Raw genomic sequence first — 57,671 nt, 5'->3', positions numbered from 1 at the left:
TATTAATTACCGGCCGCAATTATTTATCAGCAACCAATAGAAAACAACTCAATCCCGTTTTTTGTTAAGTTTCCGTTTAACAAGATAAGGCAATGACTGCTTTCCATCCTGAACAAGATAATCTTTCCATCTTAATCGGATATTTTTTGTACTTATTAGCATTTCATCACTTCACTATTGAGATAAAAGCAAAAAAATTCCCTGTCTTACAACAGGGAATTTTGTCTAGAATAGATAGTGATAACTAATAAAGGAATAATCTTCAGATTACATGGCTAAACATGGACTAGCAATTTCAACTAAATACTAAATAGATATATGGACACTAAACCAACACAAATCTACAACTGGCAAAGTAGTCACAACATATATCCTGTTTCAATAATCCCTGATGAAAATCCGTACTCTCTATCCTCATTATTTCGACAGCCTTTAAATCAACCATCTAACAAGCTAACAGAGAGTTGGTTCTAACATTAATTTATTATCTTCAGTCACTTAATTGGATTTTTCAAATCACAAAAACTGGACTGAATTCCCTTTAAAGGAACGACTACATTGGAAACACTATTTAAAATCGATAACCCGCACCAATTACCCAAGTGCCTATTTTATAGTCACCTACTTTCGAATATTCATAAGATGCATCAATAACCCAATTTGGCATAGGGTTAAACTGCAATCCTAAACCATAAGCAGCAGAGGTCTTACTTTCTTTATATTCAACATCATAGCCCAACACAGCAGCATTACCCTTTGCCTTTTCCTTTCCGTGTGCAGCACCAACCAGACCATATACACTTACGTACTCATTAAAGCGATATGTAGGACCTGCCATTAAAGAATAATAATCTAAATCACCAGTGCCAATCTTTCTACTACCATAATAGTAATTATAACCCTGATGTGTCAGGGTGAATGAGCCAATAACACCAAAATTATTATCCAGCTCGTAACGATATTTCAGGTTAAAACCTTTTGGGTTTTCATCAAGCTTTTCACCATCAACCTTCACATGACTCTGAGCATAGCCGCCAGAAATCGAACTTTCTCCAGCATTTGCTGCAAATGTGAATACAGATAAACCAACTGCCACTGCTGAGGCTATCAATGCCTTTTTCATTGGAACGTCCTAAATAGTTATTGTACAAGTAATAATGATTTTGCTTTGTTAAAATATACTTATCAAAAAACAAAATGTAACGTGGTATTAAATACGTAATACTTCAATCACATTGTTTTTTAACAAGAAATATTAATGAAAGGCAGGGATTTAGGATCTGATATCTCAAATTAATAGAAAAGCAGTGGTCAATAATCACACGTGCGAAAATTAAAAACTATTTTTTTAATATAATTTCATATATGACTACTTTATTTATCGTATTCATTTGCTAATACCAATAATTCTATTACAAATGAACTATAGCTTAACAATTGTTCAATCAGACCTCACAGTAATAAAACTATGAGGCTGAAAGTCATAAACAAGTTTGCGTTGTATTAACTTACGTTGTATTAAATTTGCTATTTCAAGCTGCTATATTTTTAGCCCCACAAGATGACATAACTCTTTCACTGATTTCCTGCTCAATTTTTATTTCAAAATCAGTAAACAGCGCCTTTGGTTTTACGCTTCTATTACTTTTTTCCAGCGTTACAAAACCATGTTGGCTAAGCGTCTTTAATGTCACTGACAGATTGCTTGGTTTCCTTCCTGATAAATTAGCCAGCTCCGCGATTGTCTCTGGTTTGTGCTCATCTATAAGACGCAGAAGCGCAATATTATCACTGCTAAGTACTTGAGCAAGAGCAATCATGGAAGTAAACCAGATTTTAGGCTCTAAATTATTATCTTTTAGCGTAATTAGAGTACCATTCAGGCTTACTTTGAATCATTCGTACCGCAAAATAGAGATCGGGCGCCACAATCAGATCGTCATCGCTACTTTGCAGTTTATTCTGTTTTATCCAACGGGTAAGTTCTGTCCGACGACCGGCGAGCACCAATGTGATATCTCTTACTTTCAATTCACTAATCAACTCATCAATAGCAGCAAATACACTGACATCATCATGGGTAAAACTAACAGCCGCATCGACAACCAGCCAACCCGGACGTTTTTGCGTTTTGTTAATTTTTTGAATTCTGTCAACATGCTGTAGTACCCGTTTTTTAAAATAGCTAACATTGAAATAAGTCAATGGCGAGTTAAATCGGTACATCATCACACCATCTATTGGTTTAATATCATTGCCATGATTAATCGAATGAATCATTCCTTGGTCATTTACCCCCAAGAGCTGATCTGTCGGGCGGAATATAATTCGCAAAAACTGTAATAAACCAAGCAGAACAGCGAAACCAACACCGTTAATCAAACCAACCACCAGCACAGCAATCAACGTAAACAGTGATAAAGTAAATGCCTGATGATTTCGTTTCCTCAGTGACCAAATCCGCCGTAAATCCAACAGTGACGATGCTGAATAAATCAGTACTACACCAAGAGATGACAATGGGATATAAGCCAGGAAACGGGTCATAAATAACAAAACCAGCAAAATAATAGTCGCTGCAATAACAGAGACCAATTGCGTTTTCCCACCAATCGCATCATTAACCGCAGTACGACTGCTGGCAGCACTGACAGCAAATCCTTGTGATAAAGCAGAAGCAATGTTCGCAATGCCTAAGGCCCTAAGTTCACAATCTGCATCAATCTGATAACCATTTTTACTGGCGAAGCTACGGGCCGTCATCATGAAACTGACAAAACTGATAACAGCAAGGTTCAAAGATGGGATAACTAGCTCACGCATAATGCCTGGCTGGAAATCGGGCATTGGCACAACAGGTAATCCCCCACCACTGACACTGCCAACAATCTGAATGCCATATTTTTCCAGATCAAATTGCCAGCTTATATAAGTCGCTAATACCATTGCCAACAAAGGCCCAGGCCAAGTCGGACGCAAGAAACGCACCGTGAGCAAAATCAATACTATAGCAACAGACATTGCTAACGTCGGTAAATGTGTACTCATGAGCTTGACAGGTAATGCGATCACCCGTTCAATCAATCCCGCCGGAACGCCAGCAAAACCAAAGACTTTAGCTAGCTGATCCACAATGATTGTCAATGCAACACCGTTCATTAATCCTTTCAGGATCGGTTTGGAAAGAAAATCAGCAAACGCGCCTAATCGGAAATGACTGGCGAGAACACACCATATCCCGGTCATTAAGGTCATGACGATCGTGAGCTGCCAGCGTACATCTTCATTATCAAAAACCAATGGCGCGACAGCCGCTGCAATAACAGCACACGTTGCGGCATCTGGCCCGACAATCAACTGTCTTGAAGTACCAAATAGTGCATAAGCGAACATGGGTAAAATGCATGCATAAAGACCAATAATTGCACTTATTCCCATCAATTCGGCGTAAGCAATAGCAACTGGCAGAGCAACTGCGGCGACAGAAAGCCCAGCTCTTAAATCATGACTAAACCATTCCTTACGATAATGAGAAAAATTACCCAACCCTGGCATCCAACGCTGTAGTTTTTTCCACTGCATCTGGTTTATGCCCTCTTATTTTTCAACGGGTTTTCGTTATAATGCTGCGTTATATGTTCACTGACAACCGGAAGTTAATTACGCCGCTCTTTATGGTAAAATTGTGCGAAACCGATCGATAAAAACCTTTTTTATTGATAGATATACCCTATGGATTTCAAGATGCATCGCGACGGCAAGGGAGCGAATCCCCGGGAGCATAGCAAACTATATGACCGGGGTGAGTGAGTGCAGCCAACAAAGAGGCAACTTGAAAGATAACGGGTATAAAACCATACTGTTGCTGCTAGTCCATTCAATGACTAAAACCGGATGATAATCAAATGCCGGAATTACAATAGGTTCAAATATGAAACAACTTTTAGACTTTCTACCTCTAGTCGTCTTTTTTGTCGTATACAAAATGTATGACATTTTCTACGCTTCCGGGGCGTTGATCGCCGCCACCGGTTTAGCTGTCGCTATTACTTATTCCATCTACCGGAAAGTAGAGAAAGCCTCCCTGATCACGTTTATCATGGTTGCTGTTTTCGGTACGTTAACTTTAGCTTTCCATAGTGATCTATTTATTAAATGGAAAGTCACTGTAATCTATGCATTATTCGCATTAGCTTTGCTAGGCAGCCAGTGGTTTATGAAAAAACCACTCATTCAGAAAATGCTAGGAAAAGAGTTAATTTTACCCGATCTTGTTTGGAATAAGCTCAATATGGCATGGGCGCTGTTTTTTACAGCCTGTGCGCTAGCTAATATTTATGTCGCATTCTGGTTACCACAAGATGTCTGGGTTAACTTTAAAGTATTTGGTCTGACTGCCCTGACTCTGGTTTTCACCGTGCTCAGTGTAGTATATATTTACCGTCACCTGCCACGCGAACAGAAGTAACCTTATTCAAATGGATACCTGCCTGCTATCGTCTGTAGGCAGGTATTGTTTTTTCATCAAATAAAGTAAAGTTTTCAATGACACAACAACAATTACCTAACGGAGAGTTAGTCCTCCGCACACTGGCTATGCCCGCTGATACCAACGCCAATGGAGATATTTTTGGTGGATGGTTAATGTCACAAATGGATATTGGTGGTGCAATTCTGGCAAAAGAAATTGCGGAAGGCCGTGTTGTCACTGTCAGAGTAGATGGTATTACTTTCCTGAAACCTGTTGCCGTTGGTGATGTCGTCTGCTGCTATGCGCATTGTCTCAAAACCGGTAACAGTTCGATTACCATCAACATCGAAGTCTGGGTGAAGAAAGTCGCCTCTGAACCTGTCGGCCAACGCTATCGTGCAACCGAAGCGGTATTCACTTATGTTGCGGTTAATGAAGATAATACCTCACGTCGGTTACCAGAAGGTAAAACTCAGTTCCAACTCGCTAGCAGTACTAGCGAATAAACATTAATGGAAAAAGGAGCGTGTTAATAATGCTCCTTTTTTATTTGCATTTCCCCGACAATCAGGATTGAGATATACCCGTAATTTTAAATTCGACGGTTGTGATATAACCAATCGCGGGTATTTTTTCAAAGCGCCATTTTCTCATCGCCTTTTTCACTTCCCTTTCAAAAACATTGGGTGGATTAGCGCCAATCACTTCTATATTTTTTACCCGTCCATCTCCATCAATATCATATTTGACTTTCACATAACCTTCGGTGCCCAATGCTGAAGCTCTGGATGGGTAGACAGGTAACGCTTTACTTAATGCTCTTGGCCCATTCTGCGGTTTAACCACCGGTTTATTCTGATTATTATCAGTACGGTTAGCCAATGCATTCTGATTAAACAACGGCTTTTCCGGTTGTTCAGCCCTCTTTTCAACGGGTTCAGATTGCTTTTTAACAACCTTTTTCTTCACTTCCGGTTTCGGCTTCTTCACCTCTGGTTTTGGAATTACCGGCTCTGGAACAGGTTCCGGCTCCTCTGGCTCTGATTCAGGCTCAGGCGCTGCCGGCTCTGAAACAGAAGCTTCCTCGGCAGCTAACTGAATCATAGCAACAGACATAAGTGCAGCATCAGGCTGCTTTTCCGGTATTGCAGAACAAAAAAGTGCGGCAGCAACAGAAACGTGTAAACAAACTGACAACAATATTGGCCAATGTATCCAGCGCATAAGGGAATTCTTGATTAGCAGCATAATAGTCAATCCTCGAATGACTGCTAGTTTAAATGCAAATAGCAATCATATTCAATAAAGATTGTAGGTGAGCGTGAATATAAGGCCAAAAATATTATTTTTTCAATGTATCCATTCGCCATGCTGAACAAACAATAAAGCTCGACGCTGTTTATAACCATCTAATTTACGCAGTGAATAAATACGCAAATTACGTCTTGACTGCCCTTCCAGCCAACGGCGACGGCGGTTGAAATTCTGGCGTAATATCCGCCACCGCCCTACTTCATTCCGACTACGTTTCATAAAACCTACCTATAAAAACATCACGCTCATTATAAGCCTTTAAAAAAGATATCCAAGGCGTATCTGGATAGTACTTTTTATATCAATAATGCGAAATGACCAATATCAAGTATGATGCTTGCAGTATATTTGCCGATTTTTTGGTAAATTCACCAAGTTAATTAGATCGTTTATATACCCTATTGATTTCAAGATGCATCGCGACGGCAAGGGAATGAATCCCCGGGAGCATAGCAAACTATGTGACCGGGGTGAGTGAGCGCAGCCAACAAAGAGGCAACTTGAAAGATGACGGGTATATATCGAGTCTTGAGGAAACCATGTTAAACGCCACCAAAGATGTCTGAACAAAACAGGATTGATTGCCGAATATGACAACCTTTTATTCCGTCCTAAGTTGGCTTGCTATTTTCTTTTATTGGCTGATTGTTGCCAGTATCACTTTACGCATTCTGATAAAACGCCGGCCTGTCACTTCTGCCATGACCTGGCTGCTGATTATTTATATCCTACCCTTAGTTGGAATCATCGCTTACCTGTCATTTGGTGAGCTGCATTTGGGAAAACGCAGAGTTGAACAAGCAAAAGCCATGTGGCCTTCAACAACCGTATGGCTTGAAGAATTGCGCAAATCTCGTCATATCTTCGCCACAGAAAATAGCGAAGTCGCGACACCGCTATTCCAGCTTTGCGAACGACGGCAAGGGCTTGCGGGTGTTAAAGGTAACAAGATCCAACTACTGACAACCTATGACCATTCACTAAAAACCATTATCAAAGATATTGAGAATGCCAAACACAGTATTGATATGGTGTTTTACATCTGGCAAACCGGCGGCTTGGTTGAACAAGTGACGGATGCTCTTATGGCCGCAGCACACCGAGGAGTCAGATGCCGTATTATGGTGGATTCAGCCGGTAGCTGGTTATATTGCCGTAGCCAATACCCGGATATCATGCGCAAGGCAGGAATTGAATTTGTTGAAGCTTTGCGAGTCAATATATTCCGTTTATTTCTACGCCGTATGGATCTGCGCCAGCATCGTAAAATTATCTTGATAGATAATTATATCTCTTATGCCGGCAGTATGAATATGGTCGATCCACGCTTCTTTAAACAAGATGCCGGCGTTGGGCAATGGATCGACATTATGGTACGAATGGAAGGGCCGGTTACCACGACTATGGGGGTTATTTACGCTTGTGACTGGGAAATGGAAACAGGTCAGCGTATCTTTCCGCCATCACCAGATAACAATATCATGCCATTTGAACAGGCCAGCGGACACACAACTCAGGTTATTGCATCCGGCCCCGGATTCCCTGAGGAATTGATTCAACAATCTTTAATGACGGCTATTTTCTCTGCCCGTAAGCAACTGATTTTAACTACCCCTTATTTTGTTCCCAGTGATGACCTGACAAATGCTATTTGCACCGCAGCTTTACGAGGGGTTGAAGTTATTGTTATCGTTCCACGCAGAAATAATTTCTTCTTAGTTCGTTGGGCAAGCCGGGCATTTTTTGCTGAACTATTAAACGCCGGTGTTAAGATTTATCAGTTTGAAGATGGATTGCTACATACCAAAAGCGTTTTAGTTGATGGCCAACTCAGTATGGTGGGTTCCGTTAATCTTGATATGCGTAGCCTGTGGCTAAATTTTGAAATTACCGTGGTTATTGATGATGAAAACTTTGGTCATGATCTAACGCTGGTGCAATACGATTATATCGCCCATTCCACATTGCTGGAAATCAATGAGTGGGAGCAACGCCCTTTGTGGCATCGGATTATTGAGCGTATTTGTTACTTTTTTAGTCCACTACTGTGATCAATACCCTCGTCTTTACAAGACGGGGGTATCAATCAAGACTTCATCATGTTTTAATTCTTCATCACGACCCACAAATAAATCAATATGGACAACAGATCCTCACAAACTATGGATTTAGACCTCAATAACCGAATGACAGAAGATGAAACCCTTGAGAAAGCCTATGACATCTTTCTTGAACTGGCTTCGTTCAACCTTGATCCCGCTGATATTCTGCTATTTAGCTTGCAATTCGAAATACGTGGCGGCGCAGAATTATTGCCCCCTTCTGATGAGTGGCTTGAACACGTGGATTTCACTCCAAACCCCGATTTTTTTGCCGAAGTCATTATCGGGCTAGCAGAATCTGAAGATGCCGAGATCAACGATGTTTTTGCCCGTATCCTCATTTGCCGGGAAAAATCTCACCTGATTTACCATATTTTGTGGAAAGAGTGAAAAATTAAAGTCAGTTATTTTGATCTGCTCTTTTTTCTGCAAAAAATGAGAGCTACCCGTTTTAATGCAGGTCTGAGTCCTGATATAAAACCCCAAAAGTAACTCTCACATTGAATGTCTTACAAAGTTCCTCAATAACTACAATTGATTAACCTTAACGACAATCGATCAATCTTAACTACAGCGGATCAACCTTCAAACAAGACACAGCATGGCGGAAACTCCCTTCCATCAATGGCCGTGTTTTAGCACATTCAGGATCTGCCATTGGGCAGCGTGTACGAAAAACACATCCTGATGGCGGGTTGATGGGTGATGGTAATTCTCCTTCCAACAATTCAATGTGCTTATCCCGTTCTTTATCTGGATCAGGCACCGGCACTGCCGACATCAACGCTTTGGTATAAGGGTGCTGTGGATTATGATAAACCTCATCATAAGTGCCCAATTCCACCGCATGCCCGAGATACATCACCAGTACACGGTCAGATATGTGCTTAACCACCGCCAAATCATGGGCGATAAAAATTAGCGACAGCCCCATTTCCCGTTGTAATTCCTGCAATAGGTTCACTACCTGAGCCTGAATGGATACATCAAGTGCAGATACCGGTTCATCGCAAATCACCAACTTAGGTTCAAGAATAAGCGCACGAGCAATCCCGATACGTTGGCACTGACCGCCAGAGAATTCATGCGGATAGCGGTTAATTAGATTCGGCAGTAATCCAACCTTCATCATCATGGTTTTTACCCGCTCTTTAATTTCTGGCCCTTTCATCTTTGGATGATAGGTACGCAATGGCTCAGCGATAATATCGCCAATCGTCATTCGCGGGTTTAAGGATGCTAATGGATCTTGGAATATCATCTGGATATCACTACGAATATCCTGCCACTGCTTATCATTCATATCCAGCAAGCTTTTTCCCAACCACGTCACCGAACCACCGGAAGATTTGACCAATCCGATAATTGCACGAGCAAAAGTCGACTTACCGCAACCAGACTCACCAACCACACCAAGAGTTTCCCCTTCGTATAACCTTAATGTGACGCCATCAACCGCTTTCAAGGTCTTTGTTGGTTGCCAAAACCACTGTTTGCCATCTTTGATATCAAAGTGAACTTTCAAATCTGCTACTTCCAGCAGCACACGTCTTTCTTCAATCGGACTCATACCAATTCTCCCGGTGCTTTAAAACAAGCTCGCAAACGTCCGTTGCCAAATGTCTCCAACCCTGGCTCACAATTTATACAACGATCTACTGAAAACTGACAGCGTGGCTGGAACGGACATCCTTTCGGCAACCGTAATAAGTTGGGCGGATTTCCGGGAATGGTCGTCAGTGACTCTTCATCACCATCAAGACGCGGAACAGCATTAAGCAGGCCAATAGAATAAGGATGGGTGGGTTGATAAAATACTTCACGGGCCGAGCCATATTCCATTGTTCTCCCCGCATACATCACCAACACTTTGTCACAAATACCTGCAACTACGCCCAAATCGTGAGTAATCATAATAATCGCAGTATTAAATTCTCGTTTCAGTTCATTCAGTAAAGTCATAATCTGAGCCTGAACCGTGACATCAAGCGCGGTCGTTGGTTCATCAGCAATCAACAATTTTGGTCGACATAACAACGCCATTGCGATCATCACACGCTGACGCATTCCACCAGAAAATTCATGAGGATACATCCGCATTCGCTTAAGCGCTTCTGGCATTTTGACGGCATCCAGCATCCGTATCGATTCAAGGTATGCCTCACTTTTACTCATATGCTTATGCAACATCAATACTTCTGTCAGTTGATCGCCGATACGCATATAGGGATTGAGAGATGTCATTGGGTCCTGAAATATCATTGATATCTCTTCCGCTCTCATGCGGTTAAGCTTTTTTTCTTCAAGGTTAAGAATTTCCCTGCCATTAAAAATAGCGGAACCCCCAATTTTGCCGTTTCTGGCAAGTAGCCCCATCAAAGCAAAAGCGGTTTGTGATTTGCCCGAACCAGACTCCCCTACAATTCCCAGAGTTTCCCCCGCTCGTAAATCAAAATTCAGCTTATTCACCGCTGTCACATCCCCGTCAGGGGTACTAAAAGTCACGTCCAACTCTTTAACAATTAACAACGGCTCAGAACTTTTCTGGTTTTTAACGCTGTCCATGTTACCTCCTTAACGATCTTTCGGATCGAGGGCATCACGCAAGCCGTCGCCGATAAAGTTAAAACAAAACAGTGTCACCACCAGAAAACCGGCAGGAAACATCAGCAACCACGGGGAAACTTCCATCGAATTCGCACCATCACTTAACAATGCGCCCCAACTGCTTAACGGCTCTTGAGTTCCCAATCCCAGAAAGCTAAGAAATGATTCAAACAAAATCATGCTTGGCACTAATAAAGATGCATAAACCACCACCACTCCCAATACATTAGGGACAATATGGCGCAGCACAATATGACGGGTTGGCACACCACACACCAACGCCGCTTCAATAAACTCCTTACGTTTCAAGCTCAGTGTCTGACCGCGGACAATACGCGCCATATCCAACCATGACACCATGCCGATAGCGACAAATATCAGAAAAATATTCTGTCCGAAGAAAGTCACCAACAGGATCACAAAGAACATAAATGGAAATGAATTCAAAATTTCCAGCAGACGCATCATGACTGAATCTATTTTTCCGCCCATATAGCCGGATAATGATCCATATAATGTTCCGACGACTACCGCCACCAAAGCGGCTGCCACCCCAACCATCAACGAAATGCGCCCCCCAATGGCAACACGCACCAACAAATCACGACCGGAAGAATCAGTACCAAAATAGTGACCCGATTCAAAATCAGGCTGCATCGACATCATGGCCCAGTCAGTATCGTCATAAGTAAATTGAGCTAACATCGGCGCCAGGATCACAAACAAGGTAATCAAAGATAACAGACACAAACTGGCAATCGCTGCCCGGTTGTGAATAAAACGACGCCGTGCATCCTGCCACAAACTACGGCCTTCAATTTCTAATTGCTCAGAGAAATTTTCCAAAGCTTCGCTGTTTTGTTTATTAACTATCATTGCATGCTCCAATCTTAATAACGAATCTTCGGATCGATAACAGCGTACAGCACATCAACAATCGCATTGAACAGAATAGTCAAACTGCCAACTAAAATAGTCAGACTTAACACTAACGAATAGTCACGGTTCAATGCCCCATTAACAAACAACTGCCCTATTCCCGGTAACCCGAAGATTGTTTCAATCACCATCGAGCCGGTGATGATGCCGACAAAAGCCGGTCCCATATAAGAGATAACCGGTAACAATGCGGGTTTTAAAGCATGGCGGAAAATAATAATGCGCAATGGCAACCCTTTGGCTCGCGCAGTACGAATAAAATTAGAGTGCAGCACTTCTATCATCGAACTCCGGGTAATACGGGAAATACTGGCGATATAGGCCAAAGACAGCGCTACCATCGGCAAAATCATATACTTAGGCGCCCCGCCATTCCAGCCTCCTCCCGGCAGCCATTTAAGATGAATAGCGAACCCCAACACCAGTAACGGCGCCACGACAAAACCTGGAATAACAACCCCCGTCATGGCGAACCCCATAACCGTATAATCCCATTTGGTATTTTGGTTAAGTGCAGCAATAACCCCGGCGCTGACCCCCAAGACAACCGCCATGATAAATGCCGAGGCACCTAATTTAGCCGATACTGGAAATGCTGTTGCTACCAGATCGTTAACCGAGTAGTCCTTATATTTGAAAGAAGGCCCAAAATCTCCTTTAGTGAGTTGAATTAAGTAATCAAAATATTGTTTATAAATTGGGTCATTCAAATGATATTTCGCTTCAATGTTTGCCATCACTTCTGGTGGCAATTTCCGCTCACCAGTAAATGGGCTGCCCGGCGCCAACCGCATCATGAAAAACGAAATAGTAATAAGAATAAAAAGTGTCGGGATCGCCTCTAAACAACGGCGTAAAATAAACTTAATCATCGCCCGTTCCTATGTGTTGGCCCTTAACCCTGGCCTTAAAATAATTTGACACTAAAGCAGCCCTTTCCGGGCTGCTTTACAACGATTAGTGTTTGATAATATAAAAATCTTTGGTGTGTAAATTATCCAAAGGATCTTTCCCTGTATAGCCACCAACATAGGGCTTCACTAACCGGGTATTCACATAGTAATAAAGGGGGACAATAGCCGAATCTTTATCTAACTGCGCTTCTGCTTTCTGATAAACCGCAGCACGTTCATCATCTGTCGCCACTTTCAGAGATTCTTTCATCAGCTTATCAAACTCATCACTCTTATAATGAGATGTGTTATTACTACTGTAAGAAAGCATTGAATTCAAGAATGAAGAAGGTTCGTTGTAATCCGCACACCAGCCAGCACGGGCTACGTCATAATTACCCTGATGTCGAGTATCGAGGAAAGTTTTCCACTCTTGGTTTTCTAAACGAACATCAGCGCCTAAATTTTTCTTCCAAACAGAAGATACAGCGATTGCAATTTTTTTATGCAGATCAGAGGTGTTATAAAGCAAGTTAAATTTCAATGGATTATCTTTATTATAACCTGCTTCGGCCAGTAATTTCTTAGCTTCTTGGTTGCGCTGTTCCTGACTCCAACCAGTAAACCACACTGGTTTTGTTTCTTTAAAACCATCAGTAAACGGCGGTGTATAACCGGAAGCAGGAATATCACCCTGTGCTTTGACTTTATTGGTCACAATATCGCGATCCATAGACAATTTCAGTGCAGTACGGACGCGGGGATCATTAAATGGGGGTTTTTCGTTATTAATTTCGTAGTAGTAAGTACATAAATATGGGTTAATATGCAACTCGTTCGGGCTCTCTTTTTTCAGCTTCTGGAATAGCTCAATCGGTAAATTGGCATAAGTCATATCAATTTCGCCACTGCGATAGCGGTTTACATCCGTGACCTCTGACGAAATTGGTAGGAAAGTAACCTGATCAATAACGGTATTTTTGTTATCCCAGTATGTCGGGCTACGCTCCATCACAATACGTTCGTTGACTATCCAATTTTTTAGTTTATAGGCCCCATTACCGACAAAATTCTGTGGCTGAGTCCATTTTTCGCCATATTTTTCTACCGTAGCTTTATGCACCGGAGCCATTGAAGAGTGAGCTAAAAGTTTTGGCAGATAAGGAACCGCTTCGCTCAATGTAAGCTGCAATGTATAGTCATCCAACGCCTTTACTCCCAAAGTATCTGGTTTCTTTTTACCACTAATGATGTCATCAATATTGGTGAAATGGGCATACTGGAGATAACTTTCATAGGGAGAAGCAGTATTGGGATCAGCTAAACGTTGCCAACTGTAAACAAAATCATGCGCTGTGACAGGATCACCATTAGACCACTTAGCCTCTTTACGCATATGGAATGTCCAGACGGTGAAGTCTTTATTCTCCCAACTGGTCGCAGAACCCGGTAAAATTTCACCATTCGGGCCAACGATGACAACACCTTCAAACAGATCGCGTGCCAAATGTGATTCTGGTACCCCTTCAATCTTATGTGGATCTAACGATTGCGGCTCAGAGCCGTTATTACGGACTAAAACCTGTTTATCAGCTAATTGAACACCTTCAGGCACTTTTGCAGCAAAGACCTGACTTGCGATTATCATACTCAGTGCAGCGCTGATGCTGACAGTAAGTAGTTTCTTTTTCGTTGTGTTTATCATCTTTTTCTACTCCAATTTTATACCGTCAGATTTGTTATCAGCCGACGGCCCAGAAATAAGGGGTGAATTACCACCTGCATACAAAAGGAACGATTTTGTTTGCAGGGTCTCAGTAACTCTTTTGAATAAAGCTATTGTCTAATTTTTTATCATATACAGTCGCTTAATATCCATATAATCCAATGGGTCTTTCCCTGAAAACCCTCCCACTGATGGGCTAACAAGCCGTACACTTACCCGGTAATAAACGGGAATCAGCACCGAGTCTTTATCCAATTGAAACTCGGCTTGTTGGTATAATTTCTTACGCTCAATAGCATCCTTAGCGATTAATGCCTGTTCCAGATAGCTATCAAAATTTTTATTCTGATAAAAAGTCGTGTTATTGCTGCTGTCTGACAACAACATATTTAAAAATGCGGTAGGTTCATTGTAATCAGCACACCAGGTCGCTCTGGTCACCTCATAATTCCCTTGATGGCGGCTTTCAAGAGAAGTTTTCCATTCCTGATTCTGCAAAATCACATCCGCTCCTAGATTCTTTTTCCACATAGAAGCGGCGGCAATAGCCTGCTGTTTATTTTGCTCAGATGTGTTGTATAACAATGTGAACTTCAATGGATTCGCCTGATTGAAACCGGCCTGAGCCAACAATTCTCTCGCGCGTTTATTACGCTGCTCCTGTGTCCAATTAGCCCATTCTGGTTTAGCAAAATCGCCGCCCCCGATAAATGTTGGCGTAAAACCATAAGCCGGTATTTGCCCCTGCCCCATAATTTTCCCCGCAATAATATCCCGGTCAAGAGTTAGCTTGACTGCTTCGCGGACTCTGGCATCAGTAAACGGCGGTTTTTTATTGTTGATTTCGTAATAAAACGTACAGAGATAAGGGCTGACGCGAACCTGATCGGGGATATCTTTTTTCATTTTCTGATACAGAGTCGGCGGAATGACGCTGTGGGTGATATTTATCTCTCCACTCCGATAGCGGTTAATATCACTGGTTTCAGATTGAAGAGGTAAGAGAGTCGCTTGATCAATAACTGTTTTTGCATTATTCCAATATCTAGGGTTGCGTTCGAGCACTATCCGCTCATTGACCACCCACTCTTTCAACGAATACGCCCCATTACCGACATAATTTTCTGGCAGTGTCCATTTATTGCCCCATTTTTCAACCACATCCTTTTTCACCGGTTTCATTGCCGTATGGCTGAGCATACTGACGAAATAAGGCACAGGATGCGTCAGAGTCACCTGTAAACGATGATCATCCAACGCCTTTACGCCCAACTGATCAGGAGATTTTTTACCTCTCAGAACATCACTAATATTTTCAACATAAGCATATTGAAGATAGCTAGCATAAGGTGAACCCACTTTTGGGTCAGCTAACCGTTGCCAGCTATAGACAAAATCGTGGGCAGTGACAGGCGTTCCATCACTCCATTTAGCATTATCACGCAGATAAAACGTCCATACTTGGGAATCCTGATTTTCCCAATGGGTCGCAACGCCTGGCACAATTTCTCCCTCAGAACCCGTCCTCACTAACCCTTCCAGGAGATTAAGAATAATGTTGCTTTCTGGTACTCCTTCAACTTTATGTGGATCAAGCGAGGCAACTTCGGTGCCATTATTAATAATAATTTGTTGTTTATCCGCAAGTTTCACACCATCTGGAAGTTCAACGGCAGACACGGCGGTAACAAGAAACGCTGATAATAAAAATATACAGGAAATAAACTTATGTAATTTTAATTGTTTGATCTTCATTTTTTACCTCCAGTTTGATGGATCTGTTCATTCAACATATCCCATCAAGGCCGGTATCTTCACATTATTTAGCCCAAAGTAACGGATTAAATATTAAAGGCAACTTATCATATCTATTGTTAAAATATCGCTCTCATATTGTAAAAATCATCCTTACAAGCAACTTAGTACGACTTATTACATTAATTGATAAAACATCCCAAAATTCATTATAACAAATTGATATGTATAGCATTATTAACTTAAAACTTAACTAAAATAGTAAACAAAGCTAGACCAAAGATGAAAATAAACATAATTTTAACAAATTGCAATCAATGCAAATTAAAAACCTACATTCATCACAAAACTGTGGTGGAAGCAACCAGTTACACATCGAACTAACAGGAAAGAATAATTTAGAAAAATATTGGGTTATTTGTATAAAATTCAGGAAGTACCGGTAAAAGAAAGGAGAAAAGCCTATGAAATAGGCTTTATAATAAAAATGATAAGAATATTATAATTTGTAATTTCACTAGAATGAAAGCTAACACCTTTTATCGTAAATCATATCAAAGCAACCCTGGGAATAGCGCTCTGATCCCTGTCACAATCAGTTCAATTCCCAAAGACATCAATAGCAGTCCCATAATTCGGGTGATAACGTTAATGCCTGTTTGCCCAAGATATTTGACGACTAAAGGTGCAGATCGAAATAATAACCAGCAGCAAAGCGCAAACAACGCGCTGGTAATCATCAAACCAATAAAATTCTGCCATCCCTGATAACGAGAACTCCAGACAATACAAGAACTGATTGCACCGGGACCTGCCATTAACGGCAATGCCAGCGGCACAACACCAACACTTTCTCTAACAGCTGTTTCTGATTTTTCCTGCTTATTCTGTTTGTCCTCTCCAAGTTTACCGTTAATCATCGACATCGCGATGGTCACAACCAAAATCCCACCAGCAATACGAAAAGAGTCAATGGAAATGCCGAACATACGCAGTATCGAGTCACCTAACAGCAAAGCTGTCCATAAAATGATGGCAACAGAAATATTGGCAATAAAGTTAGTTCTATTACGAGCCGATTGGGCTTGGTAGTGAGTCATACTGATAAAAACCGGCAAAATACCAACAGGATTGACCAGTGCAAACAGCCCAACAAAAAACTTAATGTAACCAGGCAGATCCAGCAGTAAGTCACCCACAAAGAACCTCTATTGAGTTACGCTGTGTTGTTAAAAACATTCTCATGATTGCTCTCCCAAAAACCATAGAAAACTTAATTTTTTCTTCACCTTATACTGGCGAAGTTCTCTTTTCCATCGACCACAACGCATTTTTTAATTTAAAATATCTTATATAACAAGTTGTTAACCCGATATTTTTATTAGATTAAAAATTCAACTTCTTAACGCTATTTACAACCCAATCAATAATAACTATCACTGACCCAAGCTGAAAGGAATCAGCTTGGGGATTTATGTGATTAAGATCAATATATATTTAATACCAAATGGTAACCTGTAGTTACCAAAAAATCACCAAGTTAAATAGTCTAAAAAATACTTATTCATTGATATTAAAAGATTTTTAATATTTTTCAGGAGTACTTCTTTATGACTGTAACTCATGTTACTGAACTGAACGAACTCGTTGCCAGGGTAAAAAAAGCACAACGTGAATTTGCTAACTTTTCTCAGGAGCAAGTTGACAAAATCTTCCGCGCAGCGGCCCTTGCAGCGGCAGATGCACGTATCCCTTTAGCAAAATTAGCCGTAGCAGAATCCGGTATGGGCATTGTCGAAGACAAAGTAATCAAAAACCACTTTGCTTCCGAATATATCTATAACGCTTATAAAGATGATAAAACCTGCGGCATTTTGTCTGAGGATAAAACATTCGGCACCATCACTATCGCCGAACCTATTGGCTTAATCTGCGGTATCGTGCCAACCACCAACCCAACATCTACCGCTATTTTTAAGGCCCTCATCAGCCTAAAAACCCGTAACGGTATTATTCTCTCACCCCACCCACGCGCCAAAAAAGCAACAACTAAAGCAGCAGAATTGGTTCTATCCGCTGCGGTTGCCGCTGGTGCGCCAAAAGATATTATTGGCTGGATTGATGAACCCTCCGTTGAACTTTCCACTGCATTGATGCACCACCAAGACATCAATCTAATCCTGGCGACCGGTGGCCCAGGTATGGTAAAAGCGGCGTACAGCTCTGGTAAGCCCGCAATCGGCGTAGGTGCCGGTAACACCCCGGTTGTCATTGATGAATCAGCTGATATTAAACGTGCTGTTGCATCTATTCTGATGTCTAAAACCTTTGACAACGGTGTCATCTGCGCTTCAGAGCAATCCGTTATCGTGGTGGATGCAGTGTATGATCAGGTGCGTAAACGTTTCTTTACTCATGGCGGTTATCTGTTACAAGGCAAGGAACTGAAAGCTGTTCAAGATATCATTCTGAAAAACGGGAGTCTAAATGCGGAAATTGTTGGTCAATCTGCAACAAAAATTGCCGAAATGGCAGGCATTAATGTTCCTGAAAGGACCAAGATCTTGATTGGAGAAGTGAGTTTGACTGATAAAGTAGAACCCTTTGCTCACGAAAAATTGTCTCCACTGCTCGCTATGTATCGTGGTAATAGCTTTGAAGATGCCGTAGAAAAGGCAGAAAAATTGGTTGAAATGGGCGGAATTGGTCACACTTCCTGCTTGTATACCGATCAGGACAATCAGGCGGCACGAATCAAGTATTTCGGCGATAAAATGAAAACAGCTCGTATTCTCGTGAATACTCCTGCTTCTCAGGGCGGTATCGGTGATCTCTACAACTTCAAGCTTGCTCCCTCTCTGACACTAGGTTGCGGCTCTTGGGGAGGAAATTCCATCTCTGAAAATGTCGGACCCAAACATCTCATCAATACCAAAACCGTGGCGAAAAGAGCAGAAAATATGCTGTGGCATAAACTTCCGAAATCAATTTACTTCCGTCGCGGCTCCCTGCCTGTGGCATTAGAAGAAATTGCAACCGACGGTGCAAAACGCGCTTTTATCGTAACAGACCGTTTCTTATTTAATCATGGTTATGCTGATCAAGTCACTGATGTGCTGAAATCCCATGGGATAGAAACAGAAGTTTTCTTTGAAGTTGAAGCAGACCCTACCCTAAGCACTGTTCGTAAGGGTGCGGAACAAATGCACTCATTCAAACCGGACATCATTATTGCCCTGGGGGGAGGGTCCCCAATGGATGCGGCCAAAATTATGTGGGTGATGTATGAACACCCTGAAACTCATTTCGAAGAGCTAGCTCTACGGTTTATGGATATCCGTAAACGCATCTATAGATTCCCCAAAATGGGGGTTAAAGCGAAAATGGTCGCCATTACCACAACTTCCGGCACCGGTTCTGAAGTGACACCATTTGCAGTTGTCACTGATGATGCAACCGGTCAGAAATATCCACTGGCTGATTATGAATTGACTCCTAATATAGCTATCGTTGATGCCAATCTAGTCATGGATATGCCGAAATCACTCTGTGCTTTTGGTGGGTTAGATGCCATCACTCACGCTTTGGAAGCTTATGTATCAGTCTTAGCAAACGAATACTCTGACGGACAAGCACTGCAAGCGCTAAAACTACTGAAAGAGTTCCTCCCAACCAGCTATCATGAAGGGGCCACTAACCCAGTTGCCCGTGAACGGGTTCATAATGCAGCAACTATTGCAGGGATTGCATTTGCTAATGCTTTCTTGGGGGTATGCCACTCTATGGCGCATAAACTGGGTTCTGAGTTCCATATCCCGCATGGCCTGGCTAACGCATTGCTGATTTGTAATGTTATTCGTTATAACGCTAATGATAACCCAACCAAACAGACTGCATTCAGTCAATATGATCGCCCACAGGCCCGCCGTCGTTACGCTGAAATTGCCGATCATCTCGGTTTATCTGCTACTGGTGACCATACTGTCACAAAAATTGAAAAACTGTTAGCCTGGCTGAAAGAGCTCAAGTCTGAGCTAGGTATCCCGACATCTATCCGTGAAGCAGGCATTCAAGAAGCTGACTTCTTGGCAAAAATTGATAAGTTATCTGAAGATGCCTTCGACGACCAATGTACCGGTGCTAATCCGCGCTACCCGCTGATTTCTGAGCTAAAACAATTGCTGTTGGATTCATACTATGGACGAGAATTTACAGAAACCGTTGCAACAGAAAAAAGCCAATAAGAACAAATTTATTAACTGATTAAATACCACTTAAGGGTGCTGATATCAGCACCCTTTAACTTACCGCTGCTCTATTCTTAATACAAACTCTCAAACAGAGCATCCGACCGCTTCACAGAAAGTCTATCCATTACATGCTGTCTTTTCTGTTTTTCCTCGCCTCACTAATAGCATCCATATAGTGCTTACGGCAAACAGACACATATTTTTCATTGCCACCGATATCAACTTGTTCACCATCATAAATGACCGCACCTTCGCTATCAAAACGTAATACACGGTTCGCTTTGCGTCCACAATAGCAAATAGTTTTTAATTCAACTAACTTATCAGCCCACGCCAGAAGATACTGGCTACCACTGAAAAGCTCGCCTCTGAAATCAGTTCTCAGCCCATAACAAAGAACCGGAATATCATCGTAGTCGGTCACCTTACATATCTGTTCAATCTGTGCTTTCGTGAGAAAATGGCACTCATCAATAAGCACACAATGCACTTTTGCCTGCTTATTTTCATTTCTGATCAACTCACCAATATCTGTCTGTTGACTAAATAGAAGTGCATCAGAAGATAATCCAATCCGAGAATTGACTTTTCCATTTTCAAACCGGGTGTCAATTTCCGCGGTAAAAACCAGCGTTTTCATCCCTCTTTCATTATAGTTATAAGAGGATTGCAACAAGGATGTCGATTTTCCAGCATTCATTGCGGAGTAATAAAAATAAAGTTGAGCCATCAACCCTGCCCCTTAACAAAATTTATAAAGCCATATAGTCAGATGAGTTTACCATAAACTTGAGTTGTGATTATCCATCTCAGTAAGCTGCACTGGTTGATATACCGAAATATTTAGCTTAGTGATGTCTTAATGATTCATGACCACCATCACACCAGCCGAGTAATAAAGCGCATTTGAATGACAAATGTTCATGTTTAAATTAAAAAATGAAAGCCAGTCTGATTTGTTGCATATCGTATGCAAATTAATAATGTGCGTGATTTACTTCCAGAAAACGGTAACAGTAAATCAACGATAACTCATGGATTAGTCATAAGTTTTTTTTAACTTAGTATTATCCTGCTTTATCAGGTATGATAAGAAACAGTTAAAATTACTTACCGATTTAGTATATACCTGGTTTATAAATTAGAGAGATTATCATGTCCCCTCTTTGTTAAAGGTACCCTGAACATGTTATTGGGGAATGACAATCGAAATAGCTGTATAAAAAGCGCTATATAACTTTTGTAAAGAAATTACGTTTAAAAAAAAGAGCCATTTTATCGGAATATGAGAAATTGACTATTGCAGAAAATAAAATAGCATTCTATTATTATATCCACATCCGCCATCATCATTAATAATTTGAGACCAGGACAATGAGCGATTTAAAAACCCTAAATAACATCCGTACTTTACGAGCCCAAGCAAGAGAATGCCAACTTGAGTTCTTAGATGAAATACTTGAAAAACTGACCGTCGTTGTTGAAGAACGTCGTGAAGAAGAAAGTCAGGTACAAGCTGAATTAGAGGAACGTACACGTAAATTGGAAGAAGTTCGTAAAATGATTCTTGACCAAGGAATTGATCCAAGCGAATTGCTTCAGACAATGAGCTCCGGCAAATCTGCTGGTAAAGCAAAACGTCCCGCACGTCCAGCTAAATACCAATATGTTGATACAAATGGTGAAACTAAAACTTGGACTGGCCAAGGACGTACACCTGCTGTTATCAAAAAAGCAATTGAAGAAGAAGGAAGAACACTGGAAAGTTTCTTACTCTAATCCATTGTTTTTCAAGTTAATTTAATTAAAAACACCCTTTTAAAATAGAAGGGTGTTTTTATTATAAAACAACTTAGCTGACAAAAGAATTAACGTCTATCGTATAAGCGAGATAAGTATCTTTGAGAAGAATTTAGTCGAGTTGCCCGTTTTTTGTATCATTTCTTTATGGTAAAGCAAGGCTAGTTACTCACTTAGCCAATGCCTAGATAAATTAATAATCAAACAGACACAACTATTTACTTCTCTCTGGTCACTGTCGTTGATTCAATAGATAAGGAGCCAATGGCTCCTTATCTTATTTAGACTTATGATAGAAACTCAAATACCACTCTACAAACTGCTTCACACCCTGCTTCACAGATGTATTTGGGGCAAACCCTATTTTTTGGAAAATGTCACTTGAATCAGCACAGGTCGACAGAACATCACCATCTTGCATGGGCATAAAATTTTTCTTAGCCAGAATGCCTAATGATTCTTCTATTGCTTCAATAAAATCACCTAGTCTAGTTGGTTGACCATTACCAATATTATAAATACAGTAAGGGGCAGAGCTGGCAGATATTTGCCCATCTTCAACCATCCAGCTCTCATTTGGTGTGGGAATGATGTCTTGCAATCTGATTATTGATTCAACGATATCATCTATATACGTAAAATCTCTAACCATATTACCGTGGTTATAAACATCAATAGGCTGCCCTGATAACATGGCCTTGGTGAACTTAAATAAAGCCATATCAGGACGTCCCCACGGACCATATACTGTAAAGAAGCGCAAGCCTGTCGTTGGCAACTGATAAAGATGAGAGTAACTGTGAGACATTAATTCATCTGATTTTTTCGTTGCCGCATATAGTGAAACTGGATGATCAACCGAATCATTTGTAGAAAACGGTTGCTTTCTATTTAATCCATAAACAGAACTAGAAGAAGAATATAATAAATGCTCAACATTATTATAACGGCAACCTTCCAGGATATTGATATGCCCTATTATATTCGAATCAATGTAAGCCATTGGGTTTTGCAACGAATAGCGAACACCCGCCTGAGCTCCCAGATGGATAACCCGCTGAAATTGGTGTCGCGAAAAAAGATCGGGAATGGCTATTCTGTCAGCTAAATCTAGCTTTTCAAATTTAAAACCTGACTTATCAAATAATAGATCTAACCGTGCTTGTTTGAGACTCACATCATAATAGTCATTAAGGTTGTCGATACCCACAACCTCATGCCCCATTTGCAATAATCTCTGGCTCACATGAAAGCCAATAAAACCAGCAGCACCTGTGACTAAGAATTTCATTGTATTACTCAGATAACCGGATTAATGGATGCACCACGACCAATCCCATAATAAATAAAACCTCGGGATTGCAGGCGTTCAGGATCATAGAGATTCCGGCCATCAAAGATAACCGGCGTTTTGAGAGACTCTTTGATGACATCAAAATCTGGCGCACGAAAACTTTGCCATTCAGTACAAATGATCAAGGCATCGGCTCCCTTAAGCGCTGCTTCTTTAGTCCCCATCAATAATAAATCATCACGCTGACCATAAATACGCTGAGCTTCCTGCATCGCCTCAGGATCGTAAGCCTGTATTTTGGCTCCGGCCTGCCATAATGCTTTCATCAAAACACGGCTTGATGCTTCACGCATATCATCGGTATTCGGTTTGAACGATAATCCCCAGACCGCAAACATCTTACCGGATAAATCCTCCCCGAAATGGCGTTTGACAAAAGAAGGTAATTTACTCTTTTGCAGCTCATTCACTTGTTCTACAGCAAGAAGAATCTTGGGTTGATAGCCAATTTGCTCTGCGGTACGAATTAACGCCTGCACATCTTTCGGAAAACATGAGCCACCATAACCACAGCCCGGATAGATAAAATGATAGCCAATACGGGAATCAGAACCCATTCCTTGACGAACATGCTCAATATCAGCGCCAAGCATCTCAGCTAAATTAGATATCTCATTCATAAAACTGATTTTCGTTGCCAACATACAGTTAGCAGCATATTTAGTCAGTTCTGCACTACGGATATCCATCACAATCATACGATCATGATTACGGTTAAATGGCTCATACAACTCACGTATCAGGTCAACGACTCTGTCGTTGTCACACCCAATAATAATCCGCTCAGGGCGCATACAATCTGCAACAGCGGCCCCTTCTTTGAGAAACTCCGGGTTAGAAACCACATCAAATGGGATATCAATATTGCGTTTACGCAGAGTCTCATTGACAACCGCATTAACTTTATCTGCTGTACCAACAGGAACCGTAGATTTATCAATAATAACTTTATAGCTATCCATGTACTCCGCAATAGTACGGGCAACGGCGGAGACATACTTCAAATCCGCTGAACCATCTTCATCGGGAGGCGTACCTACCGCAATAAACTGTAACTTACCGTGAGCAACACCGGCTTTTGCATCAGTGCTGAAATTCAGACGGCCTTCTTCATAATTCTTCTTAACCAGTGGCGCTAAACCAGGCTCAAAAATGGGGACTTGACCATTTTTCAGGTTCTCAACTTTATTTTCATCTACATCAATGCAAAGGACATCATGCCCTACTTCAGCTAAAACCGTAGCCTGAACCAGGCCAACATAGCCAATACCAAATACTGTAACTTTCATATGATACCTAAAAATTTCCACAAGATTATTCTTTAGCTTGATCCTGCAAAGCCACTAACCAGTCAGTAAACTCTTTGCCTAAAGCATGATGTTTCATACCATATTGGACAAACGCCTGCATATAACCAAGCTTATTACCGCAATCATGGCTTACACCCTGCAAATGATAGGCTTCCACAGGCTCCCTTTCTATTAACATGGCAATTGCATCAGTGAGTTGAATTTCATCACCGGCACCTGGCGCTGTTTTTGCTAATAATGACCAAATTTTCTCGGACAACACATAACGGCCAACAATGGAAAGATTTGACGGCGCTTCTTTAGGTTGAGGTTTTTCAACTACGCGCTTAATTAGCTTGCTGTCGCCGGGTTGCAGATTTTCTCCCTGGCAATCGACAATACCATAACTGGAAACATCTTCATGAGGTACAGGTTCTACTAATATCTGGCTGGCTCCCGTTTCATTATAACGAACCAACATCTCGCTCAGATTATATCTGGTCAGATCTGTACTGTATTCATCAAGAATAACATCAGGCAGTATCACAGCAAAAGGTTCATCACCGATTAAAGGCTTGGCACATAACACCGCATGTCCTAATCCTTTAGCAATTCCCTGACGAGTTTGCATAATAGTGACATGACTTGGGCAAATAGATTGAACTTCGTCCAATAACTGACGCTTCACCCTTTTCTCAAGGATAGCTTCTAACTCAAAACTGGTATCAAAATGATTTTCAATTGAATTTTTTGATGAATGAGTCACCAAGATAATTTCATTAATGCCAGCGGCAATACATTCATTAACAACATACTGAATAAGAGGTTTATCTACTAAAGGTAACATCTCTTTAGGAATTGCTTTCGTAGCAGGTAACATCCTCGTTCCCAAGCCTGCGACTGGAATAACGGCTTTCTTTACTATTTTGTCTACTGATAGTTTGTCTACTGATCGTTTTTCTACTGATGGCATTAACCTTTCTCCCGATGTTTTTTGGCTGAAACAAATCCGTCTTCAACTCAAAATCAGTGCCAATTCTTTAATAAGGTATCACTATTACTGATTATTTTGTGTCAATAAACCGCGCACACGAACAGCACGCAGGAACCAATACATACAAAAGTTCACTGCTTCGTTCACCCTTCTGACCACTCAAAAAGTTATCACTTTTATCTGAGCAGTGCTAAATCCGCTCTTTGTACTAAAGAGCGGCAAATAAAATAGCCTGATTAGATAGATTTCCAAGCATAATAGGCGGAGTATACCAGCTAATTCTCTTCGATAAACATCACCATTCTGCTTAATTACATTACCGTGACTTGATGTTTAAAATCCATTTTAAACAAAATTCCACCTTGGTAATATTCACCCAAAATACATTGAAGAAAGCATCAGATTTATTTGACTATTTGTATTCCAAATCCGACATTGCCATTCAGCACTATGAGAACAAACTTGGTTCGAACAAATCGTTCTCAATGTCCCAAGAGGAACACCACTGTCTAATTGGATTTGGCGATTACCCGACTTAATACTGGCATGTAACCCCGCAGAAGTGAGCAGAACCGTTTTATTGATTGTATGATAATATCCAAGCAGCAATGGAAATTGCCCTTGTAACCCTGCACCTTCCAGTAACTTATTAATTCTATTTAGAATGCCTTCCATATTGGGTAAACGTCGGGAATGGTGGATGATATGCTCTTGTAACAAACTATTAAATATGACTCTAAGTAATAATGCTGAAATCACACCATACTCTTTTGAACGGCTAATATCTAGACAATAAAAAGCTAATTCATTGTCAGATAACGCCGCCATATCGAGAATTAATCCTGGATTATCAATCATATTTAATTTTCGGTAATTGACTTTACAGTGGGCAATCACTTGAGAAACTGGGGGTTGCAACTGCTTAAGCATATTTAATGCTTCATCTGAATTATGCTTTAGGGTTAACCAATCTTTATTCAAGTTATTCTGTTCAATCGCACCAGACATAAAGACCGTAGGATGTAAATAGGCCAACACCGATTTTTTTATCTCATTAAGATCTGAAACTGGTTTTAATAAAACATCTTTTGCACCCAAACGAAGCACTTCATCAATTTCGGCCATCTTGTTAGTTGCTGAAATAATAATAACTGGAATGCTAATACCCTCATTCGTCAATTTCGCAATAAATTCAATGCCATTCATGACCGGCATATCTAAATCACATAAAATAAGTTCAACATGAGCTTCGCGTCCTAGCACCTGTAGTGCAACAGCGCCATTAGATGCGACTAATACCTTAGCGCCCAACGTTCGCAAATACCCTGCCAGCAAAGAACAAAAAACAGGTTCATCCTCCACAATCAGAATTTTTTTGCCTGCCAATGCCTTTTCCATAAATACGCTCCCTTACCTTAATATTGCGACCTTCACCTTTTCTTAGGTACTATCACTCATATTAGTTCAATTAAGTGACTATCATTTGTTCTCTTACGTTTCTTTGCAATAGAAAACCCATAAAAATGGTATTTCACCCTTTACAATTGGAGTTATTTTGACAGAGCTATGTCCTTGTGGTAGTGGAATAGATTTTGCGGATTGCTGTTCCCCTTATCTCCAAAACATAAAATTTGCCCAAACTGCCGAATCACTGATGCGTTCCCGATACAGTGCCTATGTAAAGCACAACGCCGATTATCTAATTACCAGTTGGCATCCTGACTGCCAGGCTGAAAAGTGGCGTTTAGATATAGAACAAAGTTTTATTGTTACCCAGTGGCTCGGACTACATGTCATTACAACTGAAAAAGGCGAAAATGATAACGAAGCCTATGTTGAATTTTCAGCTTGCTTTCTTGATCAGAAATCCCAAGATAAGCAACTTATTCATGAGCGTTCACGTTTTCTTCGTATAGACCAGCGTTGGTACTATATTGATGGTGTAAAACCTATTGATGGCGTAAAACCTCAAACTGGCCGTAATAGCCCCTGCCCATGTGGTTCGGGTAAAAAATACAAAAAATGTTGTGGTTAAGACCCATAAACAGAAAACGCAAAATATTTAAGGATAATCCCATTCATGCAGCACCAACATATACAAAAGAAAATTTTACGCACTATTTGCCCTGATGCCAAAGGACTGATCGCCAAAATTACTAATATTTGCTACAAACACCAACTGAATATAGTTCAGAATAATGAATTCGTCGATCATCGTACTGGCCGCTTTTTTATGCGTACTGAGCTTGAAGGAATTTTCAATGATGAGACATTTCTTGCTGATTTAGATGATGCACTGCCGGTGGGCTCTCAACGGGAATTAAATAGTTCGGGGCGTCGACGTATTGTCATTATGGTGACAAAAGAAGCGCATTGTCTTGGGGATTTGCTCATGAAAAGCGCTTATGACGGGCTTGATGTTGAAATTGCGGCGGTTATCGGCAACCACGCAACATTACAATCATTGGTTGAACAATTTGGCATTCCTTTCCATTTAATCAGTCACGAGGGTTTAACCCGTGAACAACACGATGAAAAACTGATTGCACAAATTAACCAATACAAACCTGACTACGTGGTATTAGCTAAATACATGCGAGTACTGACACCAGAATTTGTCCAGCATTATCCAAATCAGATTATTAACATTCACCACTCCTTTTTACCTGCATTTATCGGGGCGCGTCCTTATCATCAAGCTTATGAGAGAGGGGTAAAAATCATCGGAGCAACAGCGCATTATGTAAATAATAACTTAGATGAAGGCCCAATTATTACTCAGAAGGTCATTAACATAGACCATACATACACTGCTGAAGATATGATGAGAGCGGGCCGGGATGTTGAAAAAAATGTTCTGAGTCATGCTTTATATTGGGTTCTTGCTCAGCGGGTTTTTGTTTACGGCAACCGTACTGTAATTCTTTAAAGCTGAATTAATTGGGACAGCGAAACAACAATGCGGCGCTTGCGACGCATTGGCCCGCAGGGCGAGGAACGCAGTGACGAGTCATCCTTCCCCCTCCACCAACAAACAGACCGCTTATTTGCTCACAACAAGATCAATAAGGGTGGAAAATCAACATATAGTCACTTATTTTTAAATATCTACTTTACAGCAGCGGTTCATCTGATATGATTCCGTCCGCTGTAAGCAACAGCGATACTTCTCAAAATCTGGTGGGGTTCCCGAGCGGCCAAAGGGAGCAGACTGTAAATCTGCCGTCACAGACTTCGAAGGTTCGAATCCTTCCCCCACCACCATAAATATTCTTCAGGCCTTACAAAAACAAACCCAATAAGAACATACTCCTCATTCGGGGGAAGGTGAGAACCTTCGCTAAGGTTCGAGTTGAGCGTAGCGAAACAACAATGCGACGCTTGCGGCGCGTTGGCCCGCAGGGCGAGGAACGCAGTGACGAGTCATCCTTCCCCCACCACCATAAATATTCTTCAGGCCTTACAAAAACAAACCCAATAAGAACATACTCCTCATTTGGGGGAAGGTGAGAACCTTCGCTAAGGTTCGAGTTGAGCGTAGCGAAACAACAATGCGACGCTTGCGGCGCGTTGGCCCGCAGGGCGAGGAACGCAGTGACGAGTCATCCTTCCCCCACCACCATAAATATTCTTCAGGCCTTACAAAAACAAACCCAATAAGAACATACTCCTCATTTGGGGAAGGTGAGAACCTTCGCTAAGGTTCGAGTTGAGCGTAGCGAAACAACAATGCGACGCTTGCGGCGCGTTGGCCCGCAGGGCGAGGAACGCAGTGACGAGTCATCCTTCCCCCACCACCATAAATATCCTTCAGGCCTTGCAAACAAACCTAAGTTCCTAAGTTAACATCCAATACCCCTTAATTCCTCCAAAAGCAGCCTACCTATACATCCCCCTAAATTATCTATCCTTAAACAGCTCCAGAGACTAATTAACATCTTTAAAAGAATTCAGTGAAAAGCATTTACCCAACCCTTAATGTACCCACAATGATATTTCTTATCACATCTTTATGTGAAGCTTAACATTTTGCAACAATCAACAATAAACCATATAAATCAATCAATTAAAACAAAAATCACCTTCAAGCAGCGAGCTTTCGAATGTGATAACCATCGTATATTTGTGAAATGATGTGTGAAATAATTATAAAAGAATAACAAATTATAACAACAACACCAGGGAACCATCATGAACCAATCAATACAAAAAATAGGAATTATAGGATTGGGGGCTATGGGCATGGGAATTGCCCGTGCGTTAATACGCGCGGGTATTCCCACATATGGATTTGATTTAAACCAAAAAGCCTGTGACCAACTACTACAAGCAGGCGCTAAAACGGCGACAAACAACGCTGCAAATTGGGCATCAGAGCTGGATGCTATCTTACTTGTTGTCGTCAATGGTGCTCAAATAGAAAGCATACTGTTTGAAGGCGAAACACCGTTAGTCAACCAGTTAAGAGCCGGTACGATCATTGTGCTTCACAGTACCGTTGCCGCAGAACAGGCTAAAGATTTTGCCCATCGTCTTAGCCAATACAATCTAAACATGCTGGACGCACCTATTTCAGGTGGCGCACTAAAAGCTGAACAAGGCCAACTCACCGTTATGGCCTCCGGTGAACCCGCATTATTTGAACAACTAAAACCCGTATTTGATGCCACCACCGAACGTCTCTACCATGTTGGAAATGAAATTGGTCAAGGCTCTACCGTCAAAACAATCCATCAATTACTTGCCGGTATACATATTGCTGCCGCGGCTGAAAGTATGGCATTGGCAGCCAAAGCTGGCATTTCCCTGGAGCTGATGTACGACATTGTAACCCACGCGGCTGGTAACTCTTGGATGTTTGAAAACCGCGTTCCCCACATTCTGGCAGGGGATTACACCGCCAAATCTTCCGTAGACATTTTTGTCAAAGATCTGGGATTAGCATTAGAAACAGGTAAGGATCTGAAATTCCCATTACCATTATCAGCCACTGCACATCAAATGTTCCTTGCTGCCAGTAATGAAGGTTTTGGCCAATGGGATGACAGCGCGATTATCAAAACATTTAAAGGTATCACTTTGCCGGAGAAAAAATAATGACCATTAAATTGGGCGTTATCGCTGATGACTTTACCGGCGCAACCGATATAGCCGGTTTTATGGCACAAAGTGGTTGGCGAGTTGTCCAGCTATTGGATACACCTGATGAAAATACCGCCATTCCACAGGATATTGATGCTATCGTTATCAGCCTGAAAAGCCGTTCCTGCCCGATAGTCGAAGCCGTGAATAACGCGGTGAAATCCTGCCGCTGGTTACGTCATAAAACAGGTTGTCAACAAATATTCTTCAAATACTGCTCAACTTTTGACTCTACCAGCAAAGGCAATATTGGGCCGGTCACTGATGCCCTGATGGATGAACTACAAACAGACATCACGCTAATCTCCCCTGCCCTTCCCGTTAACGGGCGAACAGTTGTACATGGGCATCTATTTGTCAACGGTCAACTACTTAATGAAAGCGGTATGCAGCACCATCCCGTGACACCAATGGCAGATGCCAATCTGCTACGCTTAATGGAACAACAAGCTCAAGGGAAAGCAGGTTTGGTGGATCTGGCATGTGTACACCAGGGAGAACAAGCAATCCGCGTGAGACTAAATCATTTACAACAACAAAACATACGCTACGCAATAACAGACACCCTCTCCATGAATGATCTACTGCCTATTGCCAGAGCGGCATCAGAACTGAAATTAATCACTGGTGGTTCCGGTCTTGGCGCTGCTCTTGCCAGCATAGACACTGGTAAGCCATTGATGCCATGCCAACCAGAAGGAGCAACACCACCCGCCGAGAATAGACGCACTGTGATCCTATCTGGCAGTTGTTCTGTCATGACCAACAAACAAGTTGCCCTGTACCAGAAACTGGCCCCTGCTCAATCCTTGAATATTGATTCATGTATCAATGATCCACAATATGCCGAAAAACTGGTTGCGTGGGTTATTCTGCAATCAGAAAACCATCTGGCTCCCATGCTATACGCCACTCAATCCCCAGAAACATTACAGAAAACCCAACAGCAATATGGTGCGGCTATTGCCAGTGAAGCAATAGAAAACACCTTCGCCCGCGTTGTAAAAAACCTGTGTCAGCTAGGATTCAATACCTTTATTATCGCAGGCGGCGAAACTGCCGGTAAAATAGTACAAAGTCTGGACATTCAACAACTCAGTATCGGCGCACCTATTGCGCCTGGCGTACCTTGGGTACACGATCGACAACACAATTATTGGCTGGCATTGAAATCAGGTAACTTCGGCAATATCGATTTCTTCCTGCATGTACAGGAGATGTTTCATGAGTGAGCAAGCACTAAGGTCAGAGTTAGTCGAATGGGCTCGTTCAATGTTCTACCGGGGTTATAGCAGTGGCGGTGCAGGTAACATCAGCGCCAAACTGGAAGATGGCACGATTATCATCACGCCGACCAACTCCAGTTTTGGTGACTTGCAAGCTGATCGCCTGAGTAAGCTAGATGCAGAAGGTGATTGGCTATCCGGTGACAAACCCACAAAAGAAGTTTCCATGCATTTGGCAATGTACCGCAACCGTCCCGAATGCCATGCGGTGGTCCATCTACATTCCCCTTGGTTAACCGCTCTTTCCTGCCTACCCAATCTGGACAAAAGTAACTGTCTACCACCCATTACGCCCTACTATGTAATGCGGGTCGGAAAACTGCCTCTGGTCAAATATCTGCCACCAGGAGATGAAAGAATCGGTGAAGAAATTGCGAAGCTGGCCGCAAAACACAACGCAATCCTCCTCTCAAACCACGGACCTGTTGTCGGCGGCAAAACTTTACGGCAAGCTTTTTTCAACGCAGAGGAATTGGAAGATACCGCACGGCTCTATTTAACCTTATTGCCACACGGCTTCACGACATTAAATAAAGAGCAAGTACAAGAACTTGAAACTCGTTACCCAAAAACTGAGTGAACAAACAAGGAATTCGTCATGGCTAAATTCGCGGCAAACTTGAGCATGATGTTCAATGATGTACCTTTCACAGAACGGTTTGCCCGTGCAGCCAAAGCTGGATTTAAAGGCATTGAATATCTGTTTCCTTATGAAGTCGCAGCGGAAGAGCTTGCTGCCCTATTAAAACAGCATCAATTAACACAAGCTCTATTCAACATGCCCGCCGGAAACTGGGCGGCAGGAGAAAGAGGAATAGCCTCTATGCCTGGCCGTGAAAAAGAATTTGTTGAAGGTACACAAATAGCTCTGAAATATGCACTGGCTCTGAATTGCAAGCAAGTTCATGCTATGGCCGGGAAATTGCATGAACAATTCACACCAGAACAACAACGTGAGTGTTATATCAAAAACATTCGATATGCCGCTGATGTCATGGCAGAACATAACATCAACGTATTAATTGAACCAATTAATACTCGTGATATGCCGGGTTACTTTTTAACAACTCAACATCAGGCTGAAACATTACTCAAAGAAATTGACCGTCAAAATGTTTTTATCCAGTTGGATCTTTATCACTGCCAGATCATGGAAGGAGATTTGCTACGCACCATCGAGCGTCTATGGGGAAAATTCAGTCACATCCAGATTGCCTCCGTGCCTGAACGCCACGAACCCGATAGCGGCGAAGTGAACTATCCGTGGCTATTTAACAAACTGGATGAAATGGGCTATCAAGGGTGGTTGGGCTGTGAATATCACCCCGCTGGTTACACCGAAGATGGTCTGGATTGGTTGACCAAAGCACAGAAATAATCAGGAGAAGATATGCTTCCATCAGAGCGTAGAGACTTTATTTATCGCTATGTACATGAATATCAGACAATTTCTATCAGCGCACTGGTTAAACTGATGAACGTCTCACATATGACAGTACGGCGGGATATCCGCACTCTGGAGGAAGAAGGAAAAGTCGTTAGTGTCAGTGGCGGTGTGCAACTTAGTGATGTTTTACGTCAGGAATTGCCTTGGAATGAAAAAGCCCAGCTTAATCATCGTCATAAGCGGGAAATTGGTCAATACGCCGTATCTATGGTTGAAGATGGACAAGTGGTCTATCTTGATGCTGGCACCACCACGTTTGAAATTGCCAGAGTCCTAGCTGAGCGTTTTAACCTCACTATCATCACGAACGATTTTTCCATTACCCAATATCTGATGAACAAACCCCAATTAAATCTGTTCCATACCGGGGGGCAGGTAGATAAGAGAAATCATTCCTGTGTTGGCCCTATCGCCGCTATGTTGCTTCGCAACTTAAATGTGGATATTGCCTTTATTAGCACCAGCTCATGGGATCTGGAGCATGGTGTCTCCACGCCGCATGAAGAAAAAGTTTTAGTCAAACAAGCAGTATTGGAAATCGCCCGCCGACGTGTTTTGGTGTCTGATAGCAGTAAATATGGCAAATACGGCATGTTTCGGGTCTGCCCGCTTTCGAGTTTGGATGATATTGTCTGTGATAGCCAGCTTCCGCCGAAAGTGCAGCAACAATTACGAGAACATAATCTGATATTACATACCGTCAGCGTATAAAGGATAAGAACCCTACTATACCCTATAAGCAAATAGCCCAAAGCTATTAAACAAGGAGAGTTACAATGAAAGTGATAATCACTGGTGGCGCAGGTTTTCTGGGTCAGCAACTAGCCAGCGCTTTACTAAACAACAATCAAACATTAAATTTCGACCAACTCATATTGACCGATATTCAATGTCCTGTTTCACCCGTTAATGATCCCCGCGTTCAGTGTCTGGCGCTGGATTTAACTCAATCAGGAGCTGCGGAAAAGCTGATCGATGAAAACAGTGCGGTGTTATTCCATCTCGCCGCCATTGTCAGTAGTCACGCTGAAAGCGATTTTGATCTCGGCTTGCAAGTTAACTTTGATGTTACTCGCAACTTATTAAACGTTGCACGGGCTAAAAATCCAAAATTGAAATTTATCTTCACCAGTTCCCTAGCCGTATTTGGTGGAGAATTACCATCAACCATTACGGATCAGTGTGCGGTTAATCCTCAATCATCCTATGGCGCACAGAAAGCCATGTGTGAATTGATAATTAACGACTATTCCCGCAAAGGATATGTTGATGGCCGGGTACTTCGTCTACCGACAATCAGTATCCGCCCAGGTAAACCAAACAAAGCAGCCTCCTCTTTTGCCAGTGGCATTATCCGTGAACCTCTGCACGGAGAAAGCAGTATCTGCCCAGTTTCCCGCGATCTTACTTTATGGCTTTCCAGCCCTGAAACCGTGATCCGCAACTTTATACATGCAGCTCAAATTCCGGCAGAAAAATTTGGTCTTTCCCGCACCGTTAATTTACCGGGTATTAGCGTCACAGTTCAGAACATGATTGATGCACTGGCCGAGATTGCCGGGCAGAAAGCGGTGGATCTCATCCGCTTTGAACCAGACGAAAACATTAACCGTATTGTTGCCAGTTGGCCGGGTCACTTCGATATCAACCGTGGCTTATCACTGGGTTTTCATGTTGATAATACTTTCAGTGATGCAATCCGTGCTTTTATCTCCAATAACCTGTCCCAAGCTGGAGGCTAATTATGGAACGCTACATTCCGGTCATTGGTCTGGGTATTGCCGTATTTACGTTGATCTTTCTGGTACTACGTACCCGTGTTCATGCTTTATTAGCAATGCTCATCGCAGCGGCGATTGCCGGGCTCACGGGTGGCTTAACCGCAGCAAATACCATTGATGTTATGACTAAAGGTTTTGGCTCCACACTGGGCAGTATCGGGATTGTTATCGGTCTGGGGGTCATGATGGGACGGGTGCTGGAAGTTTCCGGCGCCGCGGAACAGATAGCCTACAGTTTTATCAAATGGTTAGGTAAAAAACGCGAAGAATGGGCATTAGCGATCACCGGTTATATCGTCAGTATCCCAATTTTCGTCGACTCTGCCTTTGTTATTCTCTATCCACTGGCAAAGGCTCTCGCAAAAAAGGGAAAACGTCATCTTCTAACGCTTGGCGTGGCCCTAGCCGGCGGATTGGTTGTTACCCACCACACTGTTCCGCCAACACCGGGGCCACTGGGAGTTGCTGGTATTTTCGGTGTCGATGTCGGCGCCATGATGTTAACCGGTATGGTTCTGGCGGTACCTTGCGTTATTGGCATTGTATTTTATGCCAAATGGTTAGCAGTAAAATATCCTGAATTTCAACCCATTGATGAAGCCGAAGAAGCTCAAGATCTACAAACAATTCATCAACGCTATATAGAAGAAAAAGCGAACAAACCACTACCGAGTCTATTTCTTTCCCTGTTGCCGATTATTGTCCCTATTGTTTTGATCTTCATTAAAGCCATTAATGGCCTGTTATTAAACACTGAAACTTTTACTGGACAAGAAAACAACTTCTATTTTCAGACATTCGATTTCCTTGGTGCACCAGTTATTGCCTTAGCCATTAGTGTATTATTGGCGGTTTATACCTTGATGCCAAAAGCCAATAAACATGAAGTCATTGACCGTCTGGAAGAAGGTTTACAGGCTGCCGGTATTATTTTATTAGTGACAGGAGCAGGCGGTGCGTTAGGCGCGGTATTGCGTGAAAGTGGTACCGGCGCCATTCTGGCGCAATATATAGCCAATCTCCCCCTAACACCGGTGCTGATTCCATTTATCATCGCAACACTGGTTCGCTTAATTCAAGGTTCCGGCACTGTGGCAATGATTACCGCTGCTTCTATTTCTGCACCAATTATTAGTCAAATTCCGGGGATCAACATGTTGGTTGCCGCACAAGCAGCAACGATGGGTTCGTTATTCTTCGGTTATTTTAATGACAGCCTATTCTGGGTCGTTAACCGCATGATGGGAATCAAAGATGCCAAACAACAGATGATCGTTTGGTCAATACCAACCACTATTGCATGGGCGATTGGCTTGTGTGGCGTCATCATCTTGGATCTAGTGTTATAAATACCAAATCATTAGCAAAACTATCATTTAGCCTCCTTATAAGTGGGAGGGTGACTGCTCCCCGCAGTAAAAAACGGCGAGACTTCCCACTTCTCAGGCCACAACCGTCGATGCAACGGATTTACGCTGGCCTCCGTGGGCAGAAACGACGAGTCCCGCCGCCTGTAATTCCAGTATGCCCTTGCGCTGGAGCGACGTTGATATCACGATCATGTTCGACACCACAACAAGGACATCGCCAGATCCGCGCAGAGTATTGAGGCGTAATACTTGCCTGTTGCAGTGCGATTTTCACTTCCCCGTTAATTTCACGATGCAGCCGGGCTTCTACCGGAGGTAATTTCGGTATTTTGATTGCACCGTCAAGCACTCATAAGAAGTAAGTAAAATGCCTGAGAGGTTAAATACTCAGGCATAAAAAAGAATACTATTTTATATTGGAGATTCTTGCGGTGTTTTATATCGAGATAATGTTGATGAAAAATCACTTCCCGCACTTGTTACCTTACCAGTAACGACATTGACGGGTGATGACAATATCCCCGAACAATTATGGCAAGCAGCAAAATTATCTCCAGCTTGTTTAGTTGTTAATCGCTGAGTGAAAATAGATGATTTCAGCATATCCCGTATATATTCGCTTATTTTCCGACTTCCAATAATTTTCCCTGCCTTTTTATCTTCTAAAATCAATAAATTATTCAGCGCCTGTACCTCTGCATGCAAACCAGCAATACCCGCCATCGTCGGTAATATACGGTCGTTGTTGATAATATGATTGCTGATCAAAGATTCTATTACTGGATGTAAAGGTGTATTTACCCTACCATACATATCTCTTATCCCTGAAATAAAGGACTCAATATCAATAATCTTATAAGCTTCGGCCTCATCACTTTGTTGTATTTTCCATTCTCCTTTATCTTTCACTATCGATAATTTCGGACATTTAATCAGGTTAATACCCGGGAATAATTTTCCATCGGCTAAATTTCTATTATTATCCTTAAAGTTGACAAATTCATCGTCATAATGACCATTATACTCGTATCCAGCATGAGCAGCGAAATTCTCCAAGGATTTCTTTGCATAAAGAAATTTTCCATCATAGACACCATTCGATTTTAAACCCGGTTTTGAGAAATTATGCTGCTTCGCTGGTTTCAATTGTCCAAATTCCCTTGAAGAGCTAAGGATTAATTGCGTTTTTTTACTAAAACCATCAAATTCAGGAATCTGTTTTTGATAAGCCGACATAACTGCTTTTGCATCAGGAAGTTCCAAATGTAATGCATCCAATAACCTTTCATCCTCAGTTTTACCTTTGCCAAGTTTAGCTGTTTTTTCACGTATATCATTTTTGAACATTTTTAAACTCTCTATAATGATTGAAATTGGATACCTGAAATTATTATCAACGTCTTCCTGTTAAGGGTGAAAAAATTCGTCTCGGTAATGCTATTAATCTAGACATTGCTCCTCCATTTCTCTGAGTAGCTATATTTCGATTACTACCCTGAGGAATATAATTCTGCCATAACGTTGGATTTTCGTCCCACGGCGCAATAACTTCCTTACCATCCCGATAAAAATGAATTCTTCCCGCCAATCTCTCTCTATTGCGATAAGCATAACGCAATTCAGACGCGGTAACTGACTCGCCTGGCCCAGCCTCCAGAGGAGTAGAACCTTTTGTTTTATTAACAACCTGTTCGATATTCAGGCCATCAAGAACAAAGTGTATTTTTGTTCTCCCATTACGGGCTGCCATTTCTATACCAAGCTTGCTTCCTCTTTTCCAAAGTAATCTAGGTTCAAAGGTAAGCCATGTTTTGTTATAACAAACATGATAATAGTCAGAATTATACTTACTAGTTATTTCTTTAAATATTTTATACATATTAAATTTCTTATTTTCACCTCCTATTTTAAAATAATCATTCCATAAAGGATATCTTCCTTTTTGTTCTTCAATAATATCTTTCTGTAAACTGTCTTTAACCTTAATATTCCTTGCATATTTTTTAGGATTTTTCACCAAATCTTCTGATTTTTTAGGTAATATCGTGGTGTCTTTTAAAATAACTCTAGATACTTCGTTATTATAAAAATCTATAATCATTGGCGTACTGTCAGGATTCTTTGAATCAAAATTAGGATTAACATCTCTTATATACTTTCCCCTTTTAGCGGCAAGGCCATAAAACAGATCGCCATTTTCTTCACTGTAATTATCTTTCGCTACCCTAGGAGTATTATTCATCATCTGATTTAGATCCAATCCTGATCCTAACGGATTATTATCTATTTCATGCTGATCAATAGAATTCCCCAACGGCATTGAAGTTTTTTTCTTTTCTTTTTCACTATATTCACGTCCCATACTATCACCTTATAATTTTTTATAATAAATACATTAGGAATAAATAACATATAAATCCAAATATTATTGGCATTTAGACATAGATATATGTTCAAATCGATGATCATAAATGAATATAGTGTTATTCAAACCATTTAGCGTCAGATTTATACCCGTCATCTTTCAAGTTGCCTCTTTGTTGGCTGCACTCGCTCACCCCGGTCACATCGTTATCTATGCTCCCGGGGATTCACTCCCTTGCCGTCGCGATGCATCTTGAAATCCATAGGGTATATATTAACTATAACAACCGTTTTTTGAGTGAATTAATGACCTCAATAGTATTGCCTTTCTTGCCGGATGAAACCATAGCATCTTCCGACAACACTTTAACATTCATCTTTCCTTTATCATCCCTGGCCAGCAGCGCATAACTATAACCAGCCCTAATAGCAGGTTTTTCAAGCTTCTTTTCGTCATAGTTAAAAACACCAACATTTTCTGCCGTATTATCAATCACAACGCCCGGTTTACCCATATAGGTAATGACACTCTGATCATACTTTGCAAATATATTCACCAGATCGTTATTCTGTTCACCAACCATCATCGGCTCGCTGTCCGGCGAAAGTGCTTTATGGCTCTCATAAGTAGTAACAACCCCCTGCCGGCCTGTTTTCCATTCATTATCACCAGGCTTCTGCCCTGTATGATAAGCAAAAAAATAGTCATCTTTCACGGCATATATCATGGTACAACCGCTCAACCCTCCAGACGTAACAACAACCGGCTGCCCATGTTGAATATCCTTCAAAGCAATTCTTATTCCTACAGTTCCCGATGCGCCATTTACCACGTTAATACCAGTAATATTGGAATCCAACGTGTTTTTGCCCCAATGCACTCCGATCACGCCGGTACCCGATTCGAAAGATGTAGCCTGATCACCACGAAATCCCATAACAACATCATGAAAAGGATTTTCCTGACGGGAAACACTATTTCTCAAAGGTATTGCCTGTGCAAGCTCCCGGTTGCTGTCATGACGATGAGCCACAACGGGTACGTTAATTGGTGCATCCTCACTCCCTACCAATAACCCCTTATTCTTCAACGGGGAAATATGCCCTTTATTAAGGCTTCTATCTGCAAGAAATTGCTTCAACTTTTTAGTTCTCCTGCTTTTATAACCTGGCCTAGGCTCACTCTCATTATTTGAAAGTTCAAGATGTCCACCAGAAGAACTTGATAATGGCGATTGCATAACACTATTTTTAGTACGTTGTGTGGGTACTGTTTGAGGATTAGCATGTTTTAACATTTATAGGCTCTCTATGCTGGTTAATTTTATTATATTTAAAATTTATATTTGCCTGAATTATTATTCTAACGTTTTTAGTACAATTATTAAAATAATAGATCTCATTCTGGCTTACCAAATGCTATATTATAAACTATCAAATTTAGCTTTTAATTTTTCAATATTTTCATAAAAGTCATTAATATTATACTCTGTTAAATAGATATCAATCCGTTTATCTTTCTTAATTTTATCTAATCCAACATCAGATATCTCTTTATGTATATCAAAAATTTCGGCAATAAGTTCCTGTTGTTCATTTGCAGATAATAGATTAAATTCATGACTTAATAATTTCTTTAATTTATTAAGAGTAACGGGATCTTTTCCTCTAGCACTTAACCAATCTGCTATTTTAAGAGGCGGTAATGCCCCCTCTCCCAAATCTGACTGATAGATATATCCCACTGTTTCCTGATCATTGGATGGAATATCAATTAAAAACATATGCCCAAGTCGATGATCATTAACCAATGCAACATAATTTTTTGCACCACTGAGCTGATCAACTCTTTCAGCAAATTCATTGCCATCTATTTTTCCTACCTGGGCCGTTTTTACTGGATCAACAGCATGTTCCCCCTCAGTCATTAATTTAAATATATTTTGGGCAGATAAACCGCAAACTGGCTCAGTAGGATCATAAGGATTTATCCCAACGATTTCTTGATAGATTTCAATACCACCTAATTCAGAAACAGTTTCATCAATCGCCTTAAATATAGCTGCCAAATCTCTATCAACGATTTTATTTTGCCAATTATCATTCCAGAGTAATTTATTTCCTTTTGGATCATTATGTAATGCAATAATACCATTTATCAATTCTACAGAACTCAGATTATGCTTTTTTAGTTTTGATATATCCTTGGACTCCGACAAGCAGATTGAAGGTGCTATTTCCAGATGATCACCCGTTGTTATATTTTCAAGTGTTTTATCCTTTTTGGTGCTAGTTTCAAATTTTTTCGCAAAGTTGCTGATTGGCATAATATTATTATCCAAGATTCATAAGTAAGTAATATATAGATTAAAATATCACAAACAACAAGATTTTTTTATATAAAACCATCAATAAAAATATCGTTATTTTCTCTAACTTGTCATTTTATTATGAGTAATTAATTAGATGATGGTTTTTTCACCCCAATTAATGCATCAGAATTTTCTTTAGCAACAATAATACCTATACCATTTACCTTAGCAACCGCTTTATGACTTTTTACCCATGTTGAAAGAATCTCTTTTATCTTAGGGAAATAAGTTAAGCAAGTAACACCCGAAACCTCAAGAATAATTTTTTCATTTTCTTGATTATCATTATTGCCTGTGACAGATATGTCCAGTTTAATCGTTAACTTCACTTTAGCCAGCGCAAAACGCACATGTTCTGTATCCCCCAAATCAGTACATAATTTTTCTAATAACGCCTGACTTATTTGTGATCTAACCGGATTCAATTTTTGGTCCACAGAATGAGAAATTTCCATAACTGGCTCTATTGTATTAGTAATATCTTGAAGTTTTACCGGTGCGGTAATGGAATATAATAAAGAAAGACGTGGACGATTACCAAGCGCCTGCCAAAAATTACCTAAGCTATTTAAATTTTCCTGTGGTGGGATAACTCTAGTATAAGCACTAGGAATTTTAGGTAATTGACGATGATTAATCAATGCATTCAAAACAGATGTCATTATTTTTGCCGCCTGATTATCAGGTTGGCTATCCGGGCTACAGCCATCAACTGATGGTTTATTCGAATGCCAGTAAGTAATTAAATAATTATAATTAATATTTACCCATCCCGGTAACAATAAATTAGTCACAGGATTATAACGCTTTGGTTCAGCAGAGCGTAATTGTAAATCTTCATGTACATCATAAAGAAATACACTTATTGTCGGTTTAGATGGAATTGAATCTATATCTGGTAAATCAAAACGAATATCAACATTATTTAAATATCGAGATAGAATATCTTTTAATGCGTTATTAACTTCGATAATAGCATTATTAGGCTCAATGATATCTTTCATATCGACTCCAAATTTGATAAGTATTTAAAAGACCAGTCTGCCACTCTTATTTAATTCTAGAATAATGGCCCGCTCTATATATTGATTCTCAATTTTTTCACTATTATTGTCTGCGGCTAATATTGATGCCAATAAGGCAATATTTCTGATATTAGCCCCAGTCAAATCAGCTCGTTTAGCCAAATGTGCAAAATCAATTTCGTCGGATAATTTCAGTTGTTCAGGCCAGATAGTTTGCCACATTTTTTTACGTAGCTCTTCATCAGGATAAGTAAAATGAGTAATAAAGGTAAAACGACGATTAAAAGCGCTATCCAAATGGCTACGATTATTAGTGGCTAAAATCACCAATCCCGGATAATCTTCCAGCCGTTGTAATAGATAAGAAACTTCAATATTGGCATGTCTGTCCTGAGCATCTTTGGTTTCACTGCGCTTGCCAAACAATGCATCAGCTTCATCAAAAAATAGTACCCCAGAATCCATCTCAGCCAAATCAAAAATACGAGCAATATTTTTTTCCGTTTCACCAATATATTTATTCACAACCGTAGAAAGATCGACTTTAATCAAATCAACACCAAGATGCCCGGCAATCACTTCTGCGGCCATCGTTTTACCCGTCCCCGATTCACCGTAAAACAGTACACTAATACCGCTACCATAGCCTATTTTTTCCTGAAAACCCGTATCCAAAATCTGATCACGGTAATTAATCGCCGCAATAATCTCTTTCAATTGTTGAGCTAATTCACCTGAAACCACCAAATCATTAAAATTACGTTTTGGTGTTATCCGGCGAGCCAGTTTACCTAAACTCTGTTGAGCGCGGAAACTTAATGCTTTACGTAAATCTATTTCTTCTAATTGACCTTCCGGTTGTCGTAATATTTGATATTGATAAGCTTCTTTAAGAATTAACGGCAAGGTCTCTGCGGTAAATGAAAAACGCTGGCACAATTGAACAATATTAACTTTCTGAACGATATTATCCGGTAAGCATTCTCTCAACATAGATTCTTTATCCACCAGTGTAGCTACCGGCATCTCAATTTGCACTATTGGCAGATGTTTAATCCATATTAATGTATCTCCCGGTTCTACCAAACAAACTACCCGTAACTTTGGTTGATTCAGCAAAACGAATAATAGGTTATTCAATATTTTCTTTTCATCTATAAATAAAGAAAAATTACGAATTAATAAACAAGCATTATGTAACCGTGCTTCTCTCACGGCATCTGCCAGCAAATTAGCTATTACAGTTGAATTCTCTTCCGCTGGTAATCGAGCTACATCCAGGGTTAAAGTACTGATTCTGTGAAACGCCATAATATTGCCGACCGCTAATTCTCTGGCACTGCCCTGTTTTCCTCTAAGTATCACCAAAGGGCGAACCTCATCAGTTTCATTCAATAATATCTTTTCAAGTGAATGATAAAGAGTTGGTGGATACCAAAGGTGAGAAACAGGAGAATGCCAATAAGCACAAATTATTAGGGGCGGTAAAATTATCTGTTGTCCTGATAAAAAATGCCAGACAGTGCTATGAGTTAAAAATTGCGTTTGTAACCAAATAGGTTCTTCGTGGTTATTAAGCCGTAATAATTGGTTACTGATTAATGGTGTTTGTGGTAATAAACTGTTTTTCAGTAATTGCCAATCATTTTGACGTTGACTAAATAATTCAATTGCTAAAGAAAAACTAGGCCACTGTTTTTTACTATTACCGTGCAAAGCAGAAAATAATGCATGATAACGGCTGTCAAAATGGGGTAATAAACCAAGCAATAAGACATCGCGCTCAAACTCTGTCAGTTCAAAACGCTCAACTAATAGAGATAATGCATCAGAAACAAAATATTCTTCGGTTTTCGGATGACCAACAATATCACTCTCCTCAAATAACCAATGAGGAAAGCCTTGCGGTTGTATCAGATATTCCTCTATTTTATTTTCATCAAGTAAAAAACTCTCCGGTAAAGAATCATATTTGTCTCTATTCTGATAATAGTAATGTTGTAATTGCAGATCGATACGTTCCAGATGGGGATAAATCCAACGTAATTCAGCCATCATATAATGGCTATTTTTAAGTAAAGAGTTCATATAAGCCTTTTAAATGTTTTGCCAGTCAATCTGCAAAGGAAGATTTAGCCAGGGAAGTTTGGCGATATTTAACGGCCACGGCCAGTCGGTTAATAATAGATCAAATGGCTGATGTTGTATTGTAATTTTTATTTCCTGTTCATCTATCAGTAATTCACCCGGCCGCTGTAAAAACAGTTGACGGACATCATTATGACTCAGTTTTTTCCAACCCGGAAGTTGAGCAATAATCGCATCTAACCATTGTTCTATTATCAACTGTTTTTCTGGTTCAATAGAAATTGATTGTGTCTCTTCATCAATCATTAACCCACACAGAACGTTATTCAATATTTTTCTTCCTACCTGCGTCTCTTCACTTCTCCAAATAAGATAATCCAGAGAATCAACCGCCCTAAATTGAGCTTGATGATGGATAAAATTTTTCTCTTCAACTAGACCTAGTTGATTAAATAATACGGGTAACATCGGCCATAGAATTAATATTCCAGCATTACTGATTTGATCTGGCGGCAATAAACCCGGCTCAGAACATGGTCTATTAATTGCTCGACGTTGGCTATAATTATTGTCTTTAATGCACAAGTTATCTGGTGTTAATAATATTGGCTGATCTTGCAAAATTAATTTTTGATTTGCATTGTTTGGAATAAAGCGTTGTGATAGATCGCGATATTCCTCAGCAGAGAGATGTTTTTTACAGAGTTGTGAAACAGAACTTAATTGCCACAGTGATGCTAACCAAGCTGTACCTGTTTGGTTATATAACGCTGGATGTTGCAATAACTGGAGAATATTTTCTGTTTTGATTTCCCCCTTCTGAATTGTTGCCGCTATTAATGAAAGCTGATGATGATTTAATGACGGTAAAATTTTCTGAGTCTCCGTCGCTAATCTCTGTAATAATTCAGTCAACAAAAAATTAACTGCGACTGCTTGTTGTAAAGTGTGTTCTCTAATAATCTGATCTTCACAACTAAAGCGATTAACTAAATCTTCATATTCCTGAATGGAGAGGTGTTTTTTGCACAGTTTTGGAATCAATTCTATTTGCCAAAGCAGCTTCAACCATGCATTTAATAAGGCACTTTCAGCGACTATATTTTGGCGAAATAATGTAATAATAGGCACAATATCAAGCATACTGCTATCAAGTTCAGCCATGATATATGACATCACTTTCATATCTGGTTTAGGTATTTTCTGCGTATTATGTCGCTGTATATATCCCAAGGCATTCAATACCAATTGCCAAGAAGAAATTATCTTTCCTTGATGCTGAGATTTATCTATATCCTCCAACAATTTGTGATTAATCGCAGTTAATAAAGCAGGTTGACTGATAGCTAAAAGTCGCTGCAAACCATGCTCAGATAGGCAGCTTTTTGCCAATAATAATGTTAAATTGCTCTCCATTCCCATTAATTGGTTAATTAAAGTTTTGATATTAATATTCCCATTATCTTCCATTGCCTTTTCTGGATCTAATTTAATATCTTTTTGATATATGTACTGGATAAATTCCTCGATATCGGATAAATAATTACTATCTAATAAAGAGGGATTATGGATATTTTGGAATATTATTGGTTCTTCTGTGAGTGTTTTTTCCTTATTATCTCCATGATATCGATTCAATGCTTTACTCAACTCCATATTAAGCCGAGTAGGAAATAATGAATTAAAGTCATGTGAATTAATTTCACCAAGATTCAACGTTAATTTCTCTAAATAGATATCTTGATTAACAACATGTTTATTAAAGTATAAATTAAGTAATTTACGCACATTGACTTGATTAAGCAGAGAACCATGTAATACTTTTCTAGCTACCTGTTGATTATTAGCTTCGATAGCAATATTGATCTGATTTAACCTATTTTTCTCTAAAACCATATTAATTTCCCCTTGTAATTAACTACTACAATAGATACGAATAATCTATACCCGTTATCTTTCAAGTTGCCTCTTTGTTTGGCTGCACTCACTCACCCCGGTCACATAGTTCTCTATGCTCCCGGGGATTCGCTCCCTTGCCGTCGCGATCCATCTTGAAATCCATTGGGTATATGTTGTAAAAATATCATCATTGTTTAACTGATTAGTGACATCATTTATATTTATGACTTCATAATATATCTCATAAAATATACATTTGCCCTCACATGTTTTCCATACTCTAAATGCCAAAAATTAGTTTCTATTTTATTACCACCTGAAATCAAACTAATACCCCAGCTTGCTTGACCTTTCTCACTATCACCATTTAAATTAGGTGTACCATTTTTTCCATCACACAATACCCAACCATTAGGTACAGGTTTATTACTATAAAATGGCACAATTGTTCCTGCGGGAATAATTAAATTAGCGAGTGCTGAAGCAATTTCTTCGACATTAACACCTACACCATCTGAATTAACAGTGATACCTTTACCTGCTTTAACTTTTACACCATTTTTACTCAGGCTCAAACCACTTACACCGCTCCAAGCATTACTTGTATTTCCTCCTTCTAATTTTAAATAAAGACCAGTATTATCAGTTACCACAATACCGCCCCCGTCCCAACATTTAACAGCAATACCATCTGAATCAACGGAAATACTGCCATTATTCTTGGCCTTAACTTCGACTCCCTTTCCACTAACCGAAATACCATCACCAGCTTTAACTGAAACACCATTGCCATCAACAGTAATACCATTAGCAGCCTTGACAGCGATATCATCTGTATTTACAACTATACCATTACCTTGACCGATAGATATTCCATTGTCTTTATTAATCAGACCACTACCAAGATCTACAGATAAAATATCATCTTTTAACATTAATGGAGAAAAGTCTTTACTGGAGATAGGACCTATTTTTAAATTAAGCGTACCATTACTATCTAGTTTCAATCCTGTTCCTGGTCCATTTTGTTGTGGCGCTTTCCCGACTGCTTTACGGCCAATATCAGCAATATCAATTAAATATTCATAATCAGTTTGCAATGGAATACTGCCTGCTTTAAAGCGTTTTTTTACATCATCTGCTGAGGGGTTTTCTACTTTATTATTAGTATTTTCTTGATTACTCTCTGAATTGGACAAATCGTGCTTCTTTTCCATTTTTATCACCTTATATATTCGTCTATTCTAATAACATATACCCGTTATCTTTCAAGTTGTCTCTTGTTGGCTGCACTCACTCACCCCGGTCACATAGTTATCTATGCTCCCGGGGATTCGCTCCCTTGCCGTCGCAATCCATCTTGAAATCCATTGGGTATAGTAATAATTAAAGATAATGAATTTAATAATACAACAAACATCTCTCTTTACTTATAAATCAACCTTTGTCTTTGTCATGATAAATATTATCTTTAACTTTTGGTACATACAGCAACTGATTACTCTCAATAAATTTAGAATTCCATTCTGTTTCAGATTCACTAATGACCTCAATTCTCTGTTGTTCAGTGGCAATTCTCATATTCCCTATACCTGTTAATTCGGAAGGCAGACGACCTAACGTTAACACTTCTAAAATATGGTATGCTTCATCCCCTAAAGCAGAACCATTATTTTGCCAACGCTTATAGGTACTGGCAAAATTCCTGAAATGATCCGGTGATAACCAATGAATAATCATGGAAACATGAGCAGGAAATTCAGCTAAAATCTCAGTTTTTACCCACGATTCCAGTCCATGATGATCAACGTTGTTATTCTCAATTAACTGGCGATTAATGACTACGCTGACGACAAATGAAAAACGATCAGTATACGCGTATTCTGCACTAGAGAAATACCAACGATAACGCCATGCATTTTCCTTTTCTGGGAAAGGTTTGGTATTTTTACCTCGTTTAATTAATATCTTACCCTTAATACGATCGAATTTTTTTACCAACGCTTTAAGCATATAGTCAGATGGAGAATTCATATCAGCAGATATTTTTTTGGCTGGTTCATAAGGGGTAATTTTATATTTTAGTGTGATTTCATCCCCTTCTTTGATCATAGCAGGAAAAGGGCTTTGGGGACTAGATGTGATCCAGAGTTCATCGTCTTCTTTATTTTTTTGATGTATTTCATCGGCATAAACCAGTTGATAATCCATATCTTCCAACCACACCGGGCTATTTTGCCAACATAGTTTTTTGTCAGTAAATGCCTGTTGCACTATGTTTAAATTGTGTTCCAAAGCAACACTGTTATGGGTGTCAAGATAAAATGATTTTTCTGTAATCTCAGTGATCACTTGGCCCCGCAATGTAAATCCGTTTTCGCCTTTAATAATCAAGTTAATCATCTGACCGTGTAATAACCGCCCTGCTGTACTTTGCTGAATAATAATTAAATGATGGTTTTTAGAATCAGGATGATTTTTAATTTCCAGATTATCAGGTGTTTGTTCACTGTTGAATGCCTCATCAGGTTTCACGGGTAACAACCGGCGATGCTCAATTAAATAGAAAGGAAGATCAGCCAAATCAGGCGGTTCACTAAAACATTTTCTTCCCAAGCCTAACCGAGCTGCAATTCGTTTTTGTAGCGCGGATACTTTATCAATGCGAATATTATTACGATGGTAGGCCAACTCTGGTTGTTGAGCCAAGTAACCGCGCTGAGTGGATAGAAAATCCTGTCGATTGAGAATAAGTGGTCTGGCTGCTCGCTGTGTACCAAAATAGCCTAACAGATATTCAAGAATAGCCAGCTCTTTTGCATAATTTCGTTCATGGATGCCATCATCATTATCAATTTGCACATCATCATTCAGTTTCTTAATTAAGTCAGGCATTATCTCCTGATGAACATTCTGACTGACAGTATTAACCTTAAAAGGCCATTGTGCACCATATACCTTATTTCCTCGTTGTTTAAAAGCCAATAGTTTTGGCAATAAGGCAAGTTCTGCGCAACCGTTAGCTAATATTTGTTCAAAAGGCAGAATAAATTGATGTAACTGTAGTTGTTGTAAGGTATGTTTATTAGTTTGCAATCCATAACAAGCCGGTAATTTATTACTTACCGGATAATAATCCAACACTTTACGGTGCTTACCCCAGTTTAATAATTCTGGTTGTATATTAATCAGTGGTTCTGTAATGATATTCTTCTTTATCTCTTCTCTAGAAACTACAACTTTCACACCACCTTTGGCAATAAGAGTCAATGGGCTGTCTGGTGAGGTAATCAATCCCAAGGGATCATCACCCCATAGTCTTGGATAATATCCTTTCGCAATTTGCCAAGACCAATTATCTTGCAGTAGTGGAGAAATAATTTTCTTATTATCTTTATTTTCATCTAATTCCAGCCGAATAATACTTTGAACTCCCTTGATAGCCAATAATTGGTTAACCAAATGGCTTAAATTTAATATCGTCGCACCACTGTAATCTTTGATCGGTGGTAATTCAGGTATCCAACCGTGATGTAAATAAGGCCCGTCAAAAATTTCTTCATTATTGTAACCCATCTCTTTCATTGTCTGGGTGGTATAACGTAGCGGCTTTTCCAGCACCGTTTGTTCCGCTGTCATATAAATTTGAGCAAATACGTCAGCGATATCTTTAACATCATTATCAAGCTGAATATCAATCTTCAATGGTAAATCAACAGGTTCTAACCAGATAACCCGATTCACCCATTCTCCTAAATTACGATTATTTTTCAGGAAAACGTTAAGTTTCTCCTGAGCCAACTTATTATCGATCTGAGTTTCCCGGCCTGGGAGCAAATAAAGCCAATAATTTCCTCTTAATGTTAACTGTTTACTATCTGAATTTGCGATTTGAGTAAATCTGTATTCACGTTCCTTTTTGCTATACCAGTATGTATAGCGTTGATCGTTAGGTTCACATACCAGTAGTACATCATTAAATAAAAAGTAACCATCAACCGTGTTGTCACTATGCAAGTCCAGCAACGCCCGGCGATAATCCGCCAACGTAATTGGACCACAAGTCAGCATCTGTTGCGGACCAAACTCCTGGGGGAAAATACCGTCGCCGGGTGTCTGTTGCTCCTTTCTGGGCGTCAGAAGATCTAAAAGCGGCAGCGAATGACGGTAAGCTAAATCCGATGCACCATAACAACAGGCTTCTAATAAGGTGATACCGGGATCACTTTCACTCATATCACTCCAAAATTGACCAGACTGTTGCTCAATAACAGCCTTAGCCTGAGCAAGTAAGGTATCAAAGGCAATATCGTCTTTAACAACGGGAAACAGAGCATCCTGATGACTCATTGATTAACTCCTTATTTGAGGAATGTTTATCTGACCAGACTAAAATCAACACTTCATTATCATTAGCTTCGATATTTGTACCCACGGCACCCGTAACTCGGTTAACTATTGTTATGCTTAAATTGGTGACGCGTTCTACCAAAGGGGATTGTTGGATGGTGGCTAATAACTGGTAGTAGTCAATGTGGTTACCCATCGTCACACCGATAGCCGGATTCTCTCCCCACGGCATATACGTTCGGCTTAATTGCTGTTGTAGCTGGTGATAGCCGTAGTCAGAATTAATGCCTGAGATAAAGGTCACTTGGTAATCCACATTAACGTCAACATAAGTAGGATTGTTGATTTCAATGGTTACCCAAGGGCTACTTAATCGACTTAACCATTCGACCATCTCGGCCAATCGCGCCGGGTTCAGTGCTGGGCGTAATGCATCGTCGTTATCCTTGTAACGGCTGTCTGGGATGACTATCAATTGTTGCTTTTCCGGCGCCGGGATGGTGGTTAATTTACTGCCTGAATGGTGTCTGACATCAAGTAGGCTAACAAAATGATCTTTTAGTAAGGTGACCATGTTCCCCCAACTCAACACTCGGTTACGATGGGACAGCCGGACAGGAATTCGTTTTAAGAAGGCTTGCTCAGTTTCTTGCGGGCGACCGTTCCAGGAAGCCCAAGGTTGCGTAACACCGCTGATTGCAGCAATAGTGTTTGCCGGAATAGTGTTTACCGGAATAGTGTTTGCCGGCTGTTTTATGCTGCCAACGGCCAATCCATCAATAAAATGTTCCTGTTCAACAGCTTCTGCGTTAGCTAAGGTGACAGTGGTAGCGTTATACAGCAAACCTTTAATACGTGGGTAATCTTGGGGATCAGTCTTATCCGTTATCTCGGCTTTCAGCCAGTACCGCCCTGACGGCATCAGGGCGGCCTGATTTGAGGCATCTTGTGGCAATAAAGTGCGCCAGATACCCCGGTCGAACAGGTTACCGGTTTGATCGTCAACGAATTTATCCAATTTACTCCAAGTATTGCACTTGTTGAGATAAAACCAGGATAAAGTGAGCTTCTTAATACCTTCTAATTGCCAATAAAGAGATAAAGTTTGCCCCAGTAGTACTCCGGTAAAACCTAAATAGAATGCCTCATGGGTGAATGCCGACGTTTCTGCTGCTGCTTCACCCCAGCCAAAAGGCGTCAGAGGATAAACCGCAAATTGCTCAGGTTTAGCTTTAGCACTGAATTGAATCTGCAACGCACTGATTTGTGGGGTATAGGGTAAATTTTTATCTTTGGGATCTTTCCAGTATTGGGTATGCATAAAATCCTGTCCGGCCAATTCTATACGCACGGATGCAGGCCAATCATTGGGATTCGAGCTGTCTGTAAGGGGAAAACTCATCGTTGGCAAGGTAAATTTTAAGCTTTGTCCTTGTGGTTTCTCCTTTCCACTGAATAATGATTGCGCTTCATTAAGCTTTTCTCTCTTTTGAGGCGTGACTAAGTAACCCTGTACTTTAAATGCACTATTATCGGGCTTGGTCTCATATCCCTCATACCATTTTAAAAAGTTTTGTTGAGGCAATCCTACCCATTGAGGGGTAATCGTCAAGGTCGCGTTTTCGGAGTTATACCATTCAGGGGCAACCAGATTAAAACCAGAGCCTAATAACGGTGATTGACCAAAAGGAAAGCTAGTCGCATTCGTTTGTTCAATACCGCTATCAGACGCATAGTACATACTACGGTTGCCGTTAATGTTGATGTTGATCTCGATGTCTTTAATCTTCGGCAACATCGGTCCCTGTTTGGTGCTCAGTTTTAGTACCGGTACGTCAAACGTCATATTATCTAAAGCATTAGGCGGGCTAATGAGGTCATCGTTAGCTGATAAGCTGAGTTTGAGGTTAGACTTTTCTTTTTCTACTAATAGTGAAAGCCAGTGATCTCCCGAGCTAATCTGAGCGGTGACTTGATTAGAATCCCCCGCCCACTCGCTGTCTAATGTAACTTTAATCGTGCGCTCTCCCGCTGACATCGTAAATAAAGGCGAAGTAATTAAGTAGCCAGACAGAACCGAAACATCATTAGGCGTTGGGCTAAAAAGACGAATACCGTTTTCAGGAAATTCAATGTTATCTGCAAGATTTAGTAGTATTGCCGATTTCCAGCCATCCCCCTCTTTTCGATACCAACGCAGGTCGGTTAATTCTCCTTGGTTTGCCAATACATTCAACTCGGACACATACTGTAATGGATTGCCAGCGCTATCATGTCCGGCATCAAAGAGAGTTCCTTTCGGAATAAAATATTCAACACGATCAGGATTCAAGGTAATACCTATCGCCACCCGATCCGCTTGGGCACTTCTCGGCGTTAAACCTAATAATTCCCGATAATAAAGATCACGATGACGTGCCGGAAAGGTATTGAATAATATTTTAGTGGTTTCTAATAGTTTTAAAAAAGCCAGTAAGAAAGCCTGATGCGCTGGTAAAAGGCCATTGGCTTTATTCACATTTTGGTAAATATCCGCTAATTGCCGAGGATGATTTTCCTGAATAAAGTAGAAGCTATGCCAGAATTTTTCTTTATCTTGATCAAAAGGGATTTTTTCCGTATATTCCTGAATCCAATTTAATATATCCAGCGTACTTCTTTCATCAAGTTTAAAAGTAGTATCCGATACCATAGCGGTAAGTTTACTCGTTAATCCGGTCAGTCCCATATTTATACCACCTGTTATTTGAATATAACTTTAATATATTTTCAGGAGATCATTGTTATTTAAAAGTTATTTATCCAGCACTGACAGCATATTGACTGGCAATAAATCGGCCTTTACCCATACTGGGTGCTGTTATATCCGGGCCACTCGATGGGTTATTTGCCGGCTGTGATGGGGTAAAACGGGCAATAAATTGCTGCCCAACAACAATCACCGTGGCAGGGCTACAACAAAAATTTACCTGCTGGCTGACATCCAATTGAGCAATGGTGACCACACCCATGCCGGGCACCGGGTGGCTTGGAGTAATATATTGCGCCTGAAATTGGACCTTTTTTTCATCACCCACCATCACGATCTTTTTACCTTGGATTTTGGCGTAACCGCTGCCCCGGATGATTGCCGGCCCTAGAATGGTGACTTGCCGATTACCGAACAAGGGTTCGAATAGTAAAGTGTCGCCATCAACCACCAGTTGTTTGCTCATAAGATCACCTCTCCTTCACCAACCTCAAGAATACCTTCAATTTGCTGGCTAATTTCGCTACCTCTCAGGACATAGCTCACCTGAATATGCAGAGTATTAGGCCAATCCATTTTTTGATTCACCTGAATTTCAGTAATTTCCGCGCGGGATTCATAACGTAATACTCGCTCTTCAATATGCGTTTGAATACGCGCCATTAATTCATCACTGATATTTTCAAACAGATAATCATTCAAGCCACAACCATAATCTTCACGCATAATCCGCTCGCCAGTCTCCGTCAGAAAAAGAATTTTCATACTCTGACGAACATGTTCTGCCCCTTCCGCCATGATGATTCCAGTCTGAGAAGAAAATTGAGGCGGAAATGCCCAACCCCGACCATAAATATCGGCTAATATTTTGTCTGCCATTTCACTACCCTATTATTGTGTTAAATTAATTTTCGCACCTTTAATATCAACACCAGATTTTCCAGCGGCTGACAGGGATTTTTCAGCCCGGATATTAATTTCCTGTGCATTAGCTATTAGATTTTTAGCAGAATTAAACATGATATCTTTATCCTGTTGCAGAGATAAAATATTTTTTCCACTATTAAATGCGAGCGTCTGCTCTTTATTATCGAAGATTAACGCCTGCTGATTTTCCCCCTGTTTAATCACTAATGTTTTTATTTGATTTTTTTCACTCGGTTCTAACGGGGATTTGTTTTTGGGATTATGCATAGCGCCTAATATCACCGGAAAACGGGGATCACATTCAAAGAAACCGATTATCACCTCATCCCCCGCTTCAGGGTAAAAACAGAATCCGCTTTCATGACTGGCATAAGGTTTACCTAAGCGGGCAAAAAGTGTGCCGCCGGTTAAGCTTAAGGCTGGTACTTTAACTGGAATACGATCCAGAGACTGGCTGTCTGGTTGGCATTTTTCCACGATACCAACATGTAACTCTTTAACCGGCGGTACAGCCTGTTCTACATCTGATTGCACGCCTAACGTTAACCGGGTACGCCAACCTTGCCGCTGGTTGATGGTCTGGCTGACACCGGTGATAATCGCCTGACCATCCATCCCTTGCCCGAAGCCAGTCAACGCCAAAACATCACCCGGCCAATAACGATCATCCCCTTCGACTTCAAAACTGCCGGATACATTATGGCTTCGCCGATTACCCATGATGCTTTGAGTAAATTGTTTGGTTTGTTCATTATCCAATGGATAGCTGAAAATCCATTGCCACTCTTGATCGGTCAGCGATTTCAAACTGTCCGTAGCAAGTTGACCGCGACCAAAGCCACAATTTTTTGCCTGAATCGCCTGAGACAATTTTTGTTGGCTAATGTCCCAAGACTGCACACTTACTGTTTTAGGGCTGCGCTGATTATCCCATTGCAGATTGGCTTCAAACAGCACAACACTCTGGTGGTCACCGCGCTGGCGAATGGTGTGTACGGTTGACTGATTAAGTGATTCCGGTGTTACCAACGTAACGGTATCATGGCCGGGGAGCAGCCAGGTATTCGTAGCAGTAAATCGGCTTTTTAAGAATGTCCAATCATTGCAACGAAACTGCACCATTTGCTCATGTACCGTTTTAAGTTGAGGCGCCTGTTTTATCGTGACAGGCACACCGGCTTGGCTGAATAGCTTCTTGATAATCGCCTCATCACTCTGTTTACTGAATAGCTGCGAGCGGAAACTATGGGTTAATTTTTGCAATGGATGTTTTACCGTCAGAATCACTAGACTGTCCTGACCTTTAAGCCTCAGTGTCTGCCGGACGATGATCCCTTTAAACAACACATTTTTTTGTATCTGCACAATAAGTTCATGATTCGGGCGGCAACCCGCCAACTCAGCTTGCGCCTTGGCATCAAAAATATGGTTGGTATCACCGATGATAGCCAAAGTGACATTAGCCGAAGGAATGCCATTGATAGGGTAATTTACTGACAAGCTGATAACCGTAAACTGATTGAGCGTTTTGCCGCCTATCTTAATCGCAATCGGAGGTATCTTCATGCCTTCCTCCGTGCTTGTAGCGTTTGTCCCGGCGTGAAATCATCAAGATTATCCAGATCGTTTTGCCAAGCCAGCGAAAGATAATCGATACCACCCGCTAGCGCAGCGCCAGCACCCAGTGCAATCAATGGCAGAGAGAGCATATCGGTTACACTAACCGCAGTGGCTGGCGGCGATTTTAACTGTTGTTCAGTGGTCTGAATAACAAAGCTCTCATCCGCCACCAGCGATAAAGTGGCAATTGCCCGCAACGGCGTGGCATCTCGGTCAAACAAGGTGTAATGAATACTAAGACCACTGGCCCGGCAGGCAAAATAGCCTTTTTTTTCCCAACGCATTTTGCCCCATTTGATTTTAAGAAAGTGTGGAACTTTGGTACCGGCATCAACGGCACAGAGGGTTTTCAAGGTCGTCAGTTGGGTTTCTATCGGCGTATTGTTGCCGGGCATAGAGACATCAAACAGTAGATCTAACGATAGGCCCGCAGGCTGAGACGACACATAGTGGTTGCTTTGGTGAGCATGGGTAATACTTTCATCGTTTTTATAATTGGCTTGATAATTGAGCTGGATCGCATCAGGGTTATACATCACCGGTAAACTGCCCACCAAGATTTTACCTTCCCGATCTTTAAAAGCCGTCAGTGTGAGTTTGGATAGGCTGCGTTCAATTAAGCTCATAATGGCCCCCTGTCTCACGTAATGCCTCTAACACCTCCCGTTTCACCCTATCAATCAGGCGAGCGTCATCCAATGCTTCTTGGGCTAATGTTCGCGGAGATGATAAATCACCCGCAGAATCGGTAACTTTAGCCTGAATAATCAGTTCTTTAATTTCTACAGTCATGCTTTCACTCCTAACCAGCGCATATCCTGATAACGTAACTCCAGGGAATTGACCAAAACAGCATTGCTATTGGCATCAAAATCACCGGTAGACCAACGAACCGGTAACGCGTTACTTACGGTCCAACTTGCCACAGGTAAAAAACTTTCATTCAGCAACATAATGACCACATCAGCATAAACCGCTTTTTCTCCACGCAAGACACGATCAAATATCAGAGTCAGCGGTGTAATCGTCATAACACCACGTTCCAGTACCAAACTGCCGTGCTGGATCTTCTCGGCCAGCCAAATATTTCTGGCATTTTCCCCGCCCTGGCTGTGTTGGGTGGTTTGCAGTTCACGGCTGAGCCCCGATATGCGCTGAAAAGCAATATCAAGTGGACTGGGAATATTGTTAAACAGAAAACTGGCGATAAAACGGTGTGATACTGATGGGGTATATAGATTGTGCATATTTTGCCCCTGTTTAATTTAATCCCGTGGTCCCGGTACGCGTATCAAACGTCAGACTCAGCTCAATAAATTCCGCCGGAATGAGCAGAGCCAGTTTGATTTTCATGATCATTTTCCCGGCCCGCTGATCCTCTTCACTCATTGATTCGTTAACACCGAGTAATATGTCAAACGCTCGGTCCTCTTGGGTACCTAACAGTCCACCTTTCAGCCACAATTGATGCAACCAGTTGTAAGTTTGGCCTTTAAGTTTCATCCAGGTGATAGCGTTGTTAGGTTCGAAAACAAAAGCCCGGCCTAATCGGGTGAGATGGGCTTCGATATAGGAGACCAAGCGGCGAGTTTGGATATAACGCCAGGGAGAACCTGAGATGTTGTCCAGAGTTCGGCATCCCCAAACTTTAATCCCTTTGCCGGGGAAGCTGCGAACCAAATTCAACGAAGCGCCATGCTGATTAAAGAGCGCATCAGCTTCAATAAAAGAGCGTACCGGGCTGACTACCTTAGCTA

49 protein-coding genes, 1 tRNA gene, 3 other RNA genes and 2 pseudogenes (1 of these 55 running past the window's edge) are annotated in these 57,671 nt (G+C 40.9%); 19 read left to right on the top strand and 36 right to left on the bottom strand.

Features of this window, described 5'->3' with window-relative positions:
• Positions 1 to 571: 571 nt before the first annotated feature.
• The 3 genes from AACQ83_RS01115 to AACQ83_RS01105 all read right to left on the bottom strand — a co-directional run bounded on the left by AACQ83_RS01115 (position 572) and on the right by AACQ83_RS01105 (position 3,582).
• Positions 572 to 1,123 (bottom strand): Ail/Lom family outer membrane beta-barrel protein, encoded by a 552-nt coding sequence (locus AACQ83_RS01115; RefSeq protein ID WP_112875883.1) that lies wholly within the window; start codon positions 1,121 to 1,123, stop codon positions 572 to 574.
• Between the two features lie 409 nt (positions 1,124 to 1,532).
• Positions 1,533 to 1,835 carry an HVO_A0114 family putative DNA-binding protein gene (locus AACQ83_RS01110; RefSeq protein WP_445260522.1) on the bottom strand — a complete coding sequence of 101 codons (303 nt, stop codon included), beginning with the start codon at positions 1,833 to 1,835 and terminating at the stop codon, positions 1,533 to 1,535.
• Positions 1,836 to 1,851: 16 nt separating this feature from the next.
• A complete protein-coding gene (locus tag AACQ83_RS01105) occupies positions 1,852 to 3,582 on the bottom strand; it encodes a SulP family inorganic anion transporter (protein WP_112875881.1) in 1,731 nt (576 codons plus the stop codon).
• Positions 3,583 to 3,931: 349 nt separating this feature from the next.
• Between AACQ83_RS01105 and AACQ83_RS01100 the strand changes: the two genes are divergently transcribed.
• Together AACQ83_RS01100 and yciA are read left to right on the top strand one after the other, a co-directional pair.
• Positions 3,932 to 4,468: a septation protein A gene (locus tag AACQ83_RS01100; RefSeq protein ID WP_112875880.1), complete on the top strand. Its 537-nt coding sequence runs from the start codon at positions 3,932 to 3,934 to the stop codon at positions 4,466 to 4,468.
• A gap of 77 nt (positions 4,469 to 4,545) precedes the next feature.
• Positions 4,546 to 4,977, top strand: coding sequence for an acyl-CoA thioester hydrolase YciA (gene yciA / locus AACQ83_RS01095; protein WP_112875879.1), 432 nt, complete (start codon positions 4,546 to 4,548; stop codon positions 4,975 to 4,977).
• Positions 4,978 to 5,038: 61 nt separating this feature from the next.
• On the opposite strand, the gene tonB is transcribed toward yciA, so the two are convergent.
• Together tonB and AACQ83_RS01085 are read right to left on the bottom strand one after the other, a co-directional pair.
• Entirely contained in the window at positions 5,039 to 5,719 is a 681-nt protein-coding gene (gene tonB, locus AACQ83_RS01090; protein WP_112875878.1) for a TonB system transport protein TonB, read from the bottom strand.
• Positions 5,720 to 5,821: 102 nt separating this feature from the next.
• Positions 5,822 to 6,004 carry a YciY family protein gene (locus tag AACQ83_RS01085; RefSeq protein ID WP_112875877.1) on the bottom strand — a complete coding sequence of 61 codons (183 nt, stop codon included), beginning with the start codon at positions 6,002 to 6,004 and terminating at the stop codon, positions 5,822 to 5,824.
• Positions 6,005 to 6,375: 371 nt separating this feature from the next.
• Between AACQ83_RS01085 and cls the strand changes: the two genes are divergently transcribed.
• Together cls and AACQ83_RS01075 are read left to right on the top strand one after the other, a co-directional pair.
• A complete protein-coding gene (gene cls / locus AACQ83_RS01080; RefSeq protein WP_112875876.1) occupies positions 6,376 to 7,836 on the top strand; it encodes a cardiolipin synthase in 1,461 nt (486 codons plus the stop codon).
• Between the two features lie 111 nt (positions 7,837 to 7,947).
• On the top strand, positions 7,948 to 8,277 hold the full coding sequence (locus AACQ83_RS01075; RefSeq protein ID WP_112875875.1) for an HI1450 family dsDNA-mimic protein: 330 nt from the start codon (positions 7,948 to 7,950) through the stop codon (positions 8,275 to 8,277).
• A 178-nt stretch (positions 8,278 to 8,455) separates the two neighbouring features.
• Here AACQ83_RS01075 and oppF read toward each other — a convergent pair whose 3' ends face one another.
• From oppF to AACQ83_RS01040, 7 genes are all read right to left on the bottom strand, one after another.
• Positions 8,456 to 9,457 (bottom strand): murein tripeptide/oligopeptide ABC transporter ATP binding protein OppF, encoded by a 1,002-nt coding sequence (oppF, locus tag AACQ83_RS01070; RefSeq protein WP_112875874.1) that lies wholly within the window; start codon positions 9,455 to 9,457, stop codon positions 8,456 to 8,458.
• Positions 9,454 to 10,452 (bottom strand): ABC transporter ATP-binding protein, encoded by a 999-nt coding sequence (locus tag AACQ83_RS01065; protein ID WP_112875873.1) that lies wholly within the window; start codon positions 10,450 to 10,452, stop codon positions 9,454 to 9,456. The genes oppF and AACQ83_RS01065 overlap by 4 nt, the downstream gene beginning before the upstream one ends.
• Before the next feature lie 9 nt (positions 10,453 to 10,461).
• On the bottom strand, positions 10,462 to 11,370 hold the full coding sequence (gene oppC / locus AACQ83_RS01060; RefSeq protein WP_112875872.1) for an oligopeptide ABC transporter permease OppC: 909 nt from the start codon (positions 11,368 to 11,370) through the stop codon (positions 10,462 to 10,464).
• A gap of 14 nt (positions 11,371 to 11,384) precedes the next feature.
• Entirely contained in the window at positions 11,385 to 12,305 is a 921-nt protein-coding gene (oppB, locus tag AACQ83_RS01055) for an oligopeptide ABC transporter permease OppB (protein WP_112875871.1), read from the bottom strand.
• Between the two features lie 85 nt (positions 12,306 to 12,390).
• Positions 12,391 to 14,031, bottom strand: coding sequence for an oligopeptide ABC transporter substrate-binding protein OppA (gene oppA / locus AACQ83_RS01050; protein WP_112875870.1), 1,641 nt, complete (start codon positions 14,029 to 14,031; stop codon positions 12,391 to 12,393).
• Positions 14,032 to 14,169: 138 nt separating this feature from the next.
• Positions 14,170 to 15,807: an ABC transporter substrate-binding protein gene (locus AACQ83_RS01045; protein WP_112875869.1), complete on the bottom strand. Its 1,638-nt coding sequence runs from the start codon at positions 15,805 to 15,807 to the stop codon at positions 14,170 to 14,172.
• A gap of 554 nt (positions 15,808 to 16,361) precedes the next feature.
• Positions 16,362 to 17,006 carry a YchE family NAAT transporter gene (locus AACQ83_RS01040; protein ID WP_112875868.1) on the bottom strand — a complete coding sequence of 215 codons (645 nt, stop codon included), beginning with the start codon at positions 17,004 to 17,006 and terminating at the stop codon, positions 16,362 to 16,364.
• Positions 17,007 to 17,417: 411 nt separating this feature from the next.
• Here AACQ83_RS01040 and adhE point away from each other — a divergent pair, with 411 nt between their 5' ends.
• Complete coding sequence (gene adhE, locus AACQ83_RS01035; protein WP_112875867.1) at positions 17,418 to 20,051, top strand: bifunctional acetaldehyde-CoA/alcohol dehydrogenase; 2,634 nt, start codon at positions 17,418 to 17,420, stop codon at positions 20,049 to 20,051.
• Positions 20,052 to 20,181: 130 nt separating this feature from the next.
• Here the strand turns inward: adhE and AACQ83_RS01030 are convergent, their stop codons facing one another.
• Complete coding sequence (locus AACQ83_RS01030; protein WP_112875866.1) at positions 20,182 to 20,787, bottom strand: thymidine kinase; 606 nt, start codon at positions 20,785 to 20,787, stop codon at positions 20,182 to 20,184.
• 644 nt (positions 20,788 to 21,431) lie between these two features.
• Between AACQ83_RS01030 and hns the strand changes: the two genes are divergently transcribed.
• Positions 21,432 to 21,836 (top strand): histone-like nucleoid-structuring protein H-NS, encoded by a 405-nt coding sequence (gene hns, locus AACQ83_RS01025; protein ID WP_112875865.1) that lies wholly within the window; start codon positions 21,432 to 21,434, stop codon positions 21,834 to 21,836.
• A gap of 298 nt (positions 21,837 to 22,134) precedes the next feature.
• On the opposite strand, the gene AACQ83_RS01020 is transcribed toward hns, so the two are convergent.
• The 4 genes from AACQ83_RS01020 to rssB form a co-directional block, all read right to left on the bottom strand.
• Entirely contained in the window at positions 22,135 to 23,148 is a 1,014-nt protein-coding gene (locus AACQ83_RS01020; RefSeq protein ID WP_112875864.1) for an NAD-dependent epimerase, read from the bottom strand.
• Positions 23,149 to 23,156: 8 nt separating this feature from the next.
• Positions 23,157 to 24,500 carry a UDP-glucose dehydrogenase family protein gene (locus AACQ83_RS01015; RefSeq protein ID WP_112875863.1) on the bottom strand — a complete coding sequence of 448 codons (1,344 nt, stop codon included), beginning with the start codon at positions 24,498 to 24,500 and terminating at the stop codon, positions 23,157 to 23,159.
• A 25-nt stretch (positions 24,501 to 24,525) separates the two neighbouring features.
• Positions 24,526 to 25,473, bottom strand: coding sequence for a UTP--glucose-1-phosphate uridylyltransferase GalU (galU, locus tag AACQ83_RS01010; protein ID WP_112875862.1), 948 nt, complete (start codon positions 25,471 to 25,473; stop codon positions 24,526 to 24,528).
• Positions 25,474 to 25,866: 393 nt separating this feature from the next.
• Positions 25,867 to 26,892 carry a two-component system response regulator RssB gene (gene rssB, locus AACQ83_RS01005; RefSeq protein ID WP_112875861.1) on the bottom strand — a complete coding sequence of 342 codons (1,026 nt, stop codon included), beginning with the start codon at positions 26,890 to 26,892 and terminating at the stop codon, positions 25,867 to 25,869.
• A 157-nt stretch (positions 26,893 to 27,049) separates the two neighbouring features.
• On the opposite strand from rssB, the gene AACQ83_RS01000 reads away from it, so the two are divergent.
• The 13 genes from AACQ83_RS01000 (at position 27,050) to AACQ83_RS00940 (ending at position 36,499) form a co-directional block, all read left to right on the top strand.
• Entirely contained in the window at positions 27,050 to 27,529 is a 480-nt protein-coding gene (locus AACQ83_RS01000) for a YchJ family protein (protein WP_112875860.1), read from the top strand.
• A 45-nt stretch (positions 27,530 to 27,574) separates the two neighbouring features.
• The gene (gene purU, locus AACQ83_RS00995) at positions 27,575 to 28,423 is read left to right on the top strand and encodes a formyltetrahydrofolate deformylase (protein ID WP_112875859.1); all 849 of its coding nucleotides are present in this window, start codon (positions 27,575 to 27,577) and stop codon (positions 28,421 to 28,423) included.
• A gap of 250 nt (positions 28,424 to 28,673) precedes the next feature.
• Positions 28,674 to 28,758: transfer RNA gene (locus tag AACQ83_RS00990), tRNA-Tyr, on the top strand.
• Positions 28,759 to 28,801: 43 nt separating this feature from the next.
• Positions 28,802 to 28,937, top strand: a non-coding RNA gene (locus tag AACQ83_RS00985) — RtT sRNA.
• Positions 28,938 to 28,980: 43 nt separating this feature from the next.
• Positions 28,981 to 29,116, top strand: a non-coding RNA gene (locus AACQ83_RS00980) — RtT sRNA.
• A gap of 42 nt (positions 29,117 to 29,158) precedes the next feature.
• A non-coding RNA gene (locus AACQ83_RS00975) (RtT sRNA) lies at positions 29,159 to 29,294 on the top strand.
• Positions 29,295 to 29,685: 391 nt separating this feature from the next.
• Positions 29,686 to 30,591 (top strand): L-threonate dehydrogenase, encoded by a 906-nt coding sequence (ltnD, locus tag AACQ83_RS00970; RefSeq protein WP_112875858.1) that lies wholly within the window; start codon positions 29,686 to 29,688, stop codon positions 30,589 to 30,591.
• Positions 30,591 to 31,868, top strand: coding sequence for a 3-oxo-tetronate kinase (otnK, locus tag AACQ83_RS00965; RefSeq protein WP_112875857.1), 1,278 nt, complete (start codon positions 30,591 to 30,593; stop codon positions 31,866 to 31,868). The genes ltnD and otnK overlap by 1 nt, the downstream gene beginning before the upstream one ends.
• Complete coding sequence (otnC, locus tag AACQ83_RS00960; RefSeq protein ID WP_112875856.1) at positions 31,861 to 32,502, top strand: 3-oxo-tetronate 4-phosphate decarboxylase; 642 nt, start codon at positions 31,861 to 31,863, stop codon at positions 32,500 to 32,502. Before otnK ends, otnC begins: the two co-directional genes overlap by 8 nt.
• A gap of 18 nt (positions 32,503 to 32,520) precedes the next feature.
• Complete coding sequence (gene otnI / locus AACQ83_RS00955) at positions 32,521 to 33,300, top strand: 2-oxo-tetronate isomerase (RefSeq protein ID WP_112875855.1); 780 nt, start codon at positions 32,521 to 32,523, stop codon at positions 33,298 to 33,300.
• Between the two features lie 12 nt (positions 33,301 to 33,312).
• Entirely contained in the window at positions 33,313 to 34,080 is a 768-nt protein-coding gene (locus AACQ83_RS00950; protein WP_112875854.1) for a DeoR/GlpR family DNA-binding transcription regulator, read from the top strand.
• Between the two features lie 65 nt (positions 34,081 to 34,145).
• Positions 34,146 to 35,111, top strand: coding sequence for a D-erythronate dehydrogenase (gene denD, locus AACQ83_RS00945; protein WP_112875853.1), 966 nt, complete (start codon positions 34,146 to 34,148; stop codon positions 35,109 to 35,111).
• A gap of 2 nt (positions 35,112 to 35,113) precedes the next feature.
• Entirely contained in the window at positions 35,114 to 36,499 is a 1,386-nt protein-coding gene (locus AACQ83_RS00940; RefSeq protein WP_112875852.1) for a GntP family permease, read from the top strand.
• Positions 36,500 to 36,592: 93 nt separating this feature from the next.
• Here AACQ83_RS00940 and AACQ83_RS00935 read toward each other — a convergent pair.
• The 19 genes and pseudogenes from AACQ83_RS00935 to AACQ83_RS00850 all read right to left on the bottom strand — a co-directional run.
• A pseudogene (locus AACQ83_RS00935) lies at positions 36,593 to 36,746 on the bottom strand (RNA-guided endonuclease InsQ/TnpB family protein); the annotation flags it as partial.
• A pseudogene (locus tag AACQ83_RS24495) lies at positions 36,742 to 36,869 on the bottom strand (RNA-guided endonuclease TnpB family protein); the annotation flags it as partial. The pseudogenes AACQ83_RS00935 and AACQ83_RS24495, both read right to left, overlap by 5 nt.
• 62 nt (positions 36,870 to 36,931) lie before the next feature.
• Entirely contained in the window at positions 36,932 to 37,867 is a 936-nt protein-coding gene (locus AACQ83_RS00930) for a YwqJ-related putative deaminase (RefSeq protein ID WP_112875851.1), read from the bottom strand.
• A gap of 46 nt (positions 37,868 to 37,913) precedes the next feature.
• Complete coding sequence (locus tag AACQ83_RS00925) at positions 37,914 to 38,882, bottom strand: hypothetical protein (RefSeq protein ID WP_112875850.1); 969 nt, start codon at positions 38,880 to 38,882, stop codon at positions 37,914 to 37,916.
• Positions 38,883 to 39,162: 280 nt separating this feature from the next.
• Positions 39,163 to 40,182, bottom strand: a complete 1,020-nt coding sequence (locus AACQ83_RS00920; RefSeq protein WP_112875849.1) for a cytotoxic necrotizing factor Rho-activating domain-containing protein — start codon at positions 40,180 to 40,182, stop codon at positions 39,163 to 39,165.
• A 126-nt stretch (positions 40,183 to 40,308) separates the two neighbouring features.
• The gene (locus tag AACQ83_RS00915) at positions 40,309 to 41,211 is read right to left on the bottom strand and encodes a cycle-inhibiting factor (RefSeq protein WP_240000665.1); all 903 of its coding nucleotides are present in this window, start codon (positions 41,209 to 41,211) and stop codon (positions 40,309 to 40,311) included.
• A gap of 131 nt (positions 41,212 to 41,342) precedes the next feature.
• Positions 41,343 to 42,260, bottom strand: coding sequence for a DUF4255 domain-containing protein (locus tag AACQ83_RS00910; RefSeq protein ID WP_112875847.1), 918 nt, complete (start codon positions 42,258 to 42,260; stop codon positions 41,343 to 41,345).
• A 24-nt stretch (positions 42,261 to 42,284) separates the two neighbouring features.
• Positions 42,285 to 44,369: an ATP-binding protein gene (locus tag AACQ83_RS00905; RefSeq protein WP_112875846.1), complete on the bottom strand. Its 2,085-nt coding sequence runs from the start codon at positions 44,367 to 44,369 to the stop codon at positions 42,285 to 42,287.
• Positions 44,370 to 44,378: 9 nt separating this feature from the next.
• Complete coding sequence (locus tag AACQ83_RS00900) at positions 44,379 to 46,265, bottom strand: contractile injection system tape measure protein (RefSeq protein WP_112875845.1); 1,887 nt, start codon at positions 46,263 to 46,265, stop codon at positions 44,379 to 44,381.
• A gap of 224 nt (positions 46,266 to 46,489) precedes the next feature.
• Positions 46,490 to 47,485 carry a tail fiber protein gene (locus tag AACQ83_RS00895; RefSeq protein ID WP_112875844.1) on the bottom strand — a complete coding sequence of 332 codons (996 nt, stop codon included), beginning with the start codon at positions 47,483 to 47,485 and terminating at the stop codon, positions 46,490 to 46,492.
• Positions 47,486 to 47,705: 220 nt separating this feature from the next.
• Positions 47,706 to 50,618: a hypothetical protein gene (locus AACQ83_RS00890; protein WP_112875843.1), complete on the bottom strand. Its 2,913-nt coding sequence runs from the start codon at positions 50,616 to 50,618 to the stop codon at positions 47,706 to 47,708.
• Positions 50,584 to 53,346 (bottom strand): hypothetical protein, encoded by a 2,763-nt coding sequence (locus tag AACQ83_RS00885; protein ID WP_112875842.1) that lies wholly within the window; start codon positions 53,344 to 53,346, stop codon positions 50,584 to 50,586. The genes AACQ83_RS00890 and AACQ83_RS00885 overlap by 35 nt, the downstream gene beginning before the upstream one ends.
• 70 nt (positions 53,347 to 53,416) lie before the next feature.
• A complete protein-coding gene (locus AACQ83_RS00880) occupies positions 53,417 to 53,833 on the bottom strand; it encodes a hypothetical protein (protein ID WP_112875841.1) in 417 nt (138 codons plus the stop codon).
• The gene (locus AACQ83_RS00875; protein WP_112875840.1) at positions 53,830 to 54,246 is read right to left on the bottom strand and encodes a GPW/gp25 family protein; all 417 of its coding nucleotides are present in this window, start codon (positions 54,244 to 54,246) and stop codon (positions 53,830 to 53,832) included. Before AACQ83_RS00875 ends, AACQ83_RS00880 begins: the two co-directional genes overlap by 4 nt.
• 12 nt (positions 54,247 to 54,258) lie before the next feature.
• Positions 54,259 to 55,860, bottom strand: a complete 1,602-nt coding sequence (locus tag AACQ83_RS00870) for a phage baseplate assembly protein V (protein WP_112875839.1) — start codon at positions 55,858 to 55,860, stop codon at positions 54,259 to 54,261.
• Entirely contained in the window at positions 55,857 to 56,540 is a 684-nt protein-coding gene (locus AACQ83_RS00865) for a CIS tube protein (protein WP_112875838.1), read from the bottom strand. Before AACQ83_RS00865 ends, AACQ83_RS00870 begins: the two co-directional genes overlap by 4 nt.
• Entirely contained in the window at positions 56,527 to 56,706 is a 180-nt protein-coding gene (locus AACQ83_RS00860; RefSeq protein ID WP_112875837.1) for a DUF5908 family protein, read from the bottom strand. The genes AACQ83_RS00865 and AACQ83_RS00860 overlap by 14 nt, the downstream gene beginning before the upstream one ends.
• A complete protein-coding gene (locus tag AACQ83_RS00855) occupies positions 56,703 to 57,161 on the bottom strand; it encodes a phage tail protein (protein ID WP_112875836.1) in 459 nt (152 codons plus the stop codon). Before AACQ83_RS00855 ends, AACQ83_RS00860 begins: the two co-directional genes overlap by 4 nt.
• A 13-nt stretch (positions 57,162 to 57,174) precedes the next feature.
• Positions 57,175 to 57,671 carry the final stretch of a phage tail sheath family protein gene (locus tag AACQ83_RS00850; protein WP_112875835.1) on the bottom strand. 679 nt of this gene lie beyond the right edge of the window, so only the last 497 of its 1,176 coding nucleotides appear in the window; the start codon falls outside the window, past its right edge; its stop codon occupies positions 57,175 to 57,177.

The sequence above is a fragment of the Photorhabdus sp. S10-54 genome (assembly GCF_963878145.1).
Classification (GTDB): Bacteria; Pseudomonadota; Gammaproteobacteria; order Enterobacterales; family Enterobacteriaceae; genus Photorhabdus; species Photorhabdus kayaii.
The sequence above is the reverse complement of the archived record's forward strand: the minus strand, read 5'-3'. Positions and strand labels throughout refer to the sequence as shown.

What these genes read in the sequence shown, in the direction of transcription:
- AACQ83_RS00880 (WP_112875841.1), bottom strand. Translation starts at nt 53,833, where the DNA reads ATGAGCAAACAACTGGTGGTTGATGGCGACACTTTACTATTCGAACCC.
- AACQ83_RS01075 (WP_112875875.1), top strand. Translation starts at nt 7,948, where the DNA reads ATGGATTTAGACCTCAATAACCGAATGACAGAAGATGAAACCCTTGAG.
- AACQ83_RS00875 (WP_112875840.1), bottom strand. Translation starts at nt 54,246, where the DNA reads ATGGCAGACAAAATATTAGCCGATATTTATGGTCGGGGTTGGGCATTT.
- rssB (WP_112875861.1), bottom strand. Translation starts at nt 26,892, where the DNA reads ATGGAAAAGGCATTGGCAGGCAAAAAAATTCTGATTGTGGAGGATGAA.
- ltnD (WP_112875858.1), top strand. Translation starts at nt 29,686, where the DNA reads ATGAACCAATCAATACAAAAAATAGGAATTATAGGATTGGGGGCTATG.
- AACQ83_RS01115 (WP_112875883.1), bottom strand. Translation starts at nt 1,123, where the DNA reads ATGAAAAAGGCATTGATAGCCTCAGCAGTGGCAGTTGGTTTATCTGTA.
- AACQ83_RS00890 (WP_112875843.1), bottom strand. Translation starts at nt 50,618, where the DNA reads ATGAGTCATCAGGATGCTCTGTTTCCCGTTGTTAAAGACGATATTGCC.
- oppC (WP_112875872.1), bottom strand. Translation starts at nt 11,370, where the DNA reads ATGATAGTTAATAAACAAAACAGCGAAGCTTTGGAAAATTTCTCTGAG.
- AACQ83_RS01015 (WP_112875863.1), bottom strand. Translation starts at nt 24,500, where the DNA reads ATGAAAGTTACAGTATTTGGTATTGGCTATGTTGGCCTGGTTCAGGCT.
- AACQ83_RS00930 (WP_112875851.1), bottom strand. Translation starts at nt 37,867, where the DNA reads ATGTTCAAAAATGATATACGTGAAAAAACAGCTAAACTTGGCAAAGGT.
- AACQ83_RS00900 (WP_112875845.1), bottom strand. Translation starts at nt 46,265, where the DNA reads ATGGTTTTAGAGAAAAATAGGTTAAATCAGATCAATATTGCTATCGAA.
- otnC (WP_112875856.1), top strand. Translation starts at nt 31,861, where the DNA reads ATGAGTGAGCAAGCACTAAGGTCAGAGTTAGTCGAATGGGCTCGTTCA.
- cls (WP_112875876.1), top strand. Translation starts at nt 6,376, where the DNA reads ATGACAACCTTTTATTCCGTCCTAAGTTGGCTTGCTATTTTCTTTTAT.
- AACQ83_RS01085 (WP_112875877.1), bottom strand. Translation starts at nt 6,004, where the DNA reads ATGAAACGTAGTCGGAATGAAGTAGGGCGGTGGCGGATATTACGCCAG.
- AACQ83_RS01065 (WP_112875873.1), bottom strand. Translation starts at nt 10,452, where the DNA reads ATGGACAGCGTTAAAAACCAGAAAAGTTCTGAGCCGTTGTTAATTGTT.
- purU (WP_112875859.1), top strand. Translation starts at nt 27,575, where the DNA reads ATGCAGCACCAACATATACAAAAGAAAATTTTACGCACTATTTGCCCT.
- otnK (WP_112875857.1), top strand. Translation starts at nt 30,591, where the DNA reads ATGACCATTAAATTGGGCGTTATCGCTGATGACTTTACCGGCGCAACC.
- AACQ83_RS01045 (WP_112875869.1), bottom strand. Translation starts at nt 15,807, where the DNA reads ATGAAGATCAAACAATTAAAATTACATAAGTTTATTTCCTGTATATTT.
- yciA (WP_112875879.1), top strand. Translation starts at nt 4,546, where the DNA reads ATGACACAACAACAATTACCTAACGGAGAGTTAGTCCTCCGCACACTG.
- oppF (WP_112875874.1), bottom strand. Translation starts at nt 9,457, where the DNA reads ATGAGTCCGATTGAAGAAAGACGTGTGCTGCTGGAAGTAGCAGATTTG.
- oppA (WP_112875870.1), bottom strand. Translation starts at nt 14,031, where the DNA reads ATGATAAACACAACGAAAAAGAAACTACTTACTGTCAGCATCAGCGCT.
- AACQ83_RS01020 (WP_112875864.1), bottom strand. Translation starts at nt 23,148, where the DNA reads ATGAAATTCTTAGTCACAGGTGCTGCTGGTTTTATTGGCTTTCATGTG.
- AACQ83_RS01030 (WP_112875866.1), bottom strand. Translation starts at nt 20,787, where the DNA reads ATGGCTCAACTTTATTTTTATTACTCCGCAATGAATGCTGGAAAATCG.
- AACQ83_RS01100 (WP_112875880.1), top strand. Translation starts at nt 3,932, where the DNA reads ATGAAACAACTTTTAGACTTTCTACCTCTAGTCGTCTTTTTTGTCGTA.
- hns (WP_112875865.1), top strand. Translation starts at nt 21,432, where the DNA reads ATGAGCGATTTAAAAACCCTAAATAACATCCGTACTTTACGAGCCCAA.
- AACQ83_RS00865 (WP_112875838.1), bottom strand. Translation starts at nt 56,540, where the DNA reads ATGAGCTTAATTGAACGCAGCCTATCCAAACTCACACTGACGGCTTTT.
- AACQ83_RS00860 (WP_112875837.1), bottom strand. Translation starts at nt 56,706, where the DNA reads ATGACTGTAGAAATTAAAGAACTGATTATTCAGGCTAAAGTTACCGAT.
- AACQ83_RS01105 (WP_112875881.1), bottom strand. Translation starts at nt 3,582, where the DNA reads ATGCAGTGGAAAAAACTACAGCGTTGGATGCCAGGGTTGGGTAATTTT.
- AACQ83_RS00915 (WP_240000665.1), bottom strand. Translation starts at nt 41,211, where the DNA reads ATGCCAATCAGCAACTTTGCGAAAAAATTTGAAACTAGCACCAAAAAG.
- AACQ83_RS00950 (WP_112875854.1), top strand. Translation starts at nt 33,313, where the DNA reads ATGCTTCCATCAGAGCGTAGAGACTTTATTTATCGCTATGTACATGAA.
- AACQ83_RS00920 (WP_112875849.1), bottom strand. Translation starts at nt 40,182, where the DNA reads ATGTTAAAACATGCTAATCCTCAAACAGTACCCACACAACGTACTAAA.
- AACQ83_RS00940 (WP_112875852.1), top strand. Translation starts at nt 35,114, where the DNA reads ATGGAACGCTACATTCCGGTCATTGGTCTGGGTATTGCCGTATTTACG.
- AACQ83_RS00855 (WP_112875836.1), bottom strand. Translation starts at nt 57,161, where the DNA reads ATGCACAATCTATATACCCCATCAGTATCACACCGTTTTATCGCCAGT.
- AACQ83_RS00895 (WP_112875844.1), bottom strand. Translation starts at nt 47,485, where the DNA reads ATGGAAAAGAAGCACGATTTGTCCAATTCAGAGAGTAATCAAGAAAAT.
- AACQ83_RS00885 (WP_112875842.1), bottom strand. Translation starts at nt 53,346, where the DNA reads ATGGGACTGACCGGATTAACGAGTAAACTTACCGCTATGGTATCGGAT.
- otnI (WP_112875855.1), top strand. Translation starts at nt 32,521, where the DNA reads ATGGCTAAATTCGCGGCAAACTTGAGCATGATGTTCAATGATGTACCT.
- denD (WP_112875853.1), top strand. Translation starts at nt 34,146, where the DNA reads ATGAAAGTGATAATCACTGGTGGCGCAGGTTTTCTGGGTCAGCAACTA.
- adhE (WP_112875867.1), top strand. Translation starts at nt 17,418, where the DNA reads ATGACTGTAACTCATGTTACTGAACTGAACGAACTCGTTGCCAGGGTA.
- galU (WP_112875862.1), bottom strand. Translation starts at nt 25,473, where the DNA reads ATGCCATCAGTAGAAAAACGATCAGTAGACAAACTATCAGTAGACAAA.
- tonB (WP_112875878.1), bottom strand. Translation starts at nt 5,719, where the DNA reads ATGCTGCTAATCAAGAATTCCCTTATGCGCTGGATACATTGGCCAATA.
- oppB (WP_112875871.1), bottom strand. Translation starts at nt 12,305, where the DNA reads ATGATTAAGTTTATTTTACGCCGTTGTTTAGAGGCGATCCCGACACTT.
- AACQ83_RS00870 (WP_112875839.1), bottom strand. Translation starts at nt 55,860, where the DNA reads ATGAAGATACCTCCGATTGCGATTAAGATAGGCGGCAAAACGCTCAAT.
- AACQ83_RS00910 (WP_112875847.1), bottom strand. Translation starts at nt 42,260, where the DNA reads ATGAAAGATATCATTGAGCCTAATAATGCTATTATCGAAGTTAATAAC.
- AACQ83_RS00925 (WP_112875850.1), bottom strand. Translation starts at nt 38,882, where the DNA reads ATGGGACGTGAATATAGTGAAAAAGAAAAGAAAAAAACTTCAATGCCG.
- AACQ83_RS00905 (WP_112875846.1), bottom strand. Translation starts at nt 44,369, where the DNA reads ATGAACTCTTTACTTAAAAATAGCCATTATATGATGGCTGAATTACGT.